This is a genomic window from Streptomyces sp. NPDC127177, assembly GCF_042672475.1.
GTDB lineage: Bacteria > Actinomycetota > Actinomycetes > Streptomycetales > Streptomycetaceae > Streptomyces.
The window spans coordinates 1-43,257 of sequence record NZ_JBHXUW010000065.1; the positions used below are offsets into that span (position 1 = coordinate 1).

Consider the following 43,257-nt stretch of genomic DNA (forward strand, 5'->3'; position numbering starts at 1 on the left):
CGGGACCGCTGTGGTCCGAGGCCCCCGGCGTCCGGGGTGGGTACAGCGCGGGCGCTACGCCCAGAGCTGGCCGTGCATGGTCTCGATCGCCGCTTCCGTCGTGGGCGCCGTGTACACGCCCGTCGACAGGTACTTCCAGCCCCCGTCCGCGACGACGAAGACGATGTCGGCCCGCTCGCCGGCCTTGACCGCCTTGTTGCCGACACCGATCGCCGCGTGCAGCGCGGCCCCGGTGGAGACACCCGCGAAGATGCCCTCCTGCTGGAGGAGTTCGCGGGTGCGGGTGACCGCGTCGGCCGAGCCGACGGAGAAGCGGGTGGTGAGGACCGAGGCGTCGTACAGCTCGGGGACGAAGCCCTCGTCGAGGTTGCGCAGGCCGTAGACCAGGTCGTCGTAGCGCGGCTCGGCTGCGACGATCCTGATGCCCTCGACGTTCTCGCGCAGGTAGCGGCCCACGCCCATGAGCGTGCCCGTGGTGCCGAGGCCCGCCACGAAGTGGGTGATCGACGGGAGGTCGGTGAGGATCTCCGGGCCGGTGGTGGCGTAGTGGGCGCCCGCGTTGTCCGGGTTGCCGTACTGGTAGAGCATCACCCAGTCCGGGTGCTGCTGCGACAGTTCCTTGGCGACGCGGACGGCGGTGTTGGAGCCGCCCGCAGCCGGGGAGGAGATGATCTCGGCGCCCCACATGGCGAGCAGGTCGCGCCGTTCCTGCGAGGTGTTCTCCGGCATGACGCAGACGATGCGGTAGCCCTTGAGCTTGGCCGCCATGGCGAGCGAGATGCCGGTGTTGCCGCTGGTGGGTTCGAGGATGGTGCAGCCGGGGGTGAGCCGGCCGTCCTTCTCGGCCTGCTCGACCATGTGGAGCGCGGGGCGGTCCTTGATCGAGCCGGTGGGGTTGCGGTCCTCCAGCTTGGCCCAGATGCGGACGTCGTCCGACGGTGACAGCCGCGGCAGGCGGACGAGCGGGGTGTTGCCCACTGCGGCGAGCGGGCTGTCGTAGCGCATCAGTTCATGCCGCCGGCGACGGCCGGGAGGATGGTGATGTTGTCGCCGTCACTGAGCTTGGTGGAGATGCCGTCGAGGAAGCGGACGTCCTCGTCGTTCAGGTACACGTTCACGAAGCGGCGGAGCTGGTCGCCGTCGACGATGCGCTCACGGATGCCGGTGTGGCGGCTCTCCAGGTCCGTGAAGAGGTCGGCGAGGGTGTCCCCGTTGCCTTCGACGGCCTTGGCGCCGTCGGTGTAGGTGCGGAGGATGGTCGGGATGCGGACCTCGATGGCCATGGCGTGGGCTCCTGTCGAAGCGGAGTGGTGGCGGTGGGCGTGGGACGCGCGGCTCTGCCCCCGCGCGGGGGTGGTGCGTATGCGGGTGGCGCCCGGACGGGGCGGCGCCGGGCCCCGGCCGGTCTCAGGCCTCGCGGCCGGCGGCCCGGTGGTTCGTACAGATCGCGCTGGAGAGCCGGCACAGGTCGACGTGCAGGCGCGCCACGAGCAGCATGCCCGGCGTCTTGTCGCTCACGTCATGGGGAACCATGCGCTCATCGTATCGATTCCCGGTCCGGGATTCGGAATGTGATCTCACCTGATGGATGGTTGGCGTTCGACAGGTGGACAGAGCCGGGTCAGTCGGCCAGCTGGGCCTCGACGACCTCGACGTCCTCCTCGGTGATCTCGCCGTCCACGATGCGGTAGGAGCGGAACTGGAAGGGCCCCGCATCGTCCGTGTCGGCGGTGGACACGAGGACGTAGTGGGCGCCGGGTTCGTTGGCGTAGGTGACGTCGGTGCGGGAGGGATAGGCCTCGGTCGCCGTGTGCGAGTGGTAGACGATCACGGGTTCCTCGTCGCGGTCGTCCATGTCGCGGTAGAGCTTGAGGAGGTCGGCCGAGTCGAATTCGTAGAACGTGGGCGAGCGGGCCGCGTTGAGCATGGGGATGAAGCGTTCGGCGCGGCCGGTTCCGGCAGGTCCGGCGACCACGCCGCACGCCTCGTCGGGGTGGTCGGCACGGGAGTGCGCGACGATCTGGTCGTACAACGCCTGGGTGATGGTCAGCATGGCGCCCAGGATAGGACGACGGGCCCCCGCGTACCGAGGAGTGGTACGCGGGGGCCCGTATCGTGGACGCGACCCGTGGGGCGGCTGGCTTCAGCGGCCGGCGAAGGCCTTGTTCCCGGGGTTGCGGGCCTTGAGGACCAGGTACGAGACGCCGAGGATCAGGGCCCACAGGGGCGCGCAGTACAGCGAGATCCTGGCGTCCTTGTCGATGCCCATCATCACGATGACCATGCCGATGAAGGCGAGGGCGAAGAAGCTGGTGAACGGGGCACCGGGGGCCCGGAAGCTCGACTGGGGAAGAACTCCGCGGTCGGCCAGCCGACGGTAGCGGATCTGACTGATGAGGATCATGATCCAGGCCCACATGCCGGAGATGGTGGCGAAGGAGACGACGTAGGTGAAGGCGTCGCCGGGCCACTGGTAGTTGATCCACACGCCGACGAGCATGAGGGCGGCCGAGACGGTGGTGCCGACGAGCGGGGTGCCGCTCCTGGTCAGCCGGGTGAAGAACTTCGGGCCCTGGCCGTTGAGCGCGAGGTCGCGCAGCATGCGGCCGGTGGAGTACATGCCGGAGTTGCAGGAGGAGAGCGCGGCGGTCAGCACGACGAAGTTGACGATGCCCGCGCCGAGGCCGAGCCCCATCTTCTCGAAGGCTTCGACGAACGGGGAGACGCCCGGCGAGAACTCGGTCCAGGGCACCACCGAGAGGATCATGATCAGGGCGCCGACGTAGAAGACGGCGATGCGCCACGGCACGGTGTTGATGGCCTTGGGCAGGACGGTCTTCGGGTCCTTGGACTCGCCCGCGGTGACGCCGACGAGTTCGACGGCGAGGAAGGCGAACATCACGATCTGCAAGGTCATCAGGGTGCCCTTGATGCCGTGCGGGAAGAAGCCGCCGTCGGCCCAGAGGTGGGTGACGGTCGCGGTGTCGCCGGCGTCGGAGAAGCCGAGGGTGAGGATTCCGGCGCAGATGAGGATCATGCCGACGATGGCGGTGACCTTGACCATCGAGAACCAGAATTCGAGTTCGCCGAAGAGCTTCACCGAGATCAGGTTCACGCCGTACAGAATGATCGTGAAGACCAGTGCGGACACCCATTGCGGTATGTCGAACCAGAAGGTCATGTACTGGGCGGCGGCGGTGACTTCGGTGATTCCGGTGACCACCCAGAACAGCCAGTAGGTCCAGCCCGTGACAAAGCCGGCGAAGGGCCCGATGAATTCGCGGGCGTACTCCGAGAAGGAGCCGGAGACCGGGCGGTACATGAGGAGTTCGCCCAGGGCCCGCATGATGAAGAAGATCACCAGGCCCGCGATGGCGTAGGCCAGGATGAGGCTGGGCCCGGCCTTGGCGATGGCCTTGCCGGCGCCGAGGAAGAGGCCGGTGCCGATGGCGCCGCCGATCGCGATCATCTGGATCTGGCGGGCACCGAGAGCTCTCTGGTAGCCCTCGGCGGAGGTGGTGGCATCCGCGGCTGCGGCGTGCGGGTCGTTCTGTCCCTTGTCGTCGACCTGCGCCGATGTCATGTGGTGCGCCTTTCTCCACGCCGATCCGCGCCCTTCGGCAGCGGATCAGGTCCTGATCCCCCCGGATATGGATGGAGTGCTGTCGGCGGTTGCCGGCTCATAGCGCCCTCGGGGAACAGAGGTGGCGTCCCCCGAGTGGTCGTGAAGATTTATCACGCGCACCACGACGTCCCACCGGACGCCATGTGGCGCATACCACAAGAAAAAGCGGACATCGGTGTTCAGGCATCGCAAAAAAGGCTGATCAGGTGACGCGATCGTTATTTGGATTTGAGCGTCCGTTGAGCGAACACGCTGCGGTGCCGCGCATGTGCCGCGTTACGGCATCAAGGTCTCGACGAGCGTTTCCTGGAGTGCGCCCAGCCAGAGGTAGGCCATCACCATGGGCTTGCGCGGATCGCTGTCGGGCAGCCGGTAGAGCGAGCCGTCCTCGCCGCCGTCCTCGTCCGAGACCTCCAGCCGGGTGCCGATGGTCAGCCGCAGGTCGTTGAGGGTCCCCAGCCAGCTGCGGCATTCGTCGGGGGTGAGCGTGAGCACGGCCGCGCCGCCCGCCATTGGCCCACCAGCACCCTTGCCCGAGTCGCCGCGCGACGCTCCTTCCGACGGCGGGGTGAGCGCGTCCAGGGTACGGACGACGACGAGGGCGTCGTCGCGCTTGCGGGTGCGCAGGTCGTTCTCGGTGAAGCGGCGGAACTCGGCGGACGCGGCTCGCAGCTCGCTGTCCTCGTCGCCGTAGGCCTCGGGGAAGAGCCGGGCCACCGCCGGGTCGCTGGGCGGCTCGCTGGGGCCCTCGGCGAAGAGCGCGGCGAGCGGGTCCTCCCCTTCGGCGGGTTCGTCGCCGGGGCCGATGAGCTCCAGCAGCTGGACGGCGAGGGAGCGCAGGATCGCGATCTCCACCTCGTCGAGCGCGACGGCCGCGCCGCCGCCGGGGGTGGCCTCGAAGTGGCCGGCCATGGGTTGTCTCCGATGGTGGTCGGGCGGGGCGGACGGGGGCGGTGCGGGGTGGTTCAGTTGCGGTCCTGGGTGAGTGTGGCCCACAGCCCGTAACCGTGCATGGCCTGGACGTCGCGTTCCATCTCCTCGCGGCTGCCGCTGGAGACGACCGCCCGGCCCTTCTGATGGACGTCGAGCATCAGCTTGTGCGCCTTGTCCTTCGAATAGCCGAAATAGGCCTGGAAGACATAGGTCACATAGCTCATGAGGTTGACCGGGTCGTTGTGGACCAGCGTCACCCAGGGGACGTCGGGCTCGGGGACAACGAGGTTCTCCTCGGCCGATTCTGGACGTTCGATCTCTACGGGGGCGACGCTCACCTACCCCATGCTGCCACCCGGGAGGGGGCATCGCACAAACGGCCCCGGCCCCGCGCCGGGTGCGCCACCCCCATCTCGTCACTTTGACGAAATAGGGGTAGCATCCCCGGCATGAACTCTGCGGACCTTGGGCGACGGGTCGGTGTGCCGTCGACAGCGCTCTTCACCGACCAGTACGAGCTCACGATGGTGCAGGCCGCGCTGAAGGCCGGCACCGCCGACCGGCGCTCGGTCTTCGAGGCGTTCACCCGCCGACTGCCCGAGGGGCGGCGCTACGGCGTCGTCGCGGGCACCGGGCGGGTTCTGGACGCGGTCGAGAACTTCCACTTCGACGACGAGATGCTCACCTTCCTGCGCGACCAGAAGGTCGTCGACGCTCCGACGCTCGACTATCTGGCCGATTATCGCTTCAGCGGGGACATCTGGGGCTACCCGGAGGGCGAGGTGTACTTCCCCGGCTCGCCGATCCTGCGGGTCGAGGGCTCCTTCGCCGAGTGCGTGCTCCTGGAGACGGTGATCCTCTCGATCCTCAACCACGACTCGGCGATCGCCGCGGCGGCCTCCCGGATGTCGGCGGCGGCGGGCGGGCGCGGGCTGATCGAGATGGGTGCACGACGCACCCACGAGCTGTCTGCGGTGGCCTCGGCCCGCGCCGCGTACATCGGCGGCTTCGACACCACATCCGACCTGGCCGCGGGCTTCCGCTACAACATCCCGACCGTCGGGACGAGCGCCCACGCCTTCACCCTGCTGCACGACTCCGAGCGCGACGCGTTCCGGGCCCAGGTCGACTCGCTGGGACGCGACACGACGCTGCTGGTCGACACCTACGACGTCACGGCGGCGGTCCGTACCGCGGTCGAGGTCGCCGGGACGGAGCTGGGGGCGGTGCGGATCGACTCCGGCGACCTGCTGCTGGTCGCGCACCGGGTGCGCCAGCAGCTGGACGAGCTGGGCGCGACCGGCACGAAGATCGTGGTGACCTCGGACCTGGACGAGTACGCCATCGCCTCGCTGGCCGCCGCCCCGGTGGACGCGTACGGGGTGGGCACCCAGCTGGTGACCGGCAGCGGGCAGCCGACCTGCTCGATGGTCTACAAGCTCGTCGCCCGCGCCTCATCCGCCGATCCGGCGGACCCGCTGCGGCCGGTCGCGAAGAAGTCGATGGGCGCCAAGACCTCGATCGGCGGCCGCAAGTGGGCGGCCCGGCGGCTGGACGAGGACGGGGTGGCCGAGACCGAGGTGATCGGGACCGGTCCGGTGCCGCCGGAGCTGGCCGACCGGCAGCTGCTGGTCGAGCTGGTGCGGGGCGGTGAGGTGGTCGAGGCCGCGCGGGAGCCGCTGGACGCGGCGCGGGAGCGGCACATCGCGGCGCGGGCGGGGCTGCCGATGTCCGCCATGCAGTTGTCCCGGGGCGAGCCGGTGCTGCCCACGTTGTACGTGTGAGGAACGAGCGGCCGCCCGGTGCGCCCGGGTGGCCGCTTCGTCCTCGATCTCCGGACGGGCTCGGTTCTGGCGGGCCGGACCTGTCCGGCGGGCTTGATATGCCCGCGCCTCTCCCTAAGGGGTGGCCGAGTCTCTAGGCTCGGTGCCACCCCCGTAACCGCCTCTCGTCCCCCTCCCCCACCGAAGGACACCCGCCATGCACCGCGCCTTGATCGTCGTGGACGTTCAGAACGACTTCTGTGAGGGCGGCAGCCTCGCGGTGACGGGTGGTGCCGACGTCGCCGCCGCCATCACCGATCTCATCGGTGAGGCCCAGCCGGGCTACCGGCACGTGGTGGCCACCCGTGATCACCACATCGACCCCGGCGACCACTTCTCCGAGACGCCCGACTTCGAGCACTCCTGGCCCGCGCACTGCGTGGCCGGGACGGAGGGGGTCGGCTTCCACCCCAATTTCGCGCCCGCCGTCGCCTCCGGGGCGATCGACACGGTGTTCGACAAGGGTGCGCACGCCGCCGCGTACAGCGGTTTCGAAGGCCTCGACGAGAACGGCGTGGGGCTGGCCGAGTGGCTACGGGACCGCGGGGTGGACGCGGTCGACGTGGTCGGCATCGCGACCGACCACTGTGTGCGGGCCACCGCACTGGACGCCGTCCGTGAGGGCTTCGCCACGCACGTGCTGCTCGATCTGACCGCGGGCGTCGCCGAGGCGACGACGGACCGGGCGCTGGCGGAGCTCAAGGACGCGGGCGTGGTGCTCACCGGCAAGCCCGTGGTCTGAGCCGCGGGCGGGTCAGGCCTGCCGGGCCGGCAGGGCGGGCCTCAGGAGCGCCCGGATCGGGTGCCAGAGCTCCTGGGCCCGCTCGGGTCTCGCGCGCCACAGCAGGCCGTCCGGGTGGTGCAGCACGGCGGTGATCTCGTCCGGGGTCGGCGGTTCGGCGTTGCCGCGGAGGTAGACGGCCCGCAGTCCCAGATTGCGCAGCCGGGTCAGTGCGCGGGCCCGGTTCGCCGCGTGTACCAGGACGCGTACCGGGGTGTCCGGTCCCACGCTCTGCGCCGGACTGGGCAGGGTGATCGCGACGACCACACTGCCGTTCGGCAACTTGCTGAATCCTCCGCCGGCCATACTCCGAGCTCCCCCGTAAGACGTTGTGTCAATAAGAAACGGAACAAGAGGCACCTAAACACGATCGGCCGCCGCCCGCTAGAGGGCGACGGCCGATCATGGTTTGACCTGCGGTGATACCGGATTACTTCTTCGAGGCACCAACCTGGACGGTCATCGTGTCGCCGCTGAGCGGCTCGCTGATGATCGAGATCTTGGTGTTGGTGTCAGCGACCTGAACGCTTCCGGTCTTGTTCTCCTTGTACCAGTAGGTTCCCTTGTGGTCGTCGAAGACCGGCACGCCGAGCTGCGGCTTGATCTTCGTGGCCACGTCACCGAGGTGGAGCGTGAAGCCGTCGGTGGGGTACCAGCTGAACGGGGCGTCGAAGGGCTGGATCTTGTTGCGGATGACCGTGCCGTCAGACCACTTCAGCGGCTTGGCGTGCGCGTCGACCGGCAGGATCAGGCCCTGGCCCGGGTGGACCGAGACGTTGTTGTCCTTCTGGGAGGTGTCCCAGAGCCAGATGAGCAGACCGTTCTGGTACGGGAAGTGCTCGACCCAGTCCGGACGGGTGTTGGCGAAGCCGAAGTTGTACGGGCCGACCTTGAGTGTCTGGTCGTAGCTGACGTACTGGCGGTTCTCCGCGAGGTAGTACTGCGGGTAGTCCTTGGTGAACGACTCACCGACCCGCGAGAAGCCCTTGGCGGTCCAGCCGTTGTCGTCGCCCTCGGCGTTGTCAGTGAAGAGCGCGGCACCGTCCGCGTTGACCGCGATGGTGTCGGCCGCGAAGCCCACGCCGCCCGCGCCGCCGTCGGTGGCGTAGCGGAAGCGGATGTCGATCTTCTTGCCCGCGTAGGCGTCCAGCGGGAACGAGAGCTTCTGGTACTTGCCGGAGACGTCGGTCAGGGCCGGCTTGTCACTGGCGTCGCGCGTGATCGCCTTGCCGTCGGCGGTGCCGTCGATCGCGGTCCAGCTGGTCCCGCCGTTCTCGGACACCTCGGTGTAGAGGTAGTCGTAGTCCGCCTCGATGTCCCACCAGCCGGCCAGGTCCAGGGAGGCCTTGGACTTGCCGGTGAGGTCGACCGGGCGGGACAGGGTGTTGTTGAGGTTGTCACCCATGTCGCTCCACCACTGCTTGGCACCCTCGGCGGGCGCCGTGACGGCGGTGGTGACGGCCTTGTCGGGCAGCGTGACGACGAGCGCCTGCTTGTCCTTGGTGTTGTACTCGGACACGCCCAGCTTGTGGGTCGACTTCGTCGCGGCCTTGGCCTCGCCGTAGTTGAGCCAGCCCAGCTGGAGCTTGTCCCAGGCGGTCATGTCGCCGGGCAGGTCACCGATGCTGTTCTTACCGGTGCCGAGCCAGGAGCCGGCCGACATCAGGGACCAGAAACCGACCGAGTTCTCGGCGGTGTTGGTGGTGTCGTAGAGGTCCGGCAGGCCGAGGTCGTGGCCGTACTCGTGGGCGAAGACGCCCAGGCCGCCGTTCTCGGGCTGTGCGGTGTAGTCGCCGACCCAGATGCCGGAGTCACCGATCTGGGTGCCGCCGGCCTTGTTCTCGGCCGGGCCGGTCGCACCGGCGTCCGTGCCGTAGGCGTACCAGCGGTGCGCCCAGATGGCGTTGGTGCCCTCGACGCCGCCGCCGGCCGACTCGTCCTCACCGGCGTGCACGACCTGGAAGTGGTCGATGTAGCCGTCGGGCTCGTTGAAGTCGCCGTCGTTGTCGTAGTCGTAGCGGTCCCACTGGTCGTACTGGGCGAGATCGGTCTTGATCTGCTCCGGCGTACGGCCCTTGGCCTTCTGGTCGGCGGCCCAGGCGTTCACGCCGTCCTTGATCATGTCCCAGGCGTTGGAGCAGTTGGTCGAACCGCAGTAGTTCGAGCCGTAGCGCGCCTCGTTGTACGGGACCTTGACCCAGTCGGAGACCTCGCCGTCGACGGAGTAGCGCCCGGAGGACGTCTTCTCGTAGTACGTCTTGAGCGAGTCCTTGCCGGCACCCTCACCGAAGTACAGGTCCTGGAAGTGGGCCTGGTTGTAATCGGCCTGCCAGGCGGTGCTGTTGTCCTTCTTGGGGTCCGGCTTGGCTATCTTGTTGTGCGCCGGTCCGGCCGTGCCGCCGTACTTGGGGACGGGCGGCTTGGGGCCGTCGCCGTCCGGGTCGTACGTGGTCGTGTTGTCGACCTTGTCGCCGAACTCCACCAGGATGGTGAAGATCTTGTCGGTCTTCTCGCGGCCGAGCTCGACGTACTTGTTCGTGTCGAGCTTGACGACGTTGGAACCGCTGCGCGTCGAGACCTTCTTGTCGCCGGATATGACCTGTTCCAGAGCGGCCTGACGCTGAGCGTCCTGCTGCTTGCTGAACGGGCCTTCCAGGTTGTGCGCGTCGCCCTCGGCCGACCCCGGGTCCCGGCGGTCGATGCTGGTGGCGGCGGTGCCTGACGCCTTGTCATCAGCCTGAGCGGTGGCGAAGGCGGATGCGGTGGCGGCGGTCGCGGCCATGGCCACGACAACCGCTCCGGTGCGAAGCGCCCGTCTCTTAATGATCACGTGATGCAGTCCTCCCCGGCGCCCGCGACTGCGGCCTGGGAGTGTGAAGGGGGCCGCGCGCGGAAACGCGTCACAAGTGACGCCATTCGACCGGAGTTACGTGAGAAAAGACAGACCTTGACTTGAACAGACCAAGTGCACTATGCAGGAGCACATTTCCGTTATCCGGACGAGTGCTCCGCGCCCAACCGGCGCGCCGACGTCCTCAATTGGAGCGGGGTATGACTCCGTGCGCCCCCTGTGCTCCGGCACTGTGGGTTAGGTCATGCTTACTACCCGTTCCTCGGGGGCATCCACCGTCGTAGAGTCGCTTGACAGTGCGACCGTGTTGAGAGACCGCCCATCCGACGTCCCGAGGACGGATAACGCCATGCCGCGTCCTACAGCTGCACAGCTCTCCTACGGTTCGGTCACCGTCGTCTTCTCGGCCCTCGCCCTGCTGCTGCTGTCCCGCACCGATTCGGACCTCGGCATCGCCGTGATCTGTACGGCCGCGCTCGCGCTCGGCCTGCTGGTGGCCGTCACCGTGCCCGCACCGGCACGCCGGAGGACGGCACGGCCGGCGACGACGGGCGCCGCGGCGTCCGCACACCAGGGCGCCCACCCCGGCGCCGGACCCGAGGGCCGCACCCTCGATCACGTACAGCGCAGGATCCCGGCCGCGCGCACCTCCGCACGGATGGGCGAGCACTCACTGCGGCGCTGACGGCCGGCGGGGCCGGGAGAGTGCCGACACGCCCTCCCGGCCCGGTCCGCCCCTGCTCCGCCGGAGCGCCCTCAGTTGTTGGTGGTCACCACCACCGTCTTGGCCGCCTTGTCCTGCAGACCCTGCCGGTACGGCTTGTCCGTGAACATCAGCACGATGTTGATCAGCCACCACAGGCACGGGCAGCACAGCAGCGCCGGCAGCCACAGCACCACGGCCCGCAGGAACGAACTCCCGGTGTCCGGCACGCTGCCGTCGTTGAGCATCGCGACCCGCAGCTTCAGCAACCGCTTGCCGAGGGTGCGGCCGTCCTTGTGCGTGAAGTAGGTGTCGTACCCGACGTAGACCACCAGGCCGATCAGCGACCAGAGCAGCTGATGACCGCTGTACGTCTGGGCGAAGATGTCGCCGACGTCGTCGTTGCCGTTGTCGTTGTTGGACACCTCGACCGCGCCGCCCCAGGGCAGTGAGATCAGGTACAGCGGGATCGAGATGATCAGGAAGTCGATCAGCCGGGCCAGGATGCGCTTGCCGGGCTCGGCGAGCGGCGGCATGCCCGCCAGCGGGTCCCCGCCACCGGGCCGGCCACCCCCGTAGGGGCCCGGATCGTAGGGCGGGGGCGGTGGCGCGCTGTCGTAGGGCGAACCCGATGACGGCGGCTGGGGCTCGTGCGGCTTCTTGAGGAACGGGTCGTCCTCGGGCGGCTGACCGGACGTCGGCTGATCGTTGCTCATGGGGGCAGTGCACCCCGCCGCACGGGCCCCCGCAAGGGCTCAGGTGCTTTTGGGGGACAGAGACCGTCCGACGGCCCTCACCCGATGAGCCGTCGGCCGGGCGGGTTCCCGCCGGCCCCGGACACGGGGACCGGCGGTCATCCGGCCACGGCGGTGCGGACCGCCGGTCAGCCGGCCACGAAAGTGCGCGCCGCCTTGTCGTGCCAGCACTGGCGCCACGGCTTGTCGATCAGGCACCACGCCACGTTGACCACACCGATCACCAGGATGCCGAGCAGTCCGTAGACCAGCCAGCGGCGCAGCGCGGCGCCGAAGCCGGGTGCCGAGTGGGACTCGATGTCCCGAACGTCGAGCCCGCAGAGCTTCTTGCCGAGCGTACGGCCCCACTTCGCGGTGGGCACGGCTTCCAGGAGGACGCCCAGCACCAGGAGGACGCCGAGTACCGCGGCGGCCAGTCCGGCGGTGGTGGAGTCCAGCAGCCATACGGTGACCGTCTCACCGGACAGCTTGGCCGCGTCGATCTTCTCGTTGATGTGGTCGGCGGCCCGGGTCGCGAGGGGGACGGCGACGGCTCCCGCGAGCGCGGACAGTACGACGGTGTCGATGAGCCGGGCCGCGAACCGCTTGCCGAGCGCGGCCGGGCGGGCCGCCGTCCGGTCCGCAGCGAGCTGTTGGAAGTGGTCGTTGACCGGGGGCTTCCAGGGCACGACGGGCTGGTCCGGCTGCGATCCCTGGGGCTGCTGGGGGAAGGCGGGCCGTTGCTGTCGCGCGGGCGCCTGCGGCAGGGCGGCCTGTTCGGGCCGGGCCTGCTGCGGGGCCTGCTGGGCCCATGAGGTGGCGCCGCCGCCAGGGCCGGGCGTGAGCGGGCTGTTGGGCCCGGCCGGGTCCTGGGCGGCCGGGCCCTGTCGCGCGGGGCCCGGTGCGGGCGCGGCGGGCCGGGGTGAGGCCGGTGCGGCGGGCCCGGCGGCCCGCGGGGAGGCGGACGCGGTGCCGGGACCGATCGCCCGGATCGTCATCGTCCCGTCGGCGGGCGGCTGTTCCGTCTCGCGCGGGGCCGGCGGGGTGCGGCCCGGACCCACGGCCCGCATCGTGACCGTCCCGTCGGCGGGCGGCTGTTCCGCCTCGCGCGGGGCCGGCGGGGTGCGGCCCGGACCCACGGCGCGCATCGTGACCGTCCCGTCGGCGGGCGGCTGTTCCGCGTCACGGCCGCCGCCGGAGCGGCCGGGGCGGGCGACCCGGATGGCGACGGTGTTCTCGGCCCCGTCGCCGCCGTCCCGCATGCCCGGCAGCGCTCCGCCGGTGGGATCCTCCCGCACCGGCCGGCGCGGGTCGGCGGGCGAACGGTCGGCGGCCGAGCGGTCGGCCGACGTACCGGCCGCTGGGACGCGGACCGCCGGGGAACGATCGGCGGTGGAACGGACCTCCGGGGAGCGGTCGGGCGTGTCGTACGCCGGGGAACCGCCCCCCGGCGTACGCGGGTCGGCACCCGGCTCCGGCCCGCCGGCCTGCGGGGGCTGTCCCGTGCCGCCCCAGGAGACCCGGCGGTCGCGCTCGCCGCCGAAGCCGTTCTGCCGGGACACGTCGGCCTGCCAGGCGGTCGACGGTTCGGGCCGGCTCTCGTCGAGCGGCTCCTCGTCGAAGAAGACCGGTCCTGTCTCGTCCACCGGCGCGGGGCCGGGCTGCTGCGGTCCGGCCGCCTCTCCGGCGGGTGCTGCGGGCATCGCCTCGCCCCGTTGCGGGGCGGGCCTGCTCGTGCCCGGCACCCACGAAGCGCCGTTCCAGTACCGGACGTAGCCGGGAATGGACGGGTCTGGGTAGTACCCCTCGCGGGGGCTTTCGTCACCGGGTGCCGGGGTTGGGGCGCTCATCACCGTGGTCCCGTATCTCTTCGAGGCCTTGGACCGGCCGGCAAGTGGGGAGGGTCGGTCCTCATACAAGGGTCCACATCTATCAGACACCCGCCTGCCCCCGGGCCCGTCCGGGTGTTTGGGCCACTTTCCGGTCACCCCGAACTTTTTTCCCGAAGTCGCGTAATGGATGGCGGCGGGGGCGCTCTCTCCCTACAGAGGCCGGTCGCGGGACCGGCCCACAGCCCTCGAGAGGACGCCTCATGAACACCGTCGTGGAACGCGAGCTGGAGCTCAAGCTGGTCCTGTCGCCCGAGCGCAGCATCCCCGTGCCCGCCCGGCTGACGTATCGCACCCAGGACCCGTACGCCGTGCACATCACCTTCCACATCGGCTCGGACGCCCCCGTGTACTGGACGTTCGCCCGCGATCTGCTGGTGGAGGGCGTGTTCCGGCCGTGCGGGCACGGGGACGTGCGGATCTGGCCCACCAAGGTCGACCGCCGCAGCATCATCTGCGTGGCGCTGACCTCGCCCGACGGCAACGCCCTGCTGGAGGTGCCGTCCGCCGCGGTGGCCGCCTGGGTGGAGCGGACCCTTCGGGTGGTCCCGCCCGGCACCGAGAGCGAGCGGCTCGGCATCGACGAGGGCCTGGCCGAGCTGCTGGCGCCGCTGCCGGCCGACGACCTGTGGATGAGCGACCCCTGGCCTTCGGACGAGTCGCAGGACGGGGAGCAGTGAGCGCCCGCAGCCGTGCGGGGGCTTCCACCGGACGTCCCGCCGGACCTTCCCCCGAACCTCCTCCCAGGTCTTCTGCCAGGTCAGAACACCTTGCCCGGGTTGAGCAGACCGAGCGGGTCGAAGGCCTGCTTGATCCCCCTGTGCAGTTCCACGCTCACCTCGCCCAGTTCGCGGGCGAGCCACTCCTTCTTCAGTACGCCGACGCCGTGTTCACCGGTGATCGTGCCGCCGAGTTCGAGGCCGAGCGCCATGATCTCGTCGAAGGACTCGCGGGCCCGCCGGGACTCGTCGGCGTCGGTGTGGTCGAAGCAGACGACCGGGTGGGTGTTGCCGTCGCCCGCGTGGGCGCAGACGCCGATGGTCAGGTCGTACTTCTCGGCGATGGCCGCGGTGCCCTCCAGCATGGCGCCGAGCCGGGAGCGGGGTACGCACACGTCGTCGATCATCGTGGCGGACTTGACGGTCTCCAGGGCCGTGAGCGACATCCGCCGGGCCTGGAGCAGCATTTCGGACTCTGCCTCGTCGTCGGCCGGGACGACCTCGGTGGCGCCGGCGGCCGTGCACAGCTCGGCGACGGCGGCCAGATCGGCCGCGGGGTCCGGGGTGTCGAAGGCGGCGAGCAGGAGCGCCTCGGTGGAGTCGGGGAGGCCCATGTTCGCCATCCTGTTGACCGCACGGACTGTTGTACGGTCCATCAGTTCGAGGAGTGACGGGGTGTGCCCCCGCTCCATGATCCGGCAGATCGCGTCGCAGGCGCCGGCGGCGCTGGGGAACTCGGCGGCCAGGGCGAGCTGCCGGGGCGGCTGCGGCTTGAGCGCGAGCACGGCCTTGACGACGATCCCGAGGCTGCCCTCGGAACCGACGAGGAGCCGGGTGAGGTCATATCCGGCGACGCCCTTCGCGGTGCGGCGGCCGGTACTGAGGAGGCGTCCGTCGGCGAGGACGACGTCGAGGCCGAGTACGTACTCGGCGGTGACCCCGTACTTCACGCAGCACAGCCCGCCCGACGCGGTGCCGATGTTGCCGCCGATGGTGCACGTCTCCCAGCTGGAGGGGTCCGGCGGGTAGTACAGCCCGTGCTCGTTGACCGCGCGGGACAGCACCGCGTTGATGACGCCCGGCTCCACCACGGCGATCCGGTCGACTGGGCTGATCTCCAGGATCCGGTCCATCCTGACCAGGGAGAGCACGATGCAGCCGTCGGAGGCGTTGGCGGCGCCCGACAGGCCCGTGCGGGCTCCCTGGGGGACGACCGGGACGCGCAGGGCCGTGGCGGTGCGCATGATGTGCTGGACCTGCTCGACGGTGCGCGGGAGCGCGACGACGGCCGGTGTGCCCGCCTCGCAGAAGCTCGCCATGTCGTTGGCGTAGGAGGCGGTGATGTCCGGATCGGTGATCAGGGCCTCGGCCGGGACCCCCGCACGCAGTAGCTCGAGAAGATCTTCCATGATCCAAGACTGGCACCCGGGCCCATTGGTGTGAACCCGTATGCGGCAGCCTTCGTAAGACGCGGTGCGATCTTCGTACTGACGCAGAGTGATCGGCATGGACGTCACTCCGCAGCAGCCACCGGCGGCCCCCGGGCCGGACCACTCCCCCGACACGGCGTACGCGTCGCCCTGCGAATCCCCTCCACCCCTGCCGCCGGACCCCGTCTCACTGGCCGAACCGCCGCCCGCGTCGATGCGCACGACGCTGCGCCGGGCCGCTTTCGGCGCCGTGGCGGGGGCGGTGCTGGTGACGGGTGCGGTGGTGGCCGTGCCCGACGAGGACAAGGACGCGGCGCCGCCCCTGCCCGGCCCGGTGTCGCGGGCGATGACCGCCTCGGCGGACGGCTCTCCCGCCTCGCTCCCCGATCTGACGGCGCTCATCGGGGACCGGCAGAAGTGGGTGGGCACGCACCCCTCGGACGCGCAGTCGTGGGCGGTGCTGGGGTCGGCGTACGTGGAATGGGGGCGGCGCGCCGCGGACACGGCGTACTACACGCGGGCCGAGCAGGCCCTGAAGCGGTCGCTGGACGTTCAGCCGGGCGACCGGGGCAACGAGGCGGCCTGGGTGGGCCTCGCCTCGCTCGCCAACGCCCGGCACGACTTCGTCACGGCGAAGAAGTGGGGCGAGACGGTACGGTCCCGGCTGCCGAAGCAGTGGACGGTGTACCCGGAGCTGATCGACGCGTACAACGGCCTCGGCGACCTCAAGTCGGCGACGACGGCGGTGGAGAAGTACGCGGCGCTGCGGGCGGGCGTCCCGTCGCTCGGCCGCACGGCGGAGATGTACCGGGACCGGGGCTGGCGCGAGGACGCGCTCGCCACCGCGCAGGACGCGGCGGGCCGCGCCAGGACACCCGCGGAGAAGGCGGTCTGCCTGTCCCGGCTGGGCGAGCTGGCCTGGGAGCGCGGCGAGCCGGAGGAGGCCGTGGCCCAGTACGGGGCCGCGCTGCGCACGGACAGCGCCCACCACCCCTCCCTCGCCGGGCGGGCTCGGGCGCTGGCTGCCCTCGGCCGCACCGACGAGGCCATGCGGGACTACCAGGCGGCCATCGCCAAGTCGCCCCGCCCGGCGTACATGCTGGAGCTCGGCGAGCTGTACGAGTCGCTCGGCCTGGACGGCGACTCGGTCAACCAGTACACGCGGCTGCGCAAGGCGCTGGCCGGGGCCGGGGCGCGGGGTGTGGACGAGGCGCTGCTCCTCGGCCGGTTCGAGGCCGCGCACGGCGACGCGGACGCGGCGGTGGAGCAGTTGCGGGCCGAGTGGGGCCGGGGCCACCACAGCGCGGCGGTGGCCGACGCGCTGGGCTGGGCGCTGCACCGCTCGGGCGATTCGGCCTCGGCCCTGGAGTACGCGCAGAAGGCGGTCGACTCGGGTGGGCAGAACGCGCTGTACGCGTACCACCTGGGCGTGGTGCAGCGGGCGTTGAACGACTTCGGTCCGGCCCGCCGCCATCTGGAGGACGCGCTGCGCACCAACCCGAAGTTCTCGCCGCTGGACGCGCCTCTGGCGCAGGAGGCCCTGGACACGCTGGGGACGCCCCCGGCGGGCGGCCCGCAGGACATGCAGCCGCCCCCGCCTCCACCGGCACCCTCGCAGGCTCCGGCACCCGGGCCCGATCCGGTGGAGTCTGCGGCGCCCGCCGGGCAGGTTCCGGCTCCGGCGGCGGGGCCGGAGGGCCGGAAGGCGGACCCGGCACCGCACGGATCCACCCCGCACACACCGGCGAAGGCGTCCGCCTCGCACACACCGGCGGCCGGTCACTGACGCGACGCCGACGGGCGGGCCGGATTCCCGGCCCGCCCGTGGTGATCGCCCGCGCCCATGTCGAAGCGCGGCCCGGATCAGAGGTTGCCGCGCTCCGGACCTGGGGCTGTCGCGCCCCGGTCAGAGGCTGCCGCGCCCCGGTCAGAGGTTGCCGCGGCGCTCCTGCTCGCGCTCGATCGCCTCGAACAGGGCCTTGAAGTTGCCCTTGCCGAAGCCCATCGAACCGTGCCGCTCGATCATCTCGAAGAACACCGTCGGCCGGTCCTGGACCGGCTTGGTGAAGATCTGCAGCAGGTAACCGTCCTCGTCGCGGTCGACGAGGATCTTCAGCTCGCGCAGGGTCTCCACGGGCACCCGGGTCTCGCCCGCCCACTCGCCGAGCGTGTCGTAGTACGAGTCCGGCGTGTCCAGGAACTGGACACCGGCGGCGCGCATCGCGCGCACCGAGGCGACGATGTCGTTGGTGGCGAGCGCGATGTGCTGGACGCCCGCGCCGCCGTAGAACTCCAGGTACTCGTCGATCTGGGACTTCTTCTTCGCGACGGCCGGCTCGTTGATCGGGAACTTGACCTTGAGCGTGCCGTCGGCGACCACCTTGGACATGAGCGCGGAGTACTCGGTGGCGATGTCGTCGCCCACGAACTCCTTCATGTTCGTGAAGCCCATGACCTTGTTGTAGAAGCCGACCCACTCGTTCATCCGGCCGAGCTCGACGTTGCCGACGCAGTGGTCGATGGCCTGGAAGGTGCGCTTGGCGGGCGGCTCGACGATGGGCTCGGCCGCGGCGTAGCCGGGGAGGTACGGGCCGTCGTAGGCGCCCCGCTCGACGAGGGTGTGGCGGGTCTGGCCGTAGGTGGCGATGGCTGCCAGCACGACGGTGCCGTGCTCGTCCTTCACCTCGTGCGGCTCGGTGAGACCGAGGGCGCCGTGCTCGACCGCGTAGGCGTACGCGGCACGGGCGTCCGGGACCTCGATGGCCAGGTCGACGACGCCGTCGCCGTGCTCGGCCACGTGCTCGGCGAGGAAGCGGCCGTGGTCGGTGTCCGGCTTGATGACGGAGGTGAGGACGAAGCGGGCGGAGCCGGTGGTGAGCACGTAACTCGCCGTCTCGCGGCTGCCGTTCTCCGGTCCGGAGTAGGCGACCAGCTTCATGCCGAACGCGGTCGAGTAGTAGTGCGCGGCCTGCTTGGCGTTGCCGACCGCGAAGACGACCGCGTCCATTCCCTTGACCGGGAAGGGATCTGCCTGCCGGGACGTGTCGGGGGTGCTGTGCATCGTCTCAGTCATGTCCGAAGGTTCCCGCCGCTTCGCAAGGTGCGCAACAGTTCGCGCATTCGCTGGGCATTCTGTGCAGCAGATGGCCATGATGGCCGGACTATCTGTACATGGTGACCATCACCGTGAACCCCAGGAGGCCGAACGTGGCGATCGATCATCTGGACGGGCGGCTCATCGTGCTCCTGGCGCGCGAGCCCCGGATCGGCGTACTGGAGGCTTCGCGCCGGCTCGGCGTGGCGCGCGGGACGGTGCAGGCGCGGCTCGACCGCCTTCAGTCGAATGGCGTCATCCGCGGATTCGGCCCGGACGTGGATCCGGCGGCGCTCGGCTACCCGGTCACGGCCTTCGCGACGCTGGAGATCAAGCAGGGCCAAGGAGCCGATGTACGGGCGCACTTGGGCGGCGTTCCGGAGGTGCTGGAGCTGCACACCACGACCGGGCACGGCGACATGTCCTGCCGCCTCGTGGCCCGTTCCAACGCCGACCTCCAGCGAGTGATCGACCGGGTTGTCGGATTTGATGGCATTGTCCGGGCCTCCACGGCCATCGTCATGGAGAACCCCGTACCACTGCGCATCATCCCGCTCGTCGAACAGGCGGCGCAGGACACCGACTGAGCCGAGGAGTGCCGAGTTGAGCTTCTGGGAGTATCTGGGCAATCGGCACCAGCAGCTGCTCACCGACGCGTTCCAGCACGTCAGCGCCGTATTCCAGTGCATGGTCATCGCGACGGTGCTGGGCGTCGTGATCGGTGTCGTCAGCTACCGCAGCGGCTGGGGCGGCTCACTGGCGATCACCTCGACGGCGACCGTCCTGACCATTCCGTCCCTCGCCGCGATCGGTCTGCTGATCCCGCTGGTCGGACTCGGTGTCGCACCGACCGTGATCACGCTGACGCTGTACGGGCTGCTGCCGATCGTCCGTAACGCCATCGTCGGTCTGCGCGGCGTCGATCCGGCGCTGGTGGACGCGGCGAAGGGCATCGGGATGTCGCGGATCGCCCGGCTCCTCAAGGTGGAACTACCGCTCGCCTGGCCGCCGATCCTCACCGGCATCCGGGTCGCCACCCAGATGCTGATGGGCATCGCCGCCATCGCGGCGTACGCGTCCGGGCCCGGTCTGGGCAACGAGATCTTCCGCGGTATCGCCTCGCTGGGCAGCGCCAACGCGATCAACCAGGTGCTCGCGGGCACGCTCGGCATCGTCATCCTCGCCCTGCTCTTCGACGCCGCGTACGTGCTGCTGGGGCGGCTCACCATCCCGAGGGGGATCCGTGTCTGAGACCGTCGCCGAGACCGGCCCGGCACCGCAGGAGAACGCCACCTCGGGCGCCACCATCCAGCTGGAGAACCTGACCAAGCTCTACCCGGGTAACCCCAGCCCGGCGGTGGACAACGTCTCGATGGACATCAAGGCCGGCGAGACCGTGATCTTCGTCGGCCCGTCCGGCTGCGGGAAGTCAACCACCCTGAAGATGATCAACCGGCTGATCGAGCCGTCCTCCGGCCGGATCAGGATCGACGACGAGGACGTCACGGACATCGATCCGGTGAAGCTGCGCCGGAAGATCGGTTACGCGATCCAGTCGTCCGGGCTCTTCCCGCACATGACGGTGGCGGAGAACATCGCCCTGGTTCCGAAGATGGTCGGCTGGTCGAAGTCGAAGGTGAAGGACCGGGTCGAGGAGATGCTCGATCTGGTCGGGCTCGACCCGCGCGAGTTCCACGGCCGCTATCCGCGCGGTCTCTCCGGCGGTCAGCAGCAACGGGTGGGCGTGGCACGGGCGCTGGCCGCCGATCCGCCGGTGCTGCTGATGGACGAGCCGTTCGGCGCGGTCGACCCGATCACCCGTGACCACCTCCAGGACGAGCTGATCCGGCTCCAGCACGAACTGCACAAGACGATCGTCTTCGTCACCCACGACTTCGACGAGGCGATCAAGCTCGGCGACCGGATCGCCGTGCTGCGCGAGCACTCGCACATCGCGCAGTTCGACACCCCCGAGGCCATCCTCACCAATCCGACGGACGACTTCGTCTCCGGTTTCGTCGGGGCGGGTGCGGCGCTGAAGCGGCTCAACCTCACCCGGGTGCGGGATGTGGAGATCGCCGACTTCCCGACGGTGACGGTCGACGACCCGCTCCAGTCGATCTTCAACAAGCTGCGCAGCGGATCGCACAACGAGCTGCTGATGCTGGACCGCAGGAACCGTCCGTACAAGTGGCTGCGGCGCGGTGACCTGATGCGGGCCCGCGGTTCGCTGGCGCGGGCCGGGCAGCTGGTGCACGACACGGTGACCAGGGACGCGACGCTGCACGACGCGCTGGAGGCGGTGCTGACGGACAGCGGCGGACGGGTCGCGGTGACCGGGCGGCGCGGCGAGTTCATCGGCGTCGTCGACATGCACACCCTGATGAACTCGGTGCACGAACTCCTGGAGGCCGACCGGCTCACCGCCATCGAGCACCAGCACGAACTGGAGGAGCTGCGGAGCAACCAGACCGGCAAGGAGCTGGAGGGCGGTGCGGACGCATGACTCCCCACTCATCGTCCGGCTCCGGCCCCACCGGAAGGGTCCCCGCGTCCGACCGTGACCGCCCGCCGGGCGAGCACGACGTCAAGGGCCATGTCTTCCGTGACGAGGAGGAGGAACCGCCGCCGCCGCAGGCCCGGCCGCCGCGCCGGATCACCTGGCGCAAGCTGGTGCTGGTGCCGGCGGTGCTCGCGGTGGTCCTGATCGTCACCTACGTGTGGATCAACAACATCAGCCTCGACCCGATCGCGGAGAACTCGATCGCGGGCGACACCGTGCAGGTGCGGTGGTGGCAGCACGTCAGGCTGACGGCCATCTCGACCTTCTGGGTGCTGATCATCGCCATCCCGCTGGGCATCGCGCTGACCCGGCGGGGGCTGCGCAAGGGCGCCCCGGTGGTCACGGCGATCGCCAACATCGGACAGGCGACCCCGGCGATCGGTCTGCTGGCCCTGCTGGTGATCTGGCTGGGCATCGGCCCGTCGACGGCGATCACGGGCATGGTCATCTACGCGGTGCTGCCGGTGCTCTCCAATACGGTCGCCGGTCTCAAGGCGATCGAGCCGACTCTGGTGGAGGCGTCGCGCGGCATCGGGATGTCGGCGATGGGAACGCTCACCAAGGTCGAACTTCCCCTCGCGGTGCCGCTGATCCTGGCCGGCGTACGGACCGCGCTGGTGCTCAACGTGGGGACGGCGACCCTGGCCACGTTCGGGGGCGGCGGCGGGCTGGGGGACCTGATCACCTCGGGCATCCAGACCCAGCGCATGCCGGTGCTGGTGCTCGGTTCAGTACTGACGGTGGTACTGGCGCTGCTGGTGGACTGGCTGGCCTCGCTGGTCGAGGTGGCGCTGACGCCGCGCGGACTGGAGGCGGGGTGATGCGCCGGACGGGAGACGGGCTGATGCGCCGGACTGGATGTGGGGTGACGCGCCCGATGAGCAGGCGTACCGGGCGCGGGGTGCGGGCCGGTCTCGCGGGGGCGGCGGCGCTGGCGCTGGTGCTCTCCGGATGCGGGCTGAAGAGCGGGTCACCGATGGTCGACGCGGTGCGGCCGGGGTCCGTGGGGAAGGGCGAGCCGCTGGACGGCGCCTCGCTGACCGTCACATCGAAGAACTTCAGCGAGAACATCATCCTGGGCCAGATGATCGGCCTCATCTTCAAGGCCGCCGGGGCCGAGGTGCTGGACCGCACGAACCTGCCCGGGTCGATCAGCGCGCGCGAGGCGATCCGCCAGGGTGACGCCGACGCGATGTACGAGTACACGGGCACGGCCTGGATCACCTACCTGGGCCACTCGAAGCCGATCGTGGACCCGCTGAAGCAGTGGAAGGCGGTGCGCGACGCGGACCGGAGGAACGGGGTGGTGTGGCTGCCGCAGTCCACCCTCAACAACACCTACGCGCTCGCCATCAGCAAGAAGAACAACGCGAAGTACCACCTGAAGACGCTCTCCGACGTCGCCGCGCTGGCGAAGAAGAGCCCCTCGGCGGTGACCGTCTGCGTGGAGAACGAGTTCGCCTCCCGCAACGACGGGCTGCCGGGCATGGAGAAGGCGTACGGGATGTCGCTCCCGGCCGCCAACATCAAGAAGATGGACGCCGGGATCGTCTACACCCAGGTGTCCAAGTCCGACTCCTGCCTGCTGGGCGAGGTGTTCACCACCGACGGCCGGATCAAGGCGATGAACCTCGACGTGCTGCGGGACAACAAGCACTTCTTCCCGAACTACAACGCGGCGCCGGTCATCCACACCGCGACCTTCGACAAGTACCCGGTGATCGCCGCACTGCTGGACCCGCTCAGCGCGCGGCTGACCACGGAGGTCGCGCAGGTGCTGAACGCCAAGGTCGACGTCGACGGGGAGGACCCGCACGAGGTGGCGAAGGACTGGCTGGTCCAGGAGGGCTTCATCAAGGAGGGCTGAGGGGCGGGCGGGGGCCCTCGATGCCCTCGATGCCCTCGATGCCCCAGTGACAACTTCCAAAGAAGTCGATGCAAAGGACCTGTTGCAAAGACTCCTTTGTAACTCTATCGTCGAAGCATGACGGAGAACGACGCAGGCCCGGACGGCACCCCGGCAGCATCCACCCCCAACATCCACATGGTGAACGCCCGCACCCTGCGCGGGCTGGCCCACCCCCTGCGGATGCGGCTGCTGAGCACCCTCCGGGAGTTCGGCCCGGCCACCGCGTCCGGGCTCGCCGACCGGCTCGGCGAGTCCAGCGGCGCCACCAGCTACCACCTGCGGCAACTGGCCACGTACGGCTTCGTGGAAGACGACCCGGAGCGCGGCAAGGGCCGCGAGCGGTGGTGGAAGGCCGTCCACATGGGCACGGGTTTCGACCACAGCGCGGACTTCCTCCACCACCCGGACCCGGAGATCCGCGGCGCCATGGGGGTCGTCATGCACGAGATCGCCACCGCGCACGCCCAGGAGGTGAACACCTGGCTCGGCACCATGCACGAATGGCCCCAGGAGTGGCTGCGCTCTTCCGACCTCAGCGACTTCAAGATGCGCCTCACGCCCGAACTCTCCCTGGAACTGGCGGAGAAGATCCACGACCTCGTCGAGAGCTACCAGGACCGGGTCCCGGAGGGCACCGAGGGCTCCGCCCTGGTCCGCACCCATCTGCACGTCTTCCCCCGCCCCACCGACTGAAGGGAACCCACGCCATGCATCCCGAGACGCACCTTCAGCTGCACCGCATCCGCTCCGCCGAACTGCAGCGCCAGGCAGCCGACTTCAGCCTCCGCCACCAGAGCACCCCGCCGCAGGGCCTGCGGACCAGGGTGGGCTGGACCATGGTCGAACTGGGCCTGCGCCTGATCCCCGAAAGGCCCGCGACGCCGTCCCGCGCACCTCGAACGGCCTAGCCGGTGGACGGGGGGAGACAGATACGGGACCGGGTACCGCTGACCGCCGTACTGGCCGCCAACTCCATATCGACCGCCGGTACTTCACTCACCCTGATCGGCGTTCCGTGGTTCGTCCTGGAGACCACGGGCAGCGCCGGCCGGGCCGGGGTCGTCGCCTTCTGCGCGACGCTGCCGATCGTCGTCTCCGCGCTGATCGGCGGGCCCCTCATCGACCGGATCGGCCGGCGCCGGGTCTCCGTCCTCTCCGACACGGTGTGCGGGCTCGCCGTCGCCGCCGTCCCGCTGCTGCACTACGCCGACGCGCTCCCCTTCTGGATGCTCTGCGCGCTGATGGGCGTCAACGGGCTCGTCCACACTCCCGGCAACACCGCGCGCTACGTGCTGGTGCCGGACCTCGCCGCACGCGCCGGCACCACACTGGCCCGCGCCGCCAGCCTCTTCGACGCGGTCTCGCGCGGGGCACGGATGGTCGGGGCGGCGCTGGCCGGCGTACTGATCGCACTGGTCGGCGCGGAGACCGTACTGCTGCTGGACGCGGCGACCTTCCTCACATCGGCCGCGCTGATCGCGGCGGGGATACGGGGAGTGCGCGCGGCGGAGCCCGTCAAGGCCGTGACACCGGTCTCGCTGCGCGGCTACCGGCGTGAACTGCGGGAGGGATACGCCTACTTGCTCGGCAACCGGCTGCTGCTGGGAGTCGTGGTGATGGTCCTGTTCATGAACGGCACCGACCAGGGCTGGAACGCCGTCCTGCTGCCGGTGCACACCTCGGCCGAACTGGGCGGGGCGCGTGATCTCGGGTTGCTCACCGCGCTGTTCGGGGCGGGCGGCCTGACCGGGGCCCTGCTGTACGGGGCGGTGGGGCACCGCTACTCGCGACGGGCCGTGTTCAGCGTGTGCGTGGTGCTGTGCGGGGCGCCTAGGTTCCTCGTCGCCGCGCTGACCGGGACGACCCTGCCACTCGCCGTCACCATGGTGCTGAGCGGGGTCGCGGGCGGCGTCCTGAACCCGATCCTGACGACGGTGATCTACCGGAGCATCCCCGACGAGCTGCGCAGCCGGGTGTCCGGGGCGATCACCGCCGGATGCGAGCTGGCCATGCCGGTGGGCGGACTGGCCGCGGGCCTGCTGGTGGAGAGCGCGGGCGCGTCGCGGGCACTCCTGGCGATGGGCGGGGTGTACCTGCTCGCGACGCTGAGCCCTCTGGTCTTCCCGGCCTGGCGGACGATGGACGACGAGCCGGTCCCGGGACCGGCCGTCGATCCGGCCTCGAAGCCGGCCGGTGCGCCGGGCGGGCCCGCGGACCCTGCCGGGCCTCCGGTCAGCAGCTCGGGACCTTGCCCCCGTGGTCGAGTGCCCGCAGCGAGGAGACCGCGCCCTTCAGGGTCGTGACCGGGATCAGCCGGAGCCCGTCCGGAAGCTCGGCGTGCGCCTCCTTGCACTCGGCCTTCGGTACGAGGAAGACGCTCGCCCCGTCACGCCGGGCCGCCTGCGTCTTGAGGGAGACGCCGCCGACCGCGCCGACCTTGCCGTCCGCCTCGATGGTGCCGGTGCCGGCGACGTTGCGGCCGCCGGTGAGGTCGCCGCCGGAGCCGTCGCCGTCCAGCTTGTCGACGATGCCGAGCGCGAAGAACAGGCCTGCGCTGGGGCCGCCGACGTCGGCGAGGTGCAGGGTCACGTCCACGGACCCGGGCTTCCGGCCGAGGTAGTTCAGGGCGGCGTCCACCGCGGAGTCCTGCGACTTCACCATGTCGTCGAGGTTGTGCTTCTCGATCTCCTTCTCGGAGCCGCCCGTCGGGTAGACGGAGTCGCGCGGCATGACCGCCCGGTCCGTACGGAACCAGCTGTCGATCACATCACCGACCCCGACATCGGCGGTGGGGCCCGTCGCCACGATCGTCGTCATCCGCAGCTGGCCCTTGGTGGGCCGGGTGGGGGTGTCCTTGATGCTGATCACGGGGGTGCCGTGGTCGTCCCCGAGCACGTTCGCCGTCGTACCGGGCTGCGCCAGCGTGAAAGGCAGCGGCGCGAAGGCCGCCACCCCGACGAGGGCGACGACGGGGAGGGCACAGAGGGCGAGGGTGCGGGGGCGCGAGCGACGTGTGAACACCCGCCCAATCTAACCGGCCCGGCTCCCACCGCATCGGCCCGCCCGGGCGATCCGAACCGGGTCGCCCTCAGCGAAGCGCGTCGGCGACCTCGCGGGCCGCGTCCACCACGCGGGGCCCCACCCGCTCCGGGACCGCGTCCGCCAGCATCACCACGCCGACGCTGCCCTCGACCCCCGTAACCCCCATCAGCGCGGCCGCCGCCCCGCTCGCCCCCGCCTCCAGCTCGCCATGGGTGAGGGTGAACGCGGTCTCGCCCACCGGCTTCTGCCGTGCGGCGAGGATCGCCCGGCCCGCCGCACCCCGGTCGAGCGGGTGGCGAAAGCCCGCCCGGTACGCCACGTGGTAGTCCGTCCAGGTCGGTTCGACGACCGCGACCGCGAGCGCGTCCGTGCCGTCGACGAGCGTGAGGTGCGCCGTGGCGCCTATGTCCTCGGCCAGGGACCGCAGCGCGGGCAGCGCGGCTTCCCTGACGAGCGGATGCACCTGGCGGCCCAGGCGCAGCACACCCAGGCCCACCCTGGCCCGTCCGCCCAAGTCGCGCCGGATCAGGGTGTGTTGTTCCAGCGTGGCGAGCAGACGGTAGACCACTGTCCGGTTGACGCCGAGTTTGTTGGACAACTCGGTGACCGTCAGTCCGTGGTCGGTGTCGGCAAGCAGCTTGAGGACACGCAGTCCTCGGTCGAGCGTCTGGGAGGTCTCCGCGGTCACGACGCCCTCTCCTCTTTGGTGAGCGGCAGCGGCTGGTCCCACGGATTGTGCGCCGCCGGTCCCAGCGGCGACGCACGGAGAGGCCGCCGGCCTGGCCAAGGCACCGGCTGCGCTCCGCGGCGGCATTGCCACGGGGCGTTCACATTTTTGGGACAGTAGCGAGCCAGTCCGCTCAGCGGAAGACCTCGTCCAGAATCCGGGCGCCCGCGGAAAAGCGGTTGTGCCGGAAGAGCATAAGTGCCGGTCAGCGAGGCGTCGGCCGGACCGGGCGCATCTACGCGCGTCCATGTCGGCCGACTCCCTCGCGACGCTCCGTACACCGGAGGTGAACCAGCGTTAACTCACTGTGAACAATTGCCGCACAGATTTTCCGTTCACCAGCACCTCGCAGGCCCTGATCGCTCATGGCAGGTCCGCCCCGGGCCGGCACCATGACACCGGCCCGGGGCGAGGACGACCGTCCTGCGCCCCGGGCCGGTGTGCCCGTGTGCCCGCGCGGGCTCACGACATACGGGTGGCCCACTCCTGGACCTTCTTGATCCGCTGCTCGATCTGCCCGGCCGTGGCCTCCGCGCTCGGCGGCCCGCCGCAGACCCGCCGCAGCTCGGTGTGGATCACGCCGTGCGGTTTGCCGCTCTGGTGCGTGTAGGCCGACACCATGGTGTTCAGCTGCTTGCGCAGCCCCAGCAGCTGCTTGTGCGTGACCACCGGCCGGTCACCGGCAGGCTTCTCCAGCAGATCGGCCTCGGAGGCCGGCTTCTGGCGGCTGTGCGCGATCTGCCGGGTCTGCCGCTTCTGGAGCAGCAGCTGCACCTGGTCGGGTTCGAGCAGTCCGGGGATTCCGAGGTAGTCCTGCTCCTCCTCGCTGCCCGGGTGCGCCTGCATGCCGAATTCGGCACCGTCGTACAGCACCCGGTCGAAGACCGCGTCGGACTCCAGCGCCTCGAAGGGCAGCTGCTCCTCGGTCTCCTCGTCCTCCAGCTTCTCGGCGTCGGCGAGGAGCTTGTCCTCCTCGGAGAACGGGTTCTCCTCTTCGCTGCCCTTCTTAGGCTTGTCGAGGACGTGGTCCCGTTCGACCTCCATCTCGTTGGCGAAGTCGAGGAGCATCGGGATCGTCGGCACGAAGACGGAGGCGGTCTCGCCGCGCCTTCGGGAACGCACGAAGCGGCCGACGGCCTGCGCGAAGAAGAGGGGCGTCGAGATGGTGGTGGCGTACACACCGACCGCGAGGCGCGGTACGTCCACGCCCTCGGACACCATGCGGACGGCGACCATCCAGCGCGATCCGTCGTCGGTGAACTGATCGATCTTCTTCGACGCGGCCTTCTCGTCGGAGAGCACGACGGTGGCCTTCTCGCCGGTGACCTTCTTGAGGATCTTGGCGTACTCGCGCGCGGACTCCTGATCGGTCGCGATGACCAGACCGCCGGCGTCCGGAATGCCCTTGCGGACCTCGGTCAGCCGCTTGTCCGCGGCGCTGAGCACGTTGGGGATCCACTCACCGGTCGGCGCGAGCGCGGTGCGCCAGGCCTGCCCGATGGCGTCCTTGGTCATCGGCTCACCGAGCCGGGCGGCGATCTCGTCACCGGCCTTGGTGCGCCAGCGCATGTTGCCGCTGTAGCTGAGGAAGATGACCGGGCGGACGACGCCGTCGGCGAGCGCGTTGCCGTATCCGTAGGTGTAGTCGGCCGATGACCGCCTGATCCCGTCGTTGCCCTCCTCGTACGCGACGAAGGGGATCGGGTTGGTGTCGGAGCGGAACGGCGTACCGGTGAGGGCGAGTCGGCGGGTCGCCGGGTCGAACGCCTCCTGGCACGCCTCGCCCCAGGACTTCGAGTCACCCGCGTGGTGGATCTCGTCGAGGATCACCAGGGTCTTGCGCTGCTCGCACCGGTTGCGGTGCAGCATCGGGCGGACGCCGACACCCGCGTACGTGACCGCGACCCCGTGGTAATCCTTGCTCACGGGGCCGGCGCTGTAGTCGGGGTCGAGCTTGATCCCTATCCGGGCCGCAGCCTCCGCCCACTGCTTCTTGAGGTGCTCGGTGGGCGCGACGACGGTGATCTGCTGCACGACGTGATGGTGCAGCAGCCATGAGGCGAGGGTCAGCGCGAAGGTGGTCTTCCCGGCGCCGGGGGTCGCGACCGCGAGGAAGTCGCGCGGCTGCTCCTGGACGTACCTCTCGAGGGCGCTCTGCTGCCAGGCTCGCAGCTTCCCGGCCGTACCCCAGGGGGCGCGGCCGGGAAAGGCGGGTGAGAGGTGGTGGGAGGCGGTAGTAGTCACGGTCTCCGGTTCGGGTCTCTCGGGTACGTGTGGTGCTGTCCGCACGGGCCGGGACGGGCTCGCACGCGATACGACAACCGGGCCACCCTACCGGTGGGCGGGGCGCGATCCGCCTCGGACTACGCCGCCCCGCAGGGAATTGCGACGGCTCTCACATGTCGTCGGCGAGCGGTTCGCCCAGCCCCCGCGAGATCACCTCGGCCGCGCCCCTTTCGCCCGCGGCGACCCCGGTGACCAGGCGTTCCACCGCATCGATGTCCGGGTACGCCGCTTCGCCCGGACCTGGCAGGGGAGGGCCGGTGGGCGGCCGATTCGGTACCACTCCCTTCTCCCACACCCGTGTGGCCACCCAGGCCCCCAGCACCGCGACCCCGGCCATCGGCAGGAAGACCACCGCGAACGCCCCCGGGTGCGAGCCGGCTGCCCCCGCCTCCGCGGCGTCGTGCACCGCGCCCACCGCTCCCCCGCCGAGCGCGCCGAACGCCGCGCCGCCCGCGGCCAGCAGCAGGGCGTTGGAGAGGCCGTCGGAGATCTGCAGGGCCGCCGAGTTCGCCCCCGCCTCCTCCGGAGCCGACAGCTTCAGCAGCAGCACGCTGGTCGACGCGATCACCGTGCCCATCCCGTAGCAGCCGACGGCCCAGGCCACGGCCACCGTCCAGACCGGCACCCCGTCGATCAGCACGGCGGGCGCGGCGGCGATCGCCGCGGCGACCAGCACCATCCCGCCCACCATCAGCCGCTCGCGGTACGGCTCCAGGCGCGGCCGGGACTGTACGAACGAACCCAGCGCCCAGGTGCCTCCGCCGGCCGCGAGCGAGAGCCCTGCCATCGTCGGGGACAGCCCGCGCTGGGTGACCAGCATCAGCGGTACGAAGGACTCGGCGGCGATGAACGACCCGGCCGCCACCCCGCGCAGCAGCACCACCGCGGGCAGCCCGCGCGCCGCCCGCCCGGTGCCGGGGGGCAGCAGACCGCGGACCGCGGGGACGAGCAGGGCGATCCCGGCGGCAAGCGGCAGCAGCGAGAACCAGTTCCGCTCCTGCCCGGCGTACTGGAGCAGTCCCGCACCCAGCGAGACGCCCAGCGCGAGCACGACGCGCCGGCGGTCGAACCGCTCGACGGGCGCCGCCGGGTCCGCGGGTCCGGCCGCCATCCGCCGGATCGCGGGCAGCGCGAGCGCCAGCGGGAAGACCACCAGGACCGGGATGCCGATGAAGACCCAGCGCCAGCCCAGGTGCTCGGTCACGCTCCCGGAGGCCAGTGGCCCGACGACGGACGGGATCACCCAGCTCGCGGCGAACCCGGCCATGATCGCCGGCCGCAGCGGCTCCGGATAGGCCCGGCTGACCACCACGTACAGCGCGACGATCACCAGCCCGCCGCCGAGCCCCTGCACGGCGCGCCCCGCGATGAACATCCACATGGTGCCCGCGGTCCCGGACAGCAGCAGCCCCAGTCCGAAGGCGCTGATCCCGGCGGCGAGCGGCGCCAGCGGCCCGCGGCGGTCGGCCCACTGCCCGGACAGCACCATGGCGAAGAGGCTGGTGGTGAAGTACGCCGAGAACGCGAACGCGTACAGCGGGATGCCGTGCAGCTCACGGGCGGCGACCGGCATCGCGGTCCCTACGGCGGTCGCCTCGAAGGCGATCAGGAAGACGACGGAGACGATGCCGATACTGAGCGCCCGGTAGGTCCGCCCGAGCACTCCTTCCAGTGCCGCGGTGACGGTGGTCTCGCGGGCACTCTCAGGGGCTTCCATGCGGGCCGAGACCTCGGCGTCACGGGGTTCCAGGACGGTCATGAGCTTTAGGGTAAGGGGCAAAATTCACTGTGGACCCTGTCGCGAGTCGCTCCCGTCGTCGTCCCTTGGTCGTAGGACCGACCCACCGATCATGAACGCCGTATGGCAGTCCCGTTGCGGGGCCGCCCGCGCCCTTGGCGTCGCGGGCGCCGGGGCATACGGTCGGAACCGGAACAACGCACGGCCGTGTGCCCGAGAGGCTTAGGGGCTCGACTGCAACTCGAGTTACACCGGTTCGATTCCGGTCACGGCCTCCATACGGAACCGCCCGTCCCTCATTCGCAGGGGCGGGCGGTTTCTCGCTGTGGCGTCGGCGCTCAGCCGACGACCGGGGGGACGAGGCGCCTGCTGGGCCGCCGCCAGGTCTCCTCGTCCTCGGCGAGGCGGTCGCGCCGCCCGCCGGACCGCGGCGCACCGGCCGGGGCGCCGCCGCCCGCACCGCCCCGTCGCACCAGGCCCGAGCCACCCGGAGTGACGGGGCCCGCCGCGGTGCGTCCCGGCTGCTGGGGCCCGCCGAGGCTCGCGGCTCCCGCCACCGGCCCCACGGGGCTGCGGTCCGGCCCCTCTGCGCCGACCACCGTCCCGCGTGGCAGCGCCCCCGCCGTGCGGTCCGGGGCATGGGCCACGGCACGGCCTCCGCTGATCCCGCGCTCCCCCGGCAGGGCTGCGCCGGAGCGGGCCGGTGCGGCTGCCTGCACGACGGGTACGTGCGTACGCGCTCCGGCGGAAGCGTGCCCTGCCGGTCCGACCGGAGGCAGGAGAGACAGCGGAGACGAGGGAGACAAGGGAGGCGGCGGGGACGGCGGAGCCGCCCCCGGTCTGCTCGCTGCCGGTGAACTCGCCAGTGCCGTCGGGGAGTCCGGCGGGGGCGTGGGGAGGGAGGCGACGCCGTCGATGCCCATGGCCACCTGTGGTGCGGGCGGATCGGTGCCCGGCAGCGGCGTCCCCCGGTCCCCGGCCGGGAGAGCACCGGCACCCTCCGTACGGGGTACCGCCGCATGAGGCACCGCTGTACGCGGCTCCGCTGTATGAGGGGCCGCCGGGCCGGGAGGGTCCGCCGCCGGAAGGCCCGCGCCCGCGCCCGCCGCGTCCACGTACCGGCGCTCGCCCTTCCCACGCGTCCCGCGCTCCTGCGGCACGGCCTCGTCGGGCAACGGCGGAAACACCGGCTTCTCCAGGGCCGTGAGCTGCGAGGCCGAGAGCTCGTACGTCTGGGCCAGCCTCCGCATCTGGGCCGCCGCCTCCCGACGGTCCTCCGCCGCCGACGCGAGCAGGGCGTGCGCGGAGTCCCGAGCGGCTGCCGGTGCGGTCGGGTCGTTCCAGGTCGCCAGGGCCGCGTCGTGGCGCGGGAGGGTGCCGGGGCGGGGGATCGACGTCTGGGCCGACGCGATGGCGTCCGACGCCTCCGTGAGCCACTTCGCGGCGCCCTCGCCGTAGTCCCCCAGGCGCAGTGTCGCGTTGGCCAGGTCCGCGCTCCAGGCACGGAAGGCTTCGGCTCCCTCGCCCCTCCACTCCAACCGCTGGGGGCGCACCCTCAGGTCCTCCGCGATCCGGCGGATCTCCTTCACCGCGCCCACCAGGCGGTCCGCCGCGCTGCGGACCTCGCCGTCGGCGGCCTCGTCGAGCCAGCGCAGCATCTCCTCGTGCGTCATGCGGTCGAAGTCCGTGGTCACAGCGGTGCCGGCTTCCCGGGCGGGTGCACGTCACCGTGGCCGCCGACGGCGAGTGCGCGGTCGCGGATGTCCGCGTCGACGCTCTCGTAGCCCCGGCGGGAGGCGAGGACGGCGGTGCCGAGGCCCTCGATGGAGTCGGAGAGCAGCGTGGACAGCCGCTCCAGCTCCTCGATGACGACGCGGTACGCGCCGTGCAGCGCGTCCGCCTCCGCCCAGCTGCCCCGGCCGCCGCCGAGCCGCTCGCGTCCCATGGGGTCGGCGCCGAGCCTTCCGGGAGCCGCCGGGGATGATTTGAGGCCGCGCAGGAGTTCGTCGATGCGGTCGCGGAATCCGGTGAACGACGACAGCCCTGCGACCAGTTCGCCGCAGGTGTCCGACCCGGCCGGTCCCGTCTCCGTTCCCGGCGCAGGATGGATCGGCGTCACAGCAACCTCCCCGTGAAGAGCTCCGGAGATCACCTTAGGCAGCAGCGCCGACCCTGTCCGGCGCCGGATTGCGCATGCAATCCGGCGAACAACGTCCGTCGGGCGGTCAGGACTTGGGTGTCGCGACGGCTGCCTGCGGCCTGATCGGGAGGCGGTTGATCGGGCGGCCGGTGGCCGAGCGGACCGCGGCGGCCACCGCAGCCGGGGAGGTCACCACCGGGATCGCGGACGCCGGCTTGGCGCCGAAGGGTGCCACCACGTCACGTTCCTCGACGAGTTTGACAATGCGAATGTCCGGCGCGTCAAGGGAGGTCGGCAGCGCGTAACCCGTTAGGTCGGGGTGGCGGATCAGACCGCGCGCGGTGCGCAGGTTCTCCGTCAGTGCGGTGCCGATGCCCTGGGTGACGCCCGCCTCGATACGGGTGGCCAGCTGGGACGGGTTGAGGACCCGGCCGACGTCCTGCGCGACGGCCATCTCCACGACACGGACCGAGCCGAGCTCGATGTCGACGTCCACCACCGCGCGGATCGCGCAGAAGGCGAGGCCGACGAAGGCGTCGCCCTGGCCGGACTCGTCCAGCGGTTCGGTGGGGTGCGGGCGGCACTGGGCGGTGGCCCAGAGTTCCTTGCCGTCCATCGCCTCGGTGACGGTCGTGGACAGCACCCCGTCGTACGAGGTGATCTTGCCGTCGGCGATCTGGAGCAGTTCGGTGGACATGCCGAACTTGTGGGCCAGCGGCTGGAGGAGCTGGGTGCGCACCATCTTCGCGGCGCGTTCGACCGCGCCGGCGGAGACCCAGGTGTGGCGGCCGTGCGTGGCCGGTCCCGCCGGGGGCTGGTCGGTGTCGACGGAGGCCACGTGGACCTCCTCGATGCCCAGGGTCTCCTGGACGACCTGGCGGGCCAGGGTCGAGAAGCCCTGGCCGGTCTCGACCGCGGCGCAGATGACGGTGGCGACACCGTCGTGGACCCGGACCGTGGCCGTGGAGACCTCGTCGGCGCCCTCGGCACCGAGCATGTGGACCATGCCCAGGGCGTATCCGACCCCGCGCCGCACCGCGCCGGGTTCGCCCGCGCCCTCGGGGCCGCCCGGCAGCAGCCAGTCGTCCTCCGGGGAGTCCTTGGGCAGCGAGGGCAGTCGGAAGTCCCGTACCGAACGCAGGAGTTCGGCGACCGGGGCGGGGCAGGTCACCGTCTGGCCGGTGGGCAGGATGTCGCCGGTGGAGAGCGAGTTGCGCAGCCGCAGCTCGGCCGGGTCGATGGAGAGCCTGGCGGCCAGCTTGTCCATCTGGCCCTCGTACGCGGCGCAGACCTGCATCGCGCCCTCGCCCCGGACGTGGCCGGACGGCGGGTTGTTCGTACGGACGGCCCAGCCCTCGATGAAGGCGTGCGGGACGACGTAGGGGCCACAGGCGAACGCGACGGCGGCTGCCAGGGATTCGGACGAGGAGTCGGCGTACGCGCCGGCGTCGAGGAGGATCTGGGCCTCGACCTTCACCAGACGGCCCTCGGCGTCCGCGTGGTGGCGGTAACGGAGCAGGGTCGGGTGGCGGTGCGCGTGGCCGAGGAAGGACTCCTCGCGGGTGGCCGCCAGTTTGACCGGGCAGCCGGTCCGCAGCGCGAGCAGGCCCAGCGGAAGCTGGAATCCGGGGTCCTCGCGGTCGCCGGTCGCGCCGGGCACACCGGTGACGACGACCTTCACCCGGTCGGGTTCGAGGCCGAAGCACGCGGCGGCCAGATCGCGGTCGGTGTGCGGGTCGGTGGAGGCGGTGTAGATCTCGACGCCGCCGTCGGGCCTGGGCACGGCGAGCCCGGCCTCCGCGCCGATCGGCGCCGGGTCCTGGCGGCCGATGCGGTACAGCCCCTCGACGACGACCTCGCCCACGATCTCCGGGTCGCCGTAGCGCAGCGGGATGTGGCGGATCAGATTGCCGTCGGGGTGCAGCGGTTCGGCGGCGAAGGCCTTCTCCGGGTCGGTGACCGGTTCCAGCAGCTCGTACTCGACGGTGATGGCGGCGGCGGCCAGCCGGGCCGTGTCGGGGTGGTCGGCGGCGACCGCGGCGATCGGCTCGCCGTGGTGGCGGACCAGGTCGGAGGCGAAGACGGGGCGGTCGACGACACGGCGTCCGTAGGCGCCCTCGCCGGGCACGTCCTCGTGGGTGACGACCGCGCGGACGCCCGGCATCTCGACCGCGGCCGAGGTGTCGATCGACAGGATGCGGGCATGAGGGTGCGGGGAGCGGAGCACGGCCGCCCAGAGCAGGCCCTCGGCCCACAGGTCGGCGGCGTACGGAAAGGTGCCCTCGGTCTTGGCGCGCGCGTCGGCCGGCGGCAGCGAGGCGCCCAGGCCGAGCTGCGGCTGCTCGCCCCCGGGCCCCTCGGGTCCGTCCAGCGAAGGGATGCTGATCGCCGTGTGGGTCGCGCCGGCCGCGGTGGCTGCGTCGTTGCTCACGCCGTGCCTCCGTCCTGCAGATGGGCCTGCACACTACCGGCGCCCGGGGCCGCTTGGTGCGGGATGCGGGCCTCGCCCTGTTCCGCGGATTCCGGTGCGGCCGCCGTCGCCGCGTCGGAAGCGGCCTCGCGGCCCGCGATGACCTCGTTCACCGCGTCGAGGACACCGCGGTAGCCGGAACAGCGGCAGAGGTTGCCGCAGAGTGCCTGACGGGTCTCCAGCTCGCTGGGGGCGTGGTTGCCCTCCAGCAGGTCGTGGACGGTCATGGCCATTCCGGGGATGCAGAAACCGCACTGGACCGCGCCGCAGTCGGCCAGCGCCCGCTGGACGTCGGACGGCTCACCGTCGACGGCCAGGCCTTCGACGGTACGGACCTCGCTGCCGGCTGCGGTGGCCGCGGGGACCAGGCAGGAGGCGACGAGACGGCCGTCCACCTGGACGTTGCAGGCCCCGCACTCGCCCTGCGAGCAGCCGTCCTTGGCACCGGCGAGGCCGAGGCGCTCACGCAGCACGTAGAGCAGCGACTCACCGATCCAGGCGTCGGTGACGGGGCGGTCGGCGCCGTTGACGTGCAGCAGGTACGAGGCGGAGGGGTGCTCACTGGGCAGGTCGAGCGCGGGGGCGGGCACGGCTCCGGTGGCCTCGGGGCCGTCGGGTCCCGGGCCATCGGTGTCCGTGGCATCGGTGCCGGTGGCATCGATGTCCGTGCCGTCGGCGTCCGTTGCGTCCGGTCCCGTGAGCGGCTCGTCAGCGGCGGCTTCGGCGTCCGGTCCGGTGGCCGCGGGCTGCTCGGTGCCGAGCGGCGGCGCGTCCTCGGCAGCCGGCTCCGGCGGGCCGTCGGGCGCGGCGTCGGGCTCCTCCGCGGAAGGTCCGGGCGGCGGGGCCGGTGCGACGGCGTCGTGGTCCGGACGGTCCTCGGACCGGTCGGCCGGAGTCTCGTCGACGGTGCCGACCGGCTCGTCCGGGGCGCCGCCGAGGTCGGTGCCCAGCGGCGGGGTGCCACCGGCCACGGGTTCGGGCTCCGGCTGCTGCTCGGGCTGCTGTGTCGCCCAGGGCGCGGGCGCGCCGCCGGGCAGGGTGGCCGGCGCGGGCCGGTCCGCGTACCAGCCGGCGGCCAGCGCGGAGGCCGAGAACTCGCCGGACTCCTCCGGGAGATCGCCGTCGGCGACGGGGATCTGCCACTGGCCGGTGTGCCCGGCGGGCTCGGCCGCCTCGGCGGACTCGGCGAAGTTCCACTGACCGGTGGCGGCCGGGTTCTCGCGGTACTGGTCCGGATACTGCTGCTCGCCCTGCTGCGGGTACTGCTGCTCGCCCGGTTGCGGGTGCTGCGGGTGCTGTGGGGCCTGCGGGTAGCCGTAGGGCGTCCCGTACGGCGTCTGCTGCTGGTTCGGGTCCGGCCAGTGCACCGCATCGGGCGTCGACCGGTCCGTCTCCGTGTTCTGCGGGGACTGCCCGCCCGGTGTCTGGACGACCCAGCTGCCGGTGGCCGCCGGGTCGAGCCCGGCGGCGGGGGTCAGCGGAACGATCATCGGCGGTACGTAGCCCTGGCCGGGAGCGGCCAGCGGGATGTTCGCCAGGTCCTCCGGCGGCAGGTGGACGAAGGCCGTCGCCTCCGCGTCGTACTCGCCGCTCTGCGGGGTGGGCTCCCAGCCCCCGTGCTGTTCGGCGTGGTCCTCGTTGGTCACGACAGTGCCCTCCCCAGCGCGCGTCGGGCCAGTGCGGCGACGGTGCGCCTCAGGTGCAGTACGGCGGGGGGCAGCGGTGGTGCCTCTCCCCCGTCGGCGGGCGGCGGCTCGTCCGGGATGCAGGCCGCGGCGACGTACTCACCGAAGGCCGCCAGCGCGTCGGGCGCCAGGCCCCGTTCACCGTCCCAGTCGATCAGCGAGGCGATCCAGCGTTCGGCCTCCAGCGGCCGCAGCGGCATCGGCGCGATGGCACCGACCGCGCAGCGCACTCCGCGCCTGGCCGGGTCGAGGACGATCGCGACGGAGGCGGTGGCCCGGCCGGGGCCGGTGCGCCCGGTCGCCTTGAGGAAGACCTGCGGGGCGTGCAGCAGCGGTACCCGGACGAAGCCGATCAGCTCGGCGGGCTCCAGCATCTCCCGGCCGGCCAGCAGGTGCGATACCGGGATCTCGCGGCGGGCGCCACCGGGGCCCGCTATGACGAGCTCGGCCTCCAGCGCGGCGAGCACCGGGAGTGCGTCACCGGTCGGGGCGGCGGTGGCGATGTTGCCGCCGAGCGTGCCGGCGTTGCGGATCTGCGGCGGGCCCGCGGCGCGCGCGGAGGCGGCCAGGGCGGGGATGAGGGCGGCGAAGTCCGGGCGCCCCATGCGGGCGTGTGTGAGTCCGGCGCCCAGCAGGGCGTGGCCGTCCTGGTAGTGCCAGCCGCGGAGTTCGCTGATCCGGCCGAGGCCGACCAGTCCGGAGGGGCGCAGCAGCCCCTTGTTGACGGCCGACATCAGGTCCGTGCCGCCTGCCACGGGGACGGCGGCAGGCATGGCGCCGAGTGCCGCCACGGCCTCGTCCAGCGAGGCAGGCAGCGTGACGGACTGCGTCGCCTGCGGTGCTTGCGTGGTCAACCCAGCTGCCCCTTCCCGGTGTCCCGGCTGTCCCGCCTGTTTCGCCGTACGGTACGTGCTCAAAGCCTGGACGTGGCAACTCTGGCACATCTTCGGACCGGCCCGACGCGAGGGTCCGCGAAGGGAGTATCCGTCCCCGACCAGGGGGATGATCCCGATTCGCACCTCTTCGGCGCGGAGTGCGAATTGCCACTATTCAGCGAGGTTGTACGACTTATCACGTTCGGCGGGAGGGCCGGATGCGGGGAACGGCTTCCGCCGCCGCGGTCGCGTGGACCACGGCGGCGGAAGCCGTACGGAGCGCGGGTTCACACGTGCGGGGGTGCCCCCTCGATCGGCCGTCCGAGGATGCCGGGGCGCCGCTGCCACGGCAACGGGCCGCCCGGCGGCCGGTAGTCGACGCCGAGCGCGTCCAGCCGGGCGTAGTGCGTGGCCATTCGCTGTTCGAACCCGGCGAAGTCCCGGTCAGCGGAGGCGGGCAGGGCGGACCAGGCGACCTCGGCGAAGGCCGCGAGGCGCGGGAAGACCTGGTAGTCGACGCGGGCCCGGTTCTGCATCACCTCGGTCCAGACGTTGGCCTGGGTGCCGAGGACGTGCCCGGCGGCCTCCTCGGTCAGGCCAGGCGGCACGGGTTCGAAGCGGTAGACGTCCTCCAGGCTGCGGACGTAGCCGATCGGCATCGGCTCGTCGGGGCCGCCGTCCTGACGGTGGTCCAGGTAGACCTGCTGCTCCGGGCACATCACGACGTCGTGCCCGGCCTCGGCGGCCGCGATGCCGCCCGCGTAGCCGCGCCACGAGGAGACGGCGGCGCCCTCGGCGAGCCCGCCCTCAAGGATCTCGTCCCAGCCGATCAGCCGGCGGCCGCGTGCGGTGAGCCAGCCGTCGAAGTGGCGGATGAACCAGGACTGCAGCTCGTCCTCGTCGGCGAGGCCGAGTTCCCTGATGCGGGCCTGGGCCGTCGGCGACTGCTTCCACTGGTCCTTGGGGCACTCGTCGCCGCCGATGTGGACGAACGGCGAGGTGGCGGCCGGGAAGAGGCCGAGGAGCTCCTCGAAGACGCCTTCGTAGAAGCGCAGGACACGGTCGGTGGGGGCCAGGACGTTGGGGGTGACGCCCCAGCTGTCCCAGACGGACAGGGCCGTGGTGTCGACGACGTCGGCGTTGCCCAGCTCCGGATAGGCGCTGATGGCGGCCTGCGAGTGGCCCGGGATGTCGATCTCGGGGACGACCCGGATGTGCCGGGCGGCCGCGTACGCCACGATCTCGCGGATGTCGTCCTGGGTGTAGTAACCGCCGTGCGGGGTCTCGTCCCACAGCTCGGAGGCCCGGTGGCCGTACTTGGTGCGCGACCGCCAGGAGCCCACCTCGGTCAGGCGCGGGTAGCGCTTGATCTCGACGCGCCAGCCCTGGTCGTCGGTGAGGTGGAAGTGGAAGACGTTCAGCTTGTGGGCGGCGAGGAGGTCGAGCTGGCGCAGGACGTCGGTCTTGGGCATGAAGTGCCGTGCCACGTCGAGCATCAGGCCGCGCCAGCCGAACCGGGGACGGTCCTCGATGGTGCAGCTCGGCACGGTCCAGATCCGGTCGGGGTCGACCGGCGCGCTCCGGTGGGCGTCCGGGCCGAGCAACTGGCGCAGCGTCTGGATGCCCCAGTGCAGCCCGGCCGGGGCCGCGGCCCGCAGGGTGACCGCGTCGGCGTCCACGGCCAGCAGGTAGCCCTCGGACCCCAGCCCGTCCACGGCCCCTGGGTCGAGCCGCAGCCGGATCACGTGCCCGGAACCGTCCCCTCCCGGTGCGAGCGGGAGACCGGTCGCGGCACCCACGCCGGCCCGCAGCAGACACGCGATCGCCTCGGTGCCGGCCGGGGCGTCGACCACGGTGTCCTGATCCAGAACGAAGCCGGCCGCACCGGTGGGGTATTCGGCGCGCAGGGGCGCCGGGATCAGATTGACCACGTCAGTCCTTAACCGCTCCGCCCAGTCCCGAGACCAGGCGTCGCTGTACGAGTACGAAGAACACCAGCACGGGAACGGTCATCACCGTCGAGGCCGCCATGATCCCGCCCCAGTCGTTCTCGTCGGGTTTGAAGAAGACCAGAAGCGCCATCGGGAGCGTCGACTGGGAGATGTCGCTGATGATGAACGACTTCGCGAAGAGGAAGTCGTTCCAGGTCGTGATGAAGGAGAAGACGCTCGTCGCCACCAGCCCGGGGAAGACCAGGGGGAAGAGGATCTGCCACAGGAAGCGGGTGCGGCTCGCCCCGTCGATGTACGCCGCCTCCTCCAGGGCGTCCGGGACGGCCTTGACGAAGCCGCGCAGCATCCAGATGGCGAACGGCAGCGAGAAGGCCAGGTGCGGCAGGATCAGCGAGCCGAGGGTGTTCAGCTGGCCGAAGTCCCGCATCAGGAAGAACAGCGGGATCGTCAGCGCCTCGACCGGCACCATCTGCGCCACCAGGAACATGATCAGCAGTGTGGTGCGGAAGCGGAAGCGGAACCGGGTCACCGCCGTCGCCGCCAGGAAGGCGACCAGCGCGGAGACGACGACGACCGTGCCGGCGACGAGCAGGCTGTTGAGGAAGTAGCGCCCGAAGTCGTGCTGTTCGAAGACCCGGCGGAAGGAGTCCAGGGACGGCGACAGCGTCCATGGCCTGGGATGCGTGGACTGGATCTCACCGGCCGGTTTGAAGGCCGAGAGCACCATCCAGTACAGCGGGAAGGCCACGGCGGCGGCGATCAGCAGGGCCGCCGCCTCGGCGGCGAGCCGGCCGGGCCGGCGGACGCGCAACAGGGACGGCAGGCTCACAGTTCCTCCCCCTGGCGCCTCACCAGGCGCAGATAGACCAGCGTGACCGCAAGCAGGATCACCAGCATCACGACGCCGATCGCGGAGCCGAGGCTGTACTGCGAGGACGCGAACGCCTTCTGGTACGCGTACACGTTGAGCACCAGGTTCTGCCCGGCGATGCCGCCGCCGTTGGTCATGACGTAGATCTGGGTGAAGACCTTGAAGTCCCAGATGATCGACTGGATGGTGACGACGACCAGGATCGGCCGCAGCATCGGCGCGGTGACCGACCGCCAGATCCGCCACTGCGAGGCGCCGTCGAGGGCCGCCGCCTCCAGCACCTCGGTGGGAATGGCCCGGATGCCCGCGTACACGGTGACCATCACGAACGGGAACGAGCACCACAGGACTTCCAGGAGCACCAGCGCGAAGGCGCTGTAGCGCCCGTACGTCCAGGAGAAGTCGCCGAGCCCCAGTACCCGGTTGACCGGTCCGAAATCGGCGTCGAAGAGGAAGACCCAGACGGTGGAACCGGTGATCGCGGGCGTCGCCCAGGCGCCGAGCGCCGCCATCATCAGGGCGAGCCGCGGGACGGCCCGCACCCGGGTCAGCAGGACGGCGAGCGCGCAGCCGGTCACCAGGGTGGCCAGCACGCAGAGCGCCGCGAAGACCACGGTGGACAGCAGCACCTGCCAGAACTGGCTGTCGTGGAAGAGCGTCGCGTAGTTGCCGAAGCCCTGGAAGGTGGCCGGTTCACCACCGCTCACCTGGGCCTGGGTGTACTCCAGGAAGGAGATCAGGCCAAGCTGGTAGATCGGGTAGACCAGCAGTCCGCCGAGGAGGACGAGCGCGGGCAGGAGGTAGAGCCAGGGGGTCCAGCCGGGCCGCCGGGCGGGCGATGCCGCGCGGCGGCGACGGAGCGGGCGGGGGGAAGGACCGCCCGCTCCGGGCGTGGGGGGCGCCTTGTACGCCGTGCTGTCAGCCGTCATCGTCAGCCCGCGTCGGCGAACGCGGCGTCCATCTTCTTCGCGGCGTCGTCCGAGGCCTTCGCCACGTCCTTACGGCCGCTGACGATCTCCTGGAACATCGTCGGCAGGATCAGCGAGGAGTCGATCTGGCCCCAGGCCGGCGAGGCCGGGACGAACTTGGCGCCCGCGCCGAGCGTCTTGACGAACGGTTCGACGAAGGGCTCCTTCTTCGCGGCGGCCGCCAGCACGTCCGTGTACGTCGGCAGGAAGCCCATCGCGTCGAACATCTTCGCCTGGGCCTCCTTGCCGGTCAGCGACTTCATCAGGTCGACGGCCAGGGTGCGGTGCTTGCTGCTCTTCAGTACGCCGATGTTGTTGCCGCCCGCGAACGCCGGGGCGACGGATCCCTCGGCCACTCCCGGCAGCGGCACCACCGCGTACTTGCCCTTCACCGTGCCGGCCTCGACGGCCGCGTGGCTGAAGTCGCCGCCGATGGCCATGGCGGCCTTGCCTGAGGCGAAGGCGGTGACGGTCGCGTTGCCGCCCATGGCGGCGCACTTGGCGGCCGGGCAGTTGGTGGCGCCGAAGAGCGAGGTGTAGGCGGCGATGCCCTTGCGGGCCTTCGGGCTGTTGATGGCCGCCTTGTAGCCGGCTCCGCTCCCGCCGGCCAGTTCACCGCCGTTGGCCCAGATGAACGGCATCGCGCCGTAGGTGTACGCGCCACCCACCGCGAGCCCGTACAGGCCGGGCTTCTTCTTGTGGATCTCCTTCGCGGTGGAGATCAGTTCCGCCTGGGACCTGGGGGCCTCGATCCCCAGGTCCTCGAAGACGTCGGTGCGGTAGTACAACGCCCTGACCCCGACGAAGAGCGGTGCCCCGTAGACCTTGCCGTCCACCGTCACGGACTGCTTGGCGGTCGGGTCGGTGTCCTTGGCGTCCGGCCAGTCGCCGAACTCGGCGCTGATGTCGGCCAGTCCGCCGTCCTTCACATAGCCGGCGGTGTCCGTGTTGCCGTACTCGATCAGGTCGGGGGCGCTCTTGGGGTCGTTGAAGGCGGCCTTGACGCGCTGGGCGCGGGTCTCGACGGGTATGTACTCGATCTCGGCCTTCGCGCCCTTGTGGGCCTTCGCGAAGTCCGCGACCGCGGCGTCGACGACCTTCTCCTTGGGCTTGTTGCCCACCTCCTGGAACAGCCAGACGCGGAGCGTGCCGGTCTTCTCGTCCCCCTTGGCTCCGGTGTCGGAGGTCTGCGGCGCGCAGGCGGTGGCGGTGAGACCCGCCAGCACAAGCGCCGCAACCGGGGCGGCAATTCGGGCAGAAAGCTTCATCCGGGACCCCTACCGGTAGGCGTTGCAGCATGCGCAACGCTCGTTTCGTTCTGCACAACTTGCAGGAGGGTAGGTCTAGACGAAGTCGCCGACAAGTGGTCTCAACCACTCTGTGACCCGGGGAGGCAGCCCGTGCAACGCGAAGGGCCCCGGAACGGGGAAAGAGCCCCCGGGGTACGCG

Annotated in this window: 39 protein-coding genes and 1 tRNA gene; 14 read left to right on the forward strand and 26 right to left on the reverse strand. The window is 71.1% G+C overall.

Features of this window, described 5'->3' with window-relative positions; genetic code table 11:
- Nucleotides 1-54 precede the first annotated feature (54 nt).
- The 7 genes from ACFVJX_RS30200 to clpS form a co-directional block, all read right to left on the reverse strand.
- The gene (locus ACFVJX_RS30200) at nucleotides 55-1,005 is read right to left on the reverse strand and encodes a PLP-dependent cysteine synthase family protein (RefSeq protein WP_384129902.1); all 951 of its coding nucleotides are present in this window, start codon (nucleotides 1,003-1,005) and stop codon (nucleotides 55-57) included.
- Complete coding sequence (locus ACFVJX_RS30205) at nucleotides 1,005-1,283, reverse strand: MoaD/ThiS family protein (protein ID WP_266779301.1); 279 nt, start codon at nucleotides 1,281-1,283, stop codon at nucleotides 1,005-1,007. The genes ACFVJX_RS30200 and ACFVJX_RS30205 overlap by 1 nt, the downstream gene beginning before the upstream one ends.
- Before the next feature lie 124 nt (nucleotides 1,284-1,407).
- The gene (locus tag ACFVJX_RS30210) at nucleotides 1,408-1,533 is read right to left on the reverse strand and encodes a putative leader peptide (protein ID WP_384129899.1); all 126 of its coding nucleotides are present in this window, start codon (nucleotides 1,531-1,533) and stop codon (nucleotides 1,408-1,410) included.
- An 88-nt stretch (nucleotides 1,534-1,621) separates the two neighbouring features.
- Complete coding sequence (locus ACFVJX_RS30215) at nucleotides 1,622-2,053, reverse strand: Mov34/MPN/PAD-1 family protein (protein WP_384129897.1); 432 nt, start codon at nucleotides 2,051-2,053, stop codon at nucleotides 1,622-1,624.
- 90 nt (nucleotides 2,054-2,143) lie between these two features.
- Nucleotides 2,144-3,583, reverse strand: a complete 1,440-nt coding sequence (locus tag ACFVJX_RS30220; RefSeq protein WP_384129895.1) for an amino acid permease — start codon at nucleotides 3,581-3,583, stop codon at nucleotides 2,144-2,146.
- A gap of 318 nt (nucleotides 3,584-3,901) precedes the next feature.
- The gene (locus ACFVJX_RS30225; RefSeq protein WP_384129892.1) at nucleotides 3,902-4,537 is read right to left on the reverse strand and encodes a DUF2017 domain-containing protein; all 636 of its coding nucleotides are present in this window, start codon (nucleotides 4,535-4,537) and stop codon (nucleotides 3,902-3,904) included.
- A 53-nt stretch (nucleotides 4,538-4,590) separates the two neighbouring features.
- A complete protein-coding gene (gene clpS / locus ACFVJX_RS30230) occupies nucleotides 4,591-4,896 on the reverse strand; it encodes an ATP-dependent Clp protease adapter ClpS (RefSeq protein ID WP_018555894.1) in 306 nt (101 codons plus the stop codon).
- 111 nt (nucleotides 4,897-5,007) lie between these two features.
- Between clpS and ACFVJX_RS30235 the strand changes: the two genes are divergently transcribed.
- Entirely contained in the window at nucleotides 5,008-6,342 is a 1,335-nt protein-coding gene (locus ACFVJX_RS30235) for a nicotinate phosphoribosyltransferase (protein ID WP_384129888.1), read from the forward strand.
- 196 nt (nucleotides 6,343-6,538) lie between these two features.
- A complete protein-coding gene (locus ACFVJX_RS30240; RefSeq protein WP_384129886.1) occupies nucleotides 6,539-7,123 on the forward strand; it encodes an isochorismatase family protein in 585 nt (194 codons plus the stop codon).
- A 12-nt stretch (nucleotides 7,124-7,135) separates the two neighbouring features.
- Here the strand turns inward: ACFVJX_RS30240 and ACFVJX_RS30245 are convergent, their stop codons facing one another.
- Both ACFVJX_RS30245 and ACFVJX_RS30250 read right to left on the reverse strand, forming a co-directional pair.
- Nucleotides 7,136-7,468, reverse strand: a complete 333-nt coding sequence (locus ACFVJX_RS30245) for a hypothetical protein (protein WP_384129883.1) — start codon at nucleotides 7,466-7,468, stop codon at nucleotides 7,136-7,138.
- A 124-nt stretch (nucleotides 7,469-7,592) separates the two neighbouring features.
- Nucleotides 7,593-9,992 carry an immune inhibitor A domain-containing protein gene (locus ACFVJX_RS30250; RefSeq protein ID WP_384129880.1) on the reverse strand — a complete coding sequence of 800 codons (2,400 nt, stop codon included), beginning with the start codon at nucleotides 9,990-9,992 and terminating at the stop codon, nucleotides 7,593-7,595.
- Between the two features lie 370 nt (nucleotides 9,993-10,362).
- Here ACFVJX_RS30250 and ACFVJX_RS30255 point away from each other — a divergent pair, with 370 nt between their 5' ends.
- Complete coding sequence (locus ACFVJX_RS30255; RefSeq protein ID WP_384129877.1) at nucleotides 10,363-10,698, forward strand: hypothetical protein; 336 nt, start codon at nucleotides 10,363-10,365, stop codon at nucleotides 10,696-10,698.
- Nucleotides 10,699-10,769: 71 nt separating this feature from the next.
- Here ACFVJX_RS30255 and ACFVJX_RS30260 read toward each other — a convergent pair whose 3' ends face one another.
- Together ACFVJX_RS30260 and ACFVJX_RS30265 are read right to left on the reverse strand one after the other, a co-directional pair.
- On the reverse strand, nucleotides 10,770-11,432 hold the full coding sequence (locus ACFVJX_RS30260; protein ID WP_384129874.1) for an RDD family protein: 663 nt from the start codon (nucleotides 11,430-11,432) through the stop codon (nucleotides 10,770-10,772).
- A 167-nt stretch (nucleotides 11,433-11,599) separates the two neighbouring features.
- Complete coding sequence (locus ACFVJX_RS30265; protein ID WP_384129870.1) at nucleotides 11,600-13,300, reverse strand: RDD family protein; 1,701 nt, start codon at nucleotides 13,298-13,300, stop codon at nucleotides 11,600-11,602.
- Nucleotides 13,301-13,542: 242 nt separating this feature from the next.
- Between ACFVJX_RS30265 and ACFVJX_RS30270 the strand changes: the two genes are divergently transcribed.
- On the forward strand, nucleotides 13,543-14,019 hold the full coding sequence (locus ACFVJX_RS30270; RefSeq protein WP_384129867.1) for an SsgA family sporulation/cell division regulator: 477 nt from the start codon (nucleotides 13,543-13,545) through the stop codon (nucleotides 14,017-14,019).
- Nucleotides 14,020-14,099: 80 nt separating this feature from the next.
- On the opposite strand, the gene ACFVJX_RS30275 is transcribed toward ACFVJX_RS30270, so the two are convergent.
- Nucleotides 14,100-15,467 (reverse strand): FAD-binding oxidoreductase, encoded by a 1,368-nt coding sequence (locus ACFVJX_RS30275; RefSeq protein WP_384129864.1) that lies wholly within the window; start codon nucleotides 15,465-15,467, stop codon nucleotides 14,100-14,102.
- Between the two features lie 97 nt (nucleotides 15,468-15,564).
- Between ACFVJX_RS30275 and ACFVJX_RS30280 the strand changes: the two genes are divergently transcribed.
- Entirely contained in the window at nucleotides 15,565-17,274 is a 1,710-nt protein-coding gene (locus ACFVJX_RS30280) for a tetratricopeptide repeat protein (protein ID WP_384129861.1), read from the forward strand.
- Between the two features lie 141 nt (nucleotides 17,275-17,415).
- On the opposite strand, the gene hppD is transcribed toward ACFVJX_RS30280, so the two are convergent.
- The gene (hppD, locus tag ACFVJX_RS30285) at nucleotides 17,416-18,561 is read right to left on the reverse strand and encodes a 4-hydroxyphenylpyruvate dioxygenase (RefSeq protein ID WP_384129860.1); all 1,146 of its coding nucleotides are present in this window, start codon (nucleotides 18,559-18,561) and stop codon (nucleotides 17,416-17,418) included.
- Between the two features lie 134 nt (nucleotides 18,562-18,695).
- Here hppD and ACFVJX_RS30290 point away from each other — a divergent pair, with 134 nt between their 5' ends.
- The 8 genes from ACFVJX_RS30290 to ACFVJX_RS30325 all read left to right on the forward strand — a co-directional run bounded on the left by ACFVJX_RS30290 (nucleotide 18,696) and on the right by ACFVJX_RS30325 (nucleotide 25,357).
- Nucleotides 18,696-19,169, forward strand: a complete 474-nt coding sequence (locus tag ACFVJX_RS30290; RefSeq protein ID WP_384129982.1) for an Lrp/AsnC family transcriptional regulator — start codon at nucleotides 18,696-18,698, stop codon at nucleotides 19,167-19,169.
- Nucleotides 19,170-19,185: 16 nt separating this feature from the next.
- On the forward strand, nucleotides 19,186-19,833 hold the full coding sequence (locus ACFVJX_RS30295) for an ABC transporter permease (protein ID WP_384129858.1): 648 nt from the start codon (nucleotides 19,186-19,188) through the stop codon (nucleotides 19,831-19,833).
- Complete coding sequence (locus tag ACFVJX_RS30300) at nucleotides 19,826-21,088, forward strand: ABC transporter ATP-binding protein (RefSeq protein WP_384129855.1); 1,263 nt, start codon at nucleotides 19,826-19,828, stop codon at nucleotides 21,086-21,088. Before ACFVJX_RS30295 ends, ACFVJX_RS30300 begins: the two co-directional genes overlap by 8 nt.
- Entirely contained in the window at nucleotides 21,085-21,966 is an 882-nt protein-coding gene (locus ACFVJX_RS30305; protein ID WP_384129852.1) for an ABC transporter permease, read from the forward strand. Before ACFVJX_RS30300 ends, ACFVJX_RS30305 begins: the two co-directional genes overlap by 4 nt.
- Before the next feature lie 56 nt (nucleotides 21,967-22,022).
- Nucleotides 22,023-23,012: a glycine betaine ABC transporter substrate-binding protein gene (locus ACFVJX_RS30310; protein WP_384129848.1), complete on the forward strand. Its 990-nt coding sequence runs from the start codon at nucleotides 22,023-22,025 to the stop codon at nucleotides 23,010-23,012.
- Nucleotides 23,013-23,129: 117 nt separating this feature from the next.
- Nucleotides 23,130-23,747, forward strand: a complete 618-nt coding sequence (locus ACFVJX_RS30315) for an ArsR/SmtB family transcription factor (RefSeq protein ID WP_384129846.1) — start codon at nucleotides 23,130-23,132, stop codon at nucleotides 23,745-23,747.
- Nucleotides 23,748-23,761: 14 nt separating this feature from the next.
- On the forward strand, nucleotides 23,762-23,962 hold the full coding sequence (locus ACFVJX_RS30320) for a hypothetical protein (RefSeq protein WP_384129843.1): 201 nt from the start codon (nucleotides 23,762-23,764) through the stop codon (nucleotides 23,960-23,962).
- A 21-nt stretch (nucleotides 23,963-23,983) separates the two neighbouring features.
- On the forward strand, nucleotides 23,984-25,357 hold the full coding sequence (locus ACFVJX_RS30325) for an MFS transporter (RefSeq protein WP_384129979.1): 1,374 nt from the start codon (nucleotides 23,984-23,986) through the stop codon (nucleotides 25,355-25,357).
- Here ACFVJX_RS30325 and ACFVJX_RS30330 read toward each other — a convergent pair.
- The 4 genes from ACFVJX_RS30330 to ACFVJX_RS30345 form a co-directional block, all read right to left on the reverse strand.
- The gene (locus ACFVJX_RS30330) at nucleotides 25,287-26,075 is read right to left on the reverse strand and encodes a S16 family serine protease (RefSeq protein WP_384129840.1); all 789 of its coding nucleotides are present in this window, start codon (nucleotides 26,073-26,075) and stop codon (nucleotides 25,287-25,289) included. The two genes, ACFVJX_RS30325 and ACFVJX_RS30330, sit on opposite strands and share 71 nt — an antisense overlap.
- A gap of 67 nt (nucleotides 26,076-26,142) precedes the next feature.
- Nucleotides 26,143-26,784 (reverse strand): IclR family transcriptional regulator, encoded by a 642-nt coding sequence (locus ACFVJX_RS30335; RefSeq protein WP_024489166.1) that lies wholly within the window; start codon nucleotides 26,782-26,784, stop codon nucleotides 26,143-26,145.
- Nucleotides 26,785-27,285: 501 nt separating this feature from the next.
- Nucleotides 27,286-29,067 carry a DEAD/DEAH box helicase gene (locus ACFVJX_RS30340; protein WP_384129836.1) on the reverse strand — a complete coding sequence of 594 codons (1,782 nt, stop codon included), beginning with the start codon at nucleotides 29,065-29,067 and terminating at the stop codon, nucleotides 27,286-27,288.
- A gap of 151 nt (nucleotides 29,068-29,218) precedes the next feature.
- Nucleotides 29,219-30,868, reverse strand: coding sequence for an MFS transporter (locus ACFVJX_RS30345; RefSeq protein ID WP_384129833.1), 1,650 nt, complete (start codon nucleotides 30,866-30,868; stop codon nucleotides 29,219-29,221).
- A 182-nt stretch (nucleotides 30,869-31,050) separates the two neighbouring features.
- Between ACFVJX_RS30345 and ACFVJX_RS30350 the strand changes: the two genes are divergently transcribed.
- Nucleotides 31,051-31,125, forward strand: a tRNA-Cys gene (locus ACFVJX_RS30350).
- A 60-nt stretch (nucleotides 31,126-31,185) separates the two neighbouring features.
- On the opposite strand, the gene ACFVJX_RS30355 is transcribed toward ACFVJX_RS30350, so the two are convergent.
- The 9 genes from ACFVJX_RS30355 to ACFVJX_RS30395 form a co-directional block, all read right to left on the reverse strand.
- Entirely contained in the window at nucleotides 31,186-32,541 is a 1,356-nt protein-coding gene (locus ACFVJX_RS30355; RefSeq protein ID WP_384129830.1) for a WXG100 family type VII secretion target, read from the reverse strand.
- On the reverse strand, nucleotides 32,538-32,966 hold the full coding sequence (locus ACFVJX_RS30360) for a hypothetical protein (RefSeq protein WP_384129827.1): 429 nt from the start codon (nucleotides 32,964-32,966) through the stop codon (nucleotides 32,538-32,540). Before ACFVJX_RS30360 ends, ACFVJX_RS30355 begins: the two co-directional genes overlap by 4 nt.
- A 106-nt stretch (nucleotides 32,967-33,072) precedes the next feature.
- Complete coding sequence (locus ACFVJX_RS30365) at nucleotides 33,073-35,418, reverse strand: xanthine dehydrogenase family protein molybdopterin-binding subunit (protein ID WP_384129824.1); 2,346 nt, start codon at nucleotides 35,416-35,418, stop codon at nucleotides 33,073-33,075.
- Nucleotides 35,415-37,103 (reverse strand): 2Fe-2S iron-sulfur cluster-binding protein, encoded by a 1,689-nt coding sequence (locus tag ACFVJX_RS30370; protein WP_384129821.1) that lies wholly within the window; start codon nucleotides 37,101-37,103, stop codon nucleotides 35,415-35,417. Before ACFVJX_RS30370 ends, ACFVJX_RS30365 begins: the two co-directional genes overlap by 4 nt.
- The gene (locus ACFVJX_RS30375) at nucleotides 37,100-37,996 is read right to left on the reverse strand and encodes an FAD binding domain-containing protein (RefSeq protein ID WP_384129819.1); all 897 of its coding nucleotides are present in this window, start codon (nucleotides 37,994-37,996) and stop codon (nucleotides 37,100-37,102) included. Before ACFVJX_RS30375 ends, ACFVJX_RS30370 begins: the two co-directional genes overlap by 4 nt.
- Nucleotides 37,997-38,304: 308 nt before the next feature.
- Nucleotides 38,305-39,948 (reverse strand): beta-N-acetylhexosaminidase, encoded by a 1,644-nt coding sequence (locus ACFVJX_RS30380; RefSeq protein ID WP_384195369.1) that lies wholly within the window; start codon nucleotides 39,946-39,948, stop codon nucleotides 38,305-38,307.
- 1 nt (nucleotide 39,949) lies between these two features.
- Nucleotides 39,950-40,798 carry a carbohydrate ABC transporter permease gene (locus ACFVJX_RS30385; RefSeq protein ID WP_384129814.1) on the reverse strand — a complete coding sequence of 283 codons (849 nt, stop codon included), beginning with the start codon at nucleotides 40,796-40,798 and terminating at the stop codon, nucleotides 39,950-39,952.
- Nucleotides 40,795-41,769, reverse strand: a complete 975-nt coding sequence (locus ACFVJX_RS30390; RefSeq protein ID WP_384129812.1) for a carbohydrate ABC transporter permease — start codon at nucleotides 41,767-41,769, stop codon at nucleotides 40,795-40,797. The genes ACFVJX_RS30385 and ACFVJX_RS30390 overlap by 4 nt, the downstream gene beginning before the upstream one ends.
- Nucleotides 41,770-41,771: 2 nt before the next feature.
- Nucleotides 41,772-43,076: an extracellular solute-binding protein gene (locus tag ACFVJX_RS30395; protein ID WP_384129809.1), complete on the reverse strand. Its 1,305-nt coding sequence runs from the start codon at nucleotides 43,074-43,076 to the stop codon at nucleotides 41,772-41,774.
- Nucleotides 43,077-43,257 lie beyond the last annotated feature (181 nt).

Bases quoted from the DNA above. Each gene is read 5' to 3' on its own strand.
- ACFVJX_RS30200 (WP_384129902.1), bottom strand. From the start codon at position 1,005: ATGCGCTACGACAGCCCGCTCGCCGCAGTGGGCAACACCCCGCTCGTC.
- ACFVJX_RS30205 (WP_266779301.1), bottom strand. From the start codon at position 1,283: ATGGCCATCGAGGTCCGCATCCCGACCATCCTCCGCACCTACACCGAC.
- ACFVJX_RS30210 (WP_384129899.1), bottom strand. From the start codon at position 1,533: ATGGTTCCCCATGACGTGAGCGACAAGACGCCGGGCATGCTGCTCGTG.
- ACFVJX_RS30215 (WP_384129897.1), bottom strand. From the start codon at position 2,053: ATGCTGACCATCACCCAGGCGTTGTACGACCAGATCGTCGCGCACTCC.
- ACFVJX_RS30220 (WP_384129895.1), bottom strand. From the start codon at position 3,583: ATGACATCGGCGCAGGTCGACGACAAGGGACAGAACGACCCGCACGCC.
- ACFVJX_RS30225 (WP_384129892.1), bottom strand. From the start codon at position 4,537: ATGGCCGGCCACTTCGAGGCCACCCCCGGCGGCGGCGCGGCCGTCGCG.
- ACFVJX_RS30235 (WP_384129888.1), top strand. From the start codon at position 5,008: ATGAACTCTGCGGACCTTGGGCGACGGGTCGGTGTGCCGTCGACAGCG.
- ACFVJX_RS30240 (WP_384129886.1), top strand. From the start codon at position 6,539: ATGCACCGCGCCTTGATCGTCGTGGACGTTCAGAACGACTTCTGTGAG.
- ACFVJX_RS30245 (WP_384129883.1), bottom strand. From the start codon at position 7,468: ATGGCCGGCGGAGGATTCAGCAAGTTGCCGAACGGCAGTGTGGTCGTC.
- ACFVJX_RS30255 (WP_384129877.1), top strand. From the start codon at position 10,363: ATGCCGCGTCCTACAGCTGCACAGCTCTCCTACGGTTCGGTCACCGTC.
- ACFVJX_RS30260 (WP_384129874.1), bottom strand. From the start codon at position 11,432: ATGAGCAACGATCAGCCGACGTCCGGTCAGCCGCCCGAGGACGACCCG.
- ACFVJX_RS30265 (WP_384129870.1), bottom strand. From the start codon at position 13,300: ATGAGCGCCCCAACCCCGGCACCCGGTGACGAAAGCCCCCGCGAGGGG.
- ACFVJX_RS30270 (WP_384129867.1), top strand. From the start codon at position 13,543: ATGAACACCGTCGTGGAACGCGAGCTGGAGCTCAAGCTGGTCCTGTCG.
- ACFVJX_RS30275 (WP_384129864.1), bottom strand. From the start codon at position 15,467: ATGGAAGATCTTCTCGAGCTACTGCGTGCGGGGGTCCCGGCCGAGGCC.
- ACFVJX_RS30280 (WP_384129861.1), top strand. From the start codon at position 15,565: ATGGACGTCACTCCGCAGCAGCCACCGGCGGCCCCCGGGCCGGACCAC.
- hppD (WP_384129860.1), bottom strand. From the start codon at position 18,561: ATGACTGAGACGATGCACAGCACCCCCGACACGTCCCGGCAGGCAGAT.
- ACFVJX_RS30305 (WP_384129852.1), top strand. From the start codon at position 21,085: ATGACTCCCCACTCATCGTCCGGCTCCGGCCCCACCGGAAGGGTCCCC.
- ACFVJX_RS30310 (WP_384129848.1), top strand. From the start codon at position 22,023: ATGAGCAGGCGTACCGGGCGCGGGGTGCGGGCCGGTCTCGCGGGGGCG.
- ACFVJX_RS30315 (WP_384129846.1), top strand. From the start codon at position 23,130: ATGACGGAGAACGACGCAGGCCCGGACGGCACCCCGGCAGCATCCACC.
- ACFVJX_RS30320 (WP_384129843.1), top strand. From the start codon at position 23,762: ATGCATCCCGAGACGCACCTTCAGCTGCACCGCATCCGCTCCGCCGAA.
- ACFVJX_RS30345 (WP_384129833.1), bottom strand. From the start codon at position 30,868: ATGACCGTCCTGGAACCCCGTGACGCCGAGGTCTCGGCCCGCATGGAA.
- ACFVJX_RS30390 (WP_384129812.1), bottom strand. From the start codon at position 41,769: ATGACGGCTGACAGCACGGCGTACAAGGCGCCCCCCACGCCCGGAGCG.
- ACFVJX_RS30395 (WP_384129809.1), bottom strand. From the start codon at position 43,076: ATGAAGCTTTCTGCCCGAATTGCCGCCCCGGTTGCGGCGCTTGTGCTG.